Annotated in this window: 40 protein-coding genes, 1 other RNA gene and 1 pseudogene; 18 read left to right on the top strand and 24 right to left on the bottom strand. The window is 65.3% G+C overall.

Features of this window, described 5'->3' with window-relative positions; genetic code table 11:
• On the top strand, window positions 1-402 hold a 402-nt coding region (locus ACRECS_RS22080), incomplete at its 5' end, for an alpha-hydroxy-acid oxidizing protein (protein WP_431585116.1).
• A 12-nt stretch (window positions 403-414) separates the two neighbouring features.
• Entirely contained in the window at window positions 415-1,482 is a 1,068-nt protein-coding gene (gene rhaT, locus ACRECS_RS22075; protein WP_431585115.1) for an L-rhamnose/proton symporter RhaT, read from the top strand.
• A 488-nt stretch (window positions 1,483-1,970) separates the two neighbouring features.
• Here rhaT and nagE read toward each other — a convergent pair whose 3' ends face one another.
• The 4 genes from nagE to ACRECS_RS22055 all read right to left on the bottom strand — a co-directional run bounded on the left by nagE (window position 1,971) and on the right by ACRECS_RS22055 (window position 11,214).
• Window positions 1,971-3,650, bottom strand: coding sequence for an N-acetylglucosamine-specific PTS transporter subunit IIBC (nagE, locus tag ACRECS_RS22070; protein ID WP_431585114.1), 1,680 nt, complete (start codon window positions 3,648-3,650; stop codon window positions 1,971-1,973).
• On the bottom strand, window positions 3,650-6,109 hold the full coding sequence (ptsP, locus tag ACRECS_RS22065; protein WP_431585113.1) for a phosphoenolpyruvate--protein phosphotransferase: 2,460 nt from the start codon (window positions 6,107-6,109) through the stop codon (window positions 3,650-3,652). Before ptsP ends, nagE begins: the two co-directional genes overlap by 1 nt.
• Window positions 6,106-8,355, bottom strand: coding sequence for a beta-N-acetylhexosaminidase (locus tag ACRECS_RS22060; protein WP_431585112.1), 2,250 nt, complete (start codon window positions 8,353-8,355; stop codon window positions 6,106-6,108). Before ACRECS_RS22060 ends, ptsP begins: the two co-directional genes overlap by 4 nt.
• A gap of 147 nt (window positions 8,356-8,502) precedes the next feature.
• On the bottom strand, window positions 8,503-11,214 hold the full coding sequence (locus ACRECS_RS22055; protein ID WP_431585111.1) for a TonB-dependent receptor: 2,712 nt from the start codon (window positions 11,212-11,214) through the stop codon (window positions 8,503-8,505).
• 238 nt (window positions 11,215-11,452) lie between these two features.
• On the opposite strand from ACRECS_RS22055, the gene ACRECS_RS22050 reads away from it, so the two are divergent.
• The 3 genes from ACRECS_RS22050 to nagA are packed head-to-tail and all read left to right on the top strand — an operon-like array spanning window position 11,453 to window position 14,351.
• Window positions 11,453-12,193, top strand: coding sequence for a GntR family transcriptional regulator (locus ACRECS_RS22050; RefSeq protein ID WP_431585110.1), 741 nt, complete (start codon window positions 11,453-11,455; stop codon window positions 12,191-12,193).
• Window positions 12,190-13,224, top strand: coding sequence for an SIS domain-containing protein (locus tag ACRECS_RS22045; RefSeq protein ID WP_431585109.1), 1,035 nt, complete (start codon window positions 12,190-12,192; stop codon window positions 13,222-13,224). Before ACRECS_RS22050 ends, ACRECS_RS22045 begins: the two co-directional genes overlap by 4 nt.
• The gene (gene nagA / locus ACRECS_RS22040) at window positions 13,224-14,351 is read left to right on the top strand and encodes an N-acetylglucosamine-6-phosphate deacetylase (RefSeq protein ID WP_431585108.1); all 1,128 of its coding nucleotides are present in this window, start codon (window positions 13,224-13,226) and stop codon (window positions 14,349-14,351) included. The genes ACRECS_RS22045 and nagA overlap by 1 nt, the downstream gene beginning before the upstream one ends.
• A gap of 29 nt (window positions 14,352-14,380) precedes the next feature.
• Here nagA and ACRECS_RS22035 read toward each other — a convergent pair whose 3' ends face one another.
• On the bottom strand, window positions 14,381-16,192 hold the full coding sequence (locus tag ACRECS_RS22035) for a sulfatase-like hydrolase/transferase (protein ID WP_431585107.1): 1,812 nt from the start codon (window positions 16,190-16,192) through the stop codon (window positions 14,381-14,383).
• A 95-nt stretch (window positions 16,193-16,287) separates the two neighbouring features.
• On the opposite strand from ACRECS_RS22035, the gene ACRECS_RS22030 reads away from it, so the two are divergent.
• Window positions 16,288-16,677, top strand: coding sequence for a DUF4345 family protein (locus ACRECS_RS22030; RefSeq protein WP_431585106.1), 390 nt, complete (start codon window positions 16,288-16,290; stop codon window positions 16,675-16,677).
• Between the two features lie 61 nt (window positions 16,678-16,738).
• Here the strand turns inward: ACRECS_RS22030 and ssrA are convergent.
• Window positions 16,739-17,086: a transfer-messenger RNA gene (ssrA, locus tag ACRECS_RS22025) on the bottom strand.
• A gap of 48 nt (window positions 17,087-17,134) precedes the next feature.
• Here ssrA and ACRECS_RS22020 point away from each other — a divergent pair.
• On the top strand, window positions 17,135-17,566 hold the full coding sequence (locus tag ACRECS_RS22020) for an RrF2 family transcriptional regulator (protein ID WP_431585105.1): 432 nt from the start codon (window positions 17,135-17,137) through the stop codon (window positions 17,564-17,566).
• An 80-nt stretch (window positions 17,567-17,646) separates the two neighbouring features.
• Here the strand turns inward: ACRECS_RS22020 and mscL are convergent, their stop codons facing one another.
• Window positions 17,647-18,075, bottom strand: coding sequence for a large conductance mechanosensitive channel protein MscL (gene mscL / locus ACRECS_RS22015; RefSeq protein ID WP_431585104.1), 429 nt, complete (start codon window positions 18,073-18,075; stop codon window positions 17,647-17,649).
• Window positions 18,076-18,156: 81 nt separating this feature from the next.
• Here mscL and ACRECS_RS22010 point away from each other — a divergent pair, with 81 nt between their 5' ends.
• The 4 genes from ACRECS_RS22010 to ACRECS_RS21995 are packed head-to-tail and all read left to right on the top strand — an operon-like array spanning window position 18,157 to window position 20,838.
• Window positions 18,157-18,759, top strand: coding sequence for a LemA family protein (locus ACRECS_RS22010; protein ID WP_431585103.1), 603 nt, complete (start codon window positions 18,157-18,159; stop codon window positions 18,757-18,759).
• A 26-nt stretch (window positions 18,760-18,785) separates the two neighbouring features.
• Complete coding sequence (locus ACRECS_RS22005) at window positions 18,786-19,643, top strand: TPM domain-containing protein (protein ID WP_431585102.1); 858 nt, start codon at window positions 18,786-18,788, stop codon at window positions 19,641-19,643.
• Window positions 19,643-20,323 carry a TPM domain-containing protein gene (locus ACRECS_RS22000; RefSeq protein ID WP_431585101.1) on the top strand — a complete coding sequence of 227 codons (681 nt, stop codon included), beginning with the start codon at window positions 19,643-19,645 and terminating at the stop codon, window positions 20,321-20,323. Before ACRECS_RS22005 ends, ACRECS_RS22000 begins: the two co-directional genes overlap by 1 nt.
• Window positions 20,320-20,838, top strand: a complete 519-nt coding sequence (locus tag ACRECS_RS21995) for an NUDIX hydrolase (protein ID WP_431585100.1) — start codon at window positions 20,320-20,322, stop codon at window positions 20,836-20,838. The genes ACRECS_RS22000 and ACRECS_RS21995 overlap by 4 nt, the downstream gene beginning before the upstream one ends.
• Window positions 20,839-20,866: 28 nt before the next feature.
• Here ACRECS_RS21995 and ACRECS_RS21990 read toward each other — a convergent pair whose 3' ends face one another.
• Window positions 20,867-22,108: an SGNH/GDSL hydrolase family protein gene (locus tag ACRECS_RS21990; RefSeq protein ID WP_431585099.1), complete on the bottom strand. Its 1,242-nt coding sequence runs from the start codon at window positions 22,106-22,108 to the stop codon at window positions 20,867-20,869.
• A gap of 140 nt (window positions 22,109-22,248) precedes the next feature.
• On the bottom strand, window positions 22,249-22,644 hold the full coding sequence (locus ACRECS_RS21985; RefSeq protein ID WP_431585098.1) for a hypothetical protein: 396 nt from the start codon (window positions 22,642-22,644) through the stop codon (window positions 22,249-22,251).
• Window positions 22,645-22,783: 139 nt separating this feature from the next.
• Between ACRECS_RS21985 and ACRECS_RS21980 the strand changes: the two genes are divergently transcribed.
• The gene (locus ACRECS_RS21980; RefSeq protein ID WP_431585097.1) at window positions 22,784-23,272 is read left to right on the top strand and encodes a helix-turn-helix domain-containing protein; all 489 of its coding nucleotides are present in this window, start codon (window positions 22,784-22,786) and stop codon (window positions 23,270-23,272) included.
• Between the two features lie 37 nt (window positions 23,273-23,309).
• On the opposite strand, the gene ACRECS_RS21975 is transcribed toward ACRECS_RS21980, so the two are convergent.
• The 5 genes from ACRECS_RS21975 to ACRECS_RS21955 form a co-directional block, all read right to left on the bottom strand.
• Window positions 23,310-23,654 carry a nuclear transport factor 2 family protein gene (locus tag ACRECS_RS21975; RefSeq protein WP_431585096.1) on the bottom strand — a complete coding sequence of 115 codons (345 nt, stop codon included), beginning with the start codon at window positions 23,652-23,654 and terminating at the stop codon, window positions 23,310-23,312.
• Window positions 23,651-23,932 carry an ETC complex I subunit gene (locus tag ACRECS_RS21970; protein ID WP_431585118.1) on the bottom strand — a complete coding sequence of 94 codons (282 nt, stop codon included), beginning with the start codon at window positions 23,930-23,932 and terminating at the stop codon, window positions 23,651-23,653. The genes ACRECS_RS21975 and ACRECS_RS21970 overlap by 4 nt, the downstream gene beginning before the upstream one ends.
• A gap of 43 nt (window positions 23,933-23,975) precedes the next feature.
• On the bottom strand, window positions 23,976-26,435 hold the full coding sequence (gene hrpB, locus ACRECS_RS21965; RefSeq protein ID WP_431585095.1) for an ATP-dependent helicase HrpB: 2,460 nt from the start codon (window positions 26,433-26,435) through the stop codon (window positions 23,976-23,978).
• A gap of 69 nt (window positions 26,436-26,504) precedes the next feature.
• Entirely contained in the window at window positions 26,505-27,821 is a 1,317-nt protein-coding gene (locus tag ACRECS_RS21960; RefSeq protein ID WP_431585094.1) for an alginate export family protein, read from the bottom strand.
• 32 nt (window positions 27,822-27,853) lie between these two features.
• The gene (locus ACRECS_RS21955) at window positions 27,854-28,870 is read right to left on the bottom strand and encodes a polyprenyl synthetase family protein (RefSeq protein ID WP_431585093.1); all 1,017 of its coding nucleotides are present in this window, start codon (window positions 28,868-28,870) and stop codon (window positions 27,854-27,856) included.
• A 107-nt stretch (window positions 28,871-28,977) separates the two neighbouring features.
• Here ACRECS_RS21955 and ACRECS_RS21950 point away from each other — a divergent pair, with 107 nt between their 5' ends.
• Genes ACRECS_RS21950 through ACRECS_RS21925 form a run of 6 tightly spaced genes read left to right on the top strand, consistent with a single transcriptional unit; the run spans window position 28,978 to window position 31,509 of the window.
• Window positions 28,978-29,268: a chorismate mutase gene (locus tag ACRECS_RS21950; protein WP_431585092.1), complete on the top strand. Its 291-nt coding sequence runs from the start codon at window positions 28,978-28,980 to the stop codon at window positions 29,266-29,268.
• Entirely contained in the window at window positions 29,265-29,492 is a 228-nt protein-coding gene (locus ACRECS_RS21945; protein ID WP_431585091.1) for a hypothetical protein, read from the top strand. Before ACRECS_RS21950 ends, ACRECS_RS21945 begins: the two co-directional genes overlap by 4 nt.
• A 60-nt stretch (window positions 29,493-29,552) precedes the next feature.
• A complete protein-coding gene (locus tag ACRECS_RS21940; protein ID WP_431585090.1) occupies window positions 29,553-30,122 on the top strand; it encodes a helix-turn-helix domain-containing protein in 570 nt (189 codons plus the stop codon).
• A 36-nt stretch (window positions 30,123-30,158) separates the two neighbouring features.
• On the top strand, window positions 30,159-30,509 hold the full coding sequence (locus tag ACRECS_RS21935) for a hypothetical protein (protein WP_431585089.1): 351 nt from the start codon (window positions 30,159-30,161) through the stop codon (window positions 30,507-30,509).
• A 50-nt stretch (window positions 30,510-30,559) separates the two neighbouring features.
• A complete protein-coding gene (locus ACRECS_RS21930; RefSeq protein ID WP_431585088.1) occupies window positions 30,560-31,045 on the top strand; it encodes a hypothetical protein in 486 nt (161 codons plus the stop codon).
• A gap of 11 nt (window positions 31,046-31,056) precedes the next feature.
• On the top strand, window positions 31,057-31,509 hold the full coding sequence (locus ACRECS_RS21925; RefSeq protein WP_431585087.1) for a MarR family transcriptional regulator: 453 nt from the start codon (window positions 31,057-31,059) through the stop codon (window positions 31,507-31,509).
• A gap of 105 nt (window positions 31,510-31,614) precedes the next feature.
• Here ACRECS_RS21925 and pnp read toward each other — a convergent pair whose 3' ends face one another.
• The 10 genes and pseudogenes from pnp to ACRECS_RS21875 form a co-directional block, all read right to left on the bottom strand.
• A complete protein-coding gene (pnp, locus tag ACRECS_RS21920) occupies window positions 31,615-34,014 on the bottom strand; it encodes a polyribonucleotide nucleotidyltransferase (protein WP_431585086.1) in 2,400 nt (799 codons plus the stop codon).
• A 173-nt stretch (window positions 34,015-34,187) separates the two neighbouring features.
• Entirely contained in the window at window positions 34,188-34,457 is a 270-nt protein-coding gene (gene rpsO / locus ACRECS_RS21915) for a 30S ribosomal protein S15 (protein WP_034159940.1), read from the bottom strand.
• 19 nt (window positions 34,458-34,476) lie between these two features.
• Window positions 34,477-35,475 (bottom strand): tRNA pseudouridine(55) synthase TruB, encoded by a 999-nt coding sequence (truB, locus tag ACRECS_RS21910; RefSeq protein WP_431585085.1) that lies wholly within the window; start codon window positions 35,473-35,475, stop codon window positions 34,477-34,479.
• 5 nt (window positions 35,476-35,480) lie between these two features.
• Window positions 35,481-36,170 carry a site-2 protease family protein gene (locus tag ACRECS_RS21905; protein WP_431585084.1) on the bottom strand — a complete coding sequence of 230 codons (690 nt, stop codon included), beginning with the start codon at window positions 36,168-36,170 and terminating at the stop codon, window positions 35,481-35,483.
• Window positions 36,167-36,763, bottom strand: coding sequence for a thymidine kinase (locus ACRECS_RS21900; protein ID WP_431585083.1), 597 nt, complete (start codon window positions 36,761-36,763; stop codon window positions 36,167-36,169). Before ACRECS_RS21900 ends, ACRECS_RS21905 begins: the two co-directional genes overlap by 4 nt.
• Window positions 36,763-37,140 (bottom strand): type II toxin-antitoxin system VapC family toxin, encoded by a 378-nt coding sequence (locus ACRECS_RS21895; RefSeq protein ID WP_431585117.1) that lies wholly within the window; start codon window positions 37,138-37,140, stop codon window positions 36,763-36,765. Before ACRECS_RS21895 ends, ACRECS_RS21900 begins: the two co-directional genes overlap by 1 nt.
• Before the next feature lie 8 nt (window positions 37,141-37,148).
• Window positions 37,149-37,430 carry an AbrB/MazE/SpoVT family DNA-binding domain-containing protein gene (locus ACRECS_RS21890; RefSeq protein ID WP_431585082.1) on the bottom strand — a complete coding sequence of 94 codons (282 nt, stop codon included), beginning with the start codon at window positions 37,428-37,430 and terminating at the stop codon, window positions 37,149-37,151.
• Between the two features lie 31 nt (window positions 37,431-37,461).
• Entirely contained in the window at window positions 37,462-37,854 is a 393-nt protein-coding gene (gene rbfA, locus ACRECS_RS21885; RefSeq protein WP_431585081.1) for a 30S ribosome-binding factor RbfA, read from the bottom strand.
• Between the two features lie 43 nt (window positions 37,855-37,897).
• Window positions 37,898-40,630: a translation initiation factor IF-2 gene (infB, locus tag ACRECS_RS21880; RefSeq protein WP_431585080.1), complete on the bottom strand. Its 2,733-nt coding sequence runs from the start codon at window positions 40,628-40,630 to the stop codon at window positions 37,898-37,900.
• Window positions 40,627-40,872 (bottom strand): annotated as a pseudogene (locus tag ACRECS_RS21875) (DUF448 domain-containing protein); the annotation flags it as partial. The gene infB and the pseudogene ACRECS_RS21875, both read right to left, overlap by 4 nt.

Raw genomic sequence — 40,872 nt, 5'->3', positions numbered from 1 at the left:
GGGCCGCTGATCATCAAGGGGCTGCTCGATGTCGAGGATGCGCGCGAGGCGGCCGCGCTCGGCGCGGACGGGATCGTCGTGTCGAACCATGGCGGACGGCAGCTCGACGGCGTGCCGTCGACCGCGCGCGCCCTGCCAGCAATTGCTGCAGCGGTCGGCGACCGGCTCACCGTGCTGGCCGATGGCGGTATCCGCTCGGGGCTCGATGTGGTGCGCATGCTGGCGCTCGGCGCGCGCGGCGTGCTGCTCGGCCGGGCCTGGGCCTATGCGCTGGCCGGTGGAGGCGAGCGCGGCGTCGCGCACATCCTCGACCTGGTCGCTGCCGAGATGCGCGTGGCGATGGCGCTGACCGGCGTCACCAGCATCGCGGCGATCACGCCCGATATTCTCGTCAAAGACTGAACGGAGGGGATGATGGACGGTAACCCGTTGCTGGGCGTGTTCTTTCACTGGATCGGGGGATTGTCCTCGGCCAGCTTCTACGTTCCCTATAAGCGCATCAAATCCTGGTCGTGGGAGATTTTCTGGCTGACCGGCGGCGTGTTCAGCTGGCTGATCATGCCCTGGCTGTTCGCCAGCCTGCAGACGCATGACCTGTTGGGCGTGATCGGCGCGGTGCCGCCTGAAACCCTGTTCTGGTGCTGGTTCTGGGGCGCGGGCTGGGGGCTTGGCGGGCTGACCTTCGGTCTCACCATGCGCTATCTCGGCTTGTCGCTGGGCATGGCGGTGGCGCTGGGGCTGACCACGGTGATTGGTACGCTTGGGCCGCCGATCTATAATAACACGCTGGGGGCACTGGCTGCGACGAACAGCGGGCAAGTGACCTTGCTCGGCATTGCCGTGGCGGTGATTGGCATCCTGGTCGTCGCGCGTGCCGGCCAGGCCAAGGAACGCGAGACGAGCGGCGGAGACGCGACGGTCGGCGTCGTCGAGTTCAATCTCAAGCGTGGCCTGGCCATCGCCTTGTTCTCCGGCGTGATGTCGAGCTGCTTTGCCTTTGGGCTCAAGGCGGGTGACCCGATCCGCGCGCTGACGCTGGCGGCGGGCACCGATCCGCTGTGGCAAGGCCTGCCGGTGCTGTGCATCGTGCTGCTTGGTGGTCTGACCACCAATCTGGTGTGGTGCCTGATCCTGATCCTGCGCAATGGCAGCGCCGGGGAATTTGTCGGCCGTGCCGCGAAGGGAGCGCCGGCCACAGCCGTGCCGTTGCGCGCCAATTATCTGCTCGCGGCGCTGGGCGGGACTTTGTGGTACTTCCAGTTCTTCTTCTACACGATGGGCGAGAGCCAGATGGGGCGCTTCGGCTTCTCGTCCTGGACGCTGCACATGGCGAGCATCATCCTGTTCTCGACCCTGTGGGGCTTTGCGCTCCGCGAATGGGCGTCGGCGAGTGCGGGCACGCGCAATCTCGTGCGGCTCGGCATCGCGATCCTGATCGCGTCGACGGTGATCATCGGGGTGGGTAACGCGCTGGCGACGTGAGGGCGTCGGGGCCCCGATTCGCTGCTGCTCATGCTGTAAATCGGCTGATATTTTTTTCGATGCTGTTAAGTTGGATTTTTGGCCGAAATTACTGACCGATTTTCAACAGCTTGAACCCGACCGATGCTGTTATTCAATAACAGCATCGGAACAGCGCATAACAGCATCGACGATTGCTGTTATGCGCCGGGAAAGCAGGCGAGGAACCAGTCCCCATTTTTCCAACAATGAGAAAGAGCGGGACGGGACGTCGTGAAGTCCTATCCGGCTCCACGCTGCCATGATCGGCAGGGAGGTTGAATCGATGTTGCGGCCGCCTCGAACGTTGAGCCACCCTGTTCGTCACCCGGCCTTGTTCCAGGGGCCACCGCGCCACGGCAATTTTCGCTCGGCGATTTCGCGACCCTGTAGACCACGGAAACAGGCCCCGGGGGTGACGATTCTGGTTCGTGAACTGACCTATCGCGGACGTTGGGGTGTAGGTGATTCTATTGGCCGACCAGCGCGTGGATCACGCCAGGCGAAACCTCGCTCCAGCCGCGCGGGGCGGCCTTGCTGATCGCCTCGTGCTGGATCGCGGCCGGATCGGCGACCCGGGCGCGGACACGGCCGGCACTGATCGACAATTCCAGGACATTCGCCGTGCCGCCGAATGCCGCGACCCATGCCGCATCCGGCGCGGCTGGCAGCGGCTCGGGCGCCGCTGACGCCGCGACCGGCGCCGCCGCCTGCGACAGTGCGCGCATCTCGCCCGCGACGCGATCGGCGATCGGGCCGAGCACGACCTGCAGCGCCGTGCCGCCGGGCCGCACCACGCCGCGCGCACCCAGTGCCTTGAGTGCCACCTCATCGACCCGCGCGGGATCGACCAGCTTTAGCCGCAGCCTGGTGGTGCAGGCATCGATCGACACCAGATTGGCCGACCCGCCCAGCGCACGGACGATCCCCACCGCCTGATCGTCCGACGATGACGCTGCGGTGCTGGCACCGGCAGGTTCGGTCTCGCGGCCCGGGGTCTTCAGGTTGAAGCGCCGGATGCAGTAGCGGAACGTGAAATAATAGATTGCGAAATAGACCGCCCCGATCGGGAACAGCATCAGCGGCCGGGTCGCCAGGCCATAGTTGAGCACATAGTCGAACAGTCCGGCGGAAAAGCCGAAGCCGAGCCGGACGCCAAGCGCATCCATCACCACCATCGCGACGCCGGTCAGCACGGCGTGCAGGACGTAGAGCATCGGCGCGAGGAACATGAAGGTGAATTCGATCGGCTCGGTCACGCCGGTCAGCAGCGAGGTGAGCGCGAGGCTGAGCAGCATGCCGCCGACTGCCTTGCGCCGGTCGGGCAGGGCCGAGCGGTACATGGCGAGGCAGGCGGCGGGCAGGCCGAACATCATCACTGGGAAATAGCCGCTCATGAACGCGCCCGCGCTCGGGTCGCGGGCGAAGAAGCGATTCAGGTCGCCGGTCGCGCCGTGATAATCGCCAATGATGAACCAGGCGATATTGTTGAGGATATGGTGCAGCCCGGTGATGATCAGCAGCCGGTTGAGCGCGCCATAGACGAACAGGCCGATCGGCCCGGCGCTGACCACCCAGCGGCTGAGCGTGTCGATCGCGCCTTCGAGGATCGGAAAGCCCAGCCCGAAGACTGCCGCGCCAATCAGCCCGGCGACCCCGGCGGCGATCGGCACGAAGCGGCGGCCGCCGAAAAAGGCGAGATAATCGGGCAGCTTGATCCCGGAATAGCGATTATAGAGCCAGCCCGAGACCAGCCCGGACAGGACACCGGCGGGGACGCTGAGCTTGGCCAGTTCCTTGGTCTTCCACGCCGCGGTGGCGAGATCGCGCGTCGCCCGGTCGGCGAATGCCGCGGTCACTTCGGGCGGGACGGCGAGCAGCACCTTGCCGCCCTCGACCGTGACGAGGAAGGCGACCGCACCGGCGAGGCCCGCCGCGCCGTTATTCTCGCGCGCCAGCCCGACCGCGATGCCGATCGCGAAAAGCAGGCCGAGATTGGAGAAGATCGCCTGGCCTGCCGCGGCGATGAAGGCGATGTTGAGCATGTCGGACTGGCCGAGGCGGAGCAGCAGCCCCGCCACCGGCAGCACGGCGACCGGCAGCATCAGCGCGCGGCCGAGCGGCTGGAGACGGTCGAGACCGAGGCGCATCAGGCGGCTCCTTCCAGCAGGGTTCGGACTTCAGCAGCAGTCGCTGCGGCGAGCGCGCGTTCGGCGAGCGCCTTGCAATCGGGCAAGGTCAGCTGCCGTACCACCGCCTTGAGCGCGGGGATGGCGGCGGGCGTCGCCGACAATTCGGTTACGCCGAGGCCGATCAGGATCGGTGCGGCAAGCGGGTCGGACGCAATGCCGCCGCACACGCCGAGCCAGCGGCCATGCGTCCTTGCGCCCTCGGCGGCACGCGCGATCAGGTGCAGCACCGCGGGGTGGAGCGCATCGACTTTCGCAGCGACCGCCGGATTGCCGCGATCGGCGGCGAGCGCATATTGCGTCAGGTCATTGCTGCCGATCGACAGGAAATCCGCGTCGCGCGCCAGGCTCGCGGCGAGCATCGCGGCGGCGGGGGTTTCGACCATCACGCCAAGCGGGACCGGCGTATCGATGCCGAGCGCGGCACGCGCGTCGTCGAGAATGGTGCGCGCGGCGGCAAGTTCGCCGGCATCGATCACCATCGGCAGCATGATCCGGCACTGCGCCGCCGGCACGCCGGCAAGAATCGCGCGAAACTGCTGCGCAAGCAGGTCGGGCCGCGCGAGCGAGAAGCGGATGCCGCGTGCGCCAAGCGCGGGATTGTCCTCATGCGGAAAGGGCAGATAGGCGACCGGCTTGTCGCCGCCGATATCGAGCGTGCGCACGATCAGCGGGCGGCCGCCGAGGCCGGCGGCGACCGCGGCATAGGCGGCGCGCTGTTCTTCTTCGTCGGGTGCGGACTCTCGATCGAGGAACAGGAATTCGGTGCGCAGCAGGCCGCAACCCTCGGCGCCGAGCGCGATGGCGCGCGCCGCCTCGGCGGCATTGGCGAGATTGGCGACGATTTCGATCCGCGTGCCATCGGCCATCACGCACAGGTCGAGTGCGGCGGCGGCCTCGGCGGCGACACGCGCAGTGCGCTGCGCAAGGCGGGCCGTCACGGCGTCGATCGTGGCGGTGTCGGGCGCGGGGTTGAGCGCGCCGCGATCGGCATCAAGCACGACCTGCTGCCCGTCGCTCAGCTCGAGGACCGCCGCGCCGGCGGCGACCAGCATCGGCAGGCCGGCCGACGCGGCGAGGATCGAGGCATGCGCGGTCGGGCCGCCGAACGCAGTGCAGATGCCGGCGATTCCCGCCTCGGCCAGCGGCGCGAAGTGCGACGGCAGTAATTCGTCGGCGACCAGGATCGCGCCCTTTGGCGGGATCGGCAGCGCCGCTTCGGTACCGGTGAGCAATGCGATCACCTGGCGCTCGATATCCTTCAGATCGGCAATGCGCTCGATCAGCAACCGGTCGCCGGTGGCGCGGATTGCCTCGGCATGACCACGGATCGCACCGCGCCAGGCAAAGCCAGCACTCTTGCCCTGCGCGATCAGGCCCTGGGCCGCGCCAAGCAGTTCCGGATCCTCGATCAGCGCGCGGTGCGCGGCGGCAATATCCGCGCCCGCCCCGGCTTTTCCATCGGCGGCGGCGAGCAGCGTGTTACGTGCAGCATCCAGCGCGGCGGTTTCGGCGGGGATTCCGCTGCCTCGCTCAGTGACCGCGACATCGCCGGGGCGGAACTGGAAGATCGGGCCGATCGCAAGACCCGGCGCGGCGCGGACGCCGTGGATCAGGCCATCGTCTGAAATAGCGGCAGTGGGCGCCGCCTGAGCCGCGGCGTGCGCCTCCTCGCCCATGCCCTGTTCGATCAGCGTGACGATGGCGGCGATCGCGGCGCGGGCGTCGGGGCCGCGTGCGCCGATCGCGATTTCATCGTCATGCCGGATGCCGGCCGACAGCAAGGCGACGATGCTGCGCGCATTGGCCGGGCGGCTGTGCGCGACGATCGTCACTTCAGCCGTGAACGGCTTCAGCGCGGCGACGATCCGCGCGGCGGGGCGGGCATGAATGCCATTGGCGAGCGGTACGCGGATCGTGCAATGCGCGGTGTCCTCGCCGAGATCGGTGGCCGCCGCGTCGCTTGCGACTGGCGCGATCTCGGCGATCGCGTCGCCGGCCGTCACGCTCGTATCGATCGCCAGCAAGGTCACCGCATAGCCGTCGCTGGTCACGGTGACCGGCGTGATCAGGCTCTTCGCCTGCGCTGCGACGGGATCGAGATCGACCAGCAGCAAGGGCTGGCCGAGGGTCACCGCCTCGCCGTCGCGCACCTGTGCGGTGAAGCCGTTCCCGGCCAGCGCGACGGTGTCCAGGCCGACATGGATCAGCAGCTCGGCATCATTGGCCAGCCGCAAAGTCACTGAATGCCGGGTCGGCGCGACCGCGATGACGGTCGCATCGCACGGCGCGCGGACCATGGCGTCAAGCGGGTCGATCGCGAAGCCGTCACCCATCATGCGGTCGGCAAAGACCGGGTCGGGTACCTGGTCGAGCGGCAATACCCAGCCGGTCATGGGCGCGTGCAGGCGGACGATCACGGGGCGGTCACAAGCTGCACCGCACTGATCGCCCAGAGCGGGTTCACGCCCTTTGCGGTATAGGTGATGCACAGGTCATGCGCGCCGCTCATCGGCTTGAGCGAGGCGGTCAGCCGCGTCACGCCAGGCCGCCGCGCGGCGGGCGCCAGCGGAAGCACGGCAAGCTTCGGCCCTTCGCAGCCATCGCGAATCTCGACTTCGCCGGCGGGCGTGGCGGGAGGACGGAAGCGGATCTTGTCCGCGTCATGGCCGATCTGGAAATTGAACGGAATCTGGCCGACATCAATTGCGATCGATCGCACCCCGTCCATCGGTGCGGCCTGATAGATCCAGCAGGGATTGCCGATATCGGTGAGGAACGCCGCGCGCGGGCCCTTTGCCGGCGCGTCATCGGCCAGGCGCAGCGCGATACCCGTAGTGCAGAGCTTGAGCTCGGTATCGTCGCGGCGGCGGACCGCCCTGGCATCGACATTGAGGTCGATTGCGCCGGGCTGCGCGGTGCCGTCGAGGACGCTGGCGACGCGCAGGCGGGTCGGCATCGCCAGGCTGAGCGGGGCGCCATAGAGCGGAGACGTGCCGCTGGGGGGCGTGCCGTCGATCGTATAGCGCAGCGGCAAGCCCGACTGGCCGGACAGGGTCACTCTGGCCTTCCTGCCATCAGGCGACAGCGTCGCGACCGGACGGAATACGGCCGCGCCCGGTTCAATGCCTAGCGCCGACAGCCGCGTCATTTGCGGGGCGAGGCGGCGGATGAAGTCGCCGAAATCGCTTGGCGCCTTCGACCAGCCGAGTTCGGCGATCGCCGCGCCGCGCGGGAAGATCGCCGCAGCGGCGGCGGCTTCAGTACGGGCATGCTCTGTCCATAAATTGCCCTGCACGCCCAGGATATGGCGTTGCTGCTCGGCCGGGATCGAGGCGGGTGCGGGGTCGAACGCATAGACCTGGGCCAGCGTGATCAGCTCGCCGCGCCCGGTTCCTTCGGCGGCGGTCACGCCCTGGCGGTGATTGAGATAGAGGATCGGCGCGGGTGACAGTACGGCGTCATGCCCGGCCTTGGCGGCGGCGACGGCGCCATCGATGCCGCGCCACGACATCACCGTTGCGTCCGGCGTGATGCCGCCGTCGAGGATCTCGTCCCAGCCGATCAGCCGCCGGTCATGCGCCGCGAGATAGCGGCCGATGCGCTGGACGAACCAGCTCTGCAACTTGTCCTCGCTGGTGATGCCGAGCGATTTCATCTGTACCTGGATTTTGGGCGAAGCCTTCCACTGGTCTTTCACCGCTTCGTCGCCGCCGACATGGATGTAACGCGACGGAAACAGCGTCATGACCTCGTCGAGCACGTTCTCGAGGAACGTGAAGGTCGGCTCGTCGGTATTGTAGAGCCAGGGAAAGACGCCCCAGTCGCTCTCCACGCCCTTGGGCAGCGGCACGCCCATGCCGAGGCCGGGATAAGCACGGATTGCGCTCAGCGCATGGCCGGGCATTTCGATCTCGGGCACCACAGTGATGCCGCGCTTGCCGGCATAGGCGACGATCTCGCGAATCTGTTCTTGCGTGTAGAAGCCGCCGATGCGCGGCAGCGGCGGTGCGCCGGGCGCGGTTGCGGGAAGGCGCCAGGCGCTGACCCCGGTCAGCCGGGGATATTTCTTGATCTCGATGCGCCAACCCTGATCGTCGACCAGGTGCCAGTGGAATGTGTTGAGCTTGTTCGCCGCCATCGTGTCGAGCAGGCGCTTGACGAATTCGGGCGACTGGAAATGCCGCGCGCTGTCGAGCATCAGCCCGCGCCAGCGGAAGCGCGGTGCATCGGTGATGACGACGGCGGGAATGAAGGTGCCGGCCGTGCCGGGGCGGGCGAGCTGCCACAATGTCACCGCGCCGTAGAGCAGGCCGGCATCGTCGCTCGCGCTGATCGTCGCGCCGCTGGATGAGGTGATGAGGCGATAGCCTTCGGCGGCGATGCCGGGCACCCGCTCGAAGCGGATCGTGCCGCCGGGCTTGATGCTGAGATTTGGCCCGCCGGTGCGCGGCAGAAGTTCGGCCAGGCGATCGGCGGCGTTGCGCGCGCCGGCATCGCCGGACGGGATGGCGATGCCGCTGGTCGCGGTCAGCGTGAAGCCGCCCTCAGCGGTGGTCAGCGATTGCGGTGCGGGGAGCAGGGCGACCGGCTGCGCGATGGCGCCGGGGATGAAGGTCAAGGCCCCGGCCAACAGCGCGGGCAACAAGCAGCTGGTATGTCTCAAGCGTCTGCTCCCGGAATCGATGAAGGCCAAGCTTAGGCGGTTTCGTCCGCCGCTCAATCGCCGCTGCACGGCCATATCACGCAGGCAAAAGAAAGGGCGGCGGGGAAACCAGGTTTCCGAATCCGCCGCCCGGTCTTCCTATATGGATCAGTAGTTGACGTTGACCGTGGCCAGGAACTTGCGCCCGCTCTTGTACACACCGCGTGGCAGGCTCGGCGTATTGGCATAGGCATAATATTGGCTGTCGGTCAGGTTCATCCCTGACAGGGTCAGCCCGACATTCTTCGTGAAATTATATGTCGCCGACGCATCGACATTGTCGGTGGCGCGGACATACATCTGATCGCCGCGATCGATCGCAGTGAAATATTTCGACCGCCAGGTATAGGTTGCCCGCAGCGCGACCGGACCACGCTCGAAAAATGGGCTGAGGCTAACCTGATGCCGTGAATTGTAAGGCAAATCGGCACCGTTCCTCCCCTTGGCGTCGGAATAGGTGTAATTCGCCAGGATGCCGAGGCCGAGTGCCAGACTCTGCTGATAAGCGACGGCGAAGCCTTTCACATTGGCCGAGCCGGCATTGTACGGACGGCTGATCTGATAGGTTGTGACCCGGTTTTGCGACAGGTTGAAATATTGCTCAGGCGCGGTCTGCTTCAGGATATAGTCGCTGATATGCTTGAAGAATATCTCACCCGACACGATTGCCCGCGGCGCGAAATAATATTCGAGCGAGGCGTTGAAATTGTCCGATCGATACGGTTTGAGATTGGGATTGCCGCCCTCGCCGGTCAGGATCTGATCCGATAGCCAGAAGAAATTGGTCATGTCGGCATAATTCGGCCGTGCGATGACTTGCGCCCCGGCAACGCGGAATATCAGGTCCTTCTGCAGATCGGCAATGAGATTGAAGCTCGGCAGCACATTTTCATAGCTGCGGCTCGTCTTCTGCCAGACCCAGTTGGACGGTGCGTTGCACGGCGTGCCGGATGTGCAGACAAACCCGGCGCTGTCAGTGCCGGTCTTGGCATAACGCACGCCGAAATTGCCACGGAGCCAACCGGCGTCGAAGTCGACCTGGCCATAGGCCGCGTTGATCGTCTCATCGATCTGCCAGTTGCCGGCGGCGAACTCCGGCGCCGCGAAGGGCGACGGCGTCGGGAAGGGCGCGCCGGACGGCAGCCATTTGCCGCTGTTGATATAATTGACCATTGTCGGGCCATCGATGTGAAAGCGGCCAGTCATCTGATCATTCACGCCGTTAAAGCCGGACAGATAATTGTCGCGCACCTGGCGCGGATCAAACAGGGATGCGGATGCCGCCACACCGGCAATGGTGACGCCGGCATAATTCTGAGCCGCGGTATGTTTGCGATATTTATAGCCGAACGCGAGGCGCTTGATTGCGCCGTCGAAGTTAAAGCCGAGATCGGCCTGGCCGTAGCGCTCCTTGTCGCTGGTCGGCTTGTCGACCATGTTGCCGCCCCAGCCCGGATCGGTGGTGAACGCGGCCGGATTGCCCTGCACATTGCCGGTATAGCTGAGGACGCCGGGTGATTTGGGCGCACCGCTGAGATCCACGCTATAGTCGGCCCAGTTGAGGAATTCGAGGAAGACCTGGCGCTTGGTGCCGCCATCGGCTTTGGAATAACCGCCCTCGACATTCAGATCCCAGCTGCCGCCATCCCATTTGGCGCTGCCGTGATAGGTGTTCGAATGCATCTCCGCGGTGCGATATTGTGCGTCGAGCACGCTCAGCGCGTTTTTCATCGTCACCTTGGTGACGATGCCGTCCCTCACCTCGATCCCGCTCAGCGCGCCCGCGCTGTTCCAGGTATTGCCCTGGAAGGCGTACATCGACTGATTGAGGTTGTTATAGGTGGCGTCGATCTTGAGCCAGTCGAACCCGAGGGTCAGCTGGTCGACCGGCTTGAACTGTATTCCGGCCGAATAGGTCAGGCGCTCGCGGTCCTGTTCGAAATAGGAGGTGCCGAACGCATTCGGGCTCTTGGCGCCGGGATTGGCGGTCAGAGTGGTGGCGCAAGCGCCGGTGCAGTTGTTGTTGCGCGAATCCGCCCCGGCATCGTTCTTGCCGGCCCAGAAGTCGGCGGTGATCGTGCCATAGGTTTCCAGGCCGTCGCGGCGCAGCCGATCCTTGGCGCGCTGGAACGAGGCGATGATGCCGATGGTGCCGGCCTCATTGTGCCAGCTGACCAGCGCCGACCCCTGGACATCGCCCTTTTTGGAACGGTCGTTGAACAGATAGCCGAGCGAGCCGGCGATGGTGAACGGCTTCAAGTCCAGCGGCTTGCGGGTGGTGACGTTGACGGTGCCGCCGATCGACCCCTCGTCGATGCGCGGTTCGGGTGATTTATAGATATCGACGCGTCCGACAAGTTGCGGCGCGAGCAACGCATAGTTGAATGTACGGCCCGGCGAATCGAGGATGAACCAGTCAGCGGAGGCGACCGTCTGGCCGTTGAGCAACGTGCGGTTGAGCGCGGGGTCGGTGCCGAGGATCGAGACCTTCTCGCCCTGGCCGAATTGACGATCGACGGTGACACCGGGAACCAGCGTCAGCGCCTCGGCGACATTGTTGTTGGGAAACTTGCCGACATCCTCGGCCGAAACCGAATCGATGATCGCGCTGGCGTCGCGCTTGGCGTTGATCGATGCTTCCAGCGAAGCGCGAAAACCGGTGACAACAATGTCGTCACTGTTTTCCGTCTCGCTCTGGGATGCCGCGGCACTTGACGCGTCGACGGTCTGTGCCTGCTGTGTCTGAATATCCTGCGCCTGGGCAGTCGCGGCCAATGCGAACGAACTCACCGATGCTGCCAGAAGTCGTATAACGGTCATTGCCGATCTCCCCATGCCCTTGCCCTGATTCGATCTGACGGTGCCAATTGACTACCAATCACAGACCAATTCACAGAACATGTTTCATACCAATGACAGCGTCAAGCATCTTTTTTGCAGGATGGCATCCAAAATGGTCATTTTGTTGTGGAAACTGGTATTTAATTGGTCTTATAAGGATCCGTGCCGGCGAGACATGGCGTCGGGATATGGGCCAGAGAGTGGGGATGCTTAGCTTATGAATCTGGCCGAAAAGATCGGCGTGCTGGACGACAGCGTCCGGGCCCCGCTCTACCAGCAGATGCAGGATGCGTTGCGCCGCGGGATCGAGGGAGGCGCGCTCAAGCCGCAGGAAGCATTGCCGCCGGAACGCGATATCGCGACCGAATTCGGCATTTCGCGAATCACCGTGCGCAAGGCGATCGACGGGCTGGTCGCCGATGGCATGCTGACCCGGCGCCAGGGTGCGGGCACTTTTGTCGGCGGGCGGGTGGAGAAGCAATTCTCCAAGCTCACTTCCTTCTCCGAGGACATGGCGGCGCGCGGCCGCACCTCGCGCAGCGAATGGATCACGCAGGCCGAGGGAGCGGTGAATTCGGACGAATCGCTGACGCTCGGGCTGAGCCCCGGATCGCGGGTGTTCCGCTTCCACCGCATCCGCTACGCCGACGAACAGCCGATGGCGCTGGAATATTCGACCATACCGGGCTTCGGCCTGCCCGGGCTCGATATGGTCGGCGTGTCGCTCTATGCTGCGCTTGAAGCCGCCGGGCATCGTCCGGTGCGCGCGCTGCAGCGGTTGCGTGCGGTGCTGTTCAACGCCGAGCAGGCGAAACTGCTCGAAATCCAGGCCGGCGCGCCGGGGCTGTTCATCGAACGGCGCAGCTTCCTCGAGGACGGGCGCGCGATCGAGACGACGCACAGCTGGTATCGTGGCGACGCGTATGATTTTGTTGCAGAGTTGAACGCGCTGGCATGACGATCCTCCCCGACTCGACATTGATGTTCGCCGAAGCCGCCGAGGCGAGCGCGGTGGTCGCGCGGCAGCGGGCTGCGAATGTGGCGGTGATCGCTGCGCTGGCGACTCGGCTCCGCGCCAAACCCCCGCGTGCGGTCTCGACCTGCGCGCGCGGCAGTTCCGACCATGCGGCGACCTTTGCCAAATATCTCATCGAAACGGTGGTCGGCGTGCCGGTGACTTCGGCGGCGCCGTCGATCAGCTCGGTCTATCATGCACAGCAGCAGCTCGACGACACGCTGCTGCTCGCCATTTCGCAGTCGGGGCGTAGCCCGGATCTGCTCAGCGTGGTCGAGGCCGGGCGTGCGGGCGGCGCCTATCTGGCGGCGATGGTCAATGATGCGACTTCGCCGCTCGCCGAACTGGCCGATGCGCCCCTGCCGCTTCGGGCCGGACCCGAGCGCAGCGTGGCGGCGACCAAAAGCTATATCGCCGCGCTGGCCGCGATCCTCGATCTCGTCTCGGCCTGGGCCGAAGATGCCGAACTCTCGGCCGCGCTCGATGCCGCACCGGCTTTGCTCGCGCAGTCCTGGCAAGCGGACTGGACGCCGCTGGTCGACGGGCTGGCCGAGTCGCGCGGCCTTTATGTGATCGGGCGCGGGCTCGGGCTCGGCATCGCGCAGGAAGCGGCGCTGAAGTTCAAGGAAACCTGCGGCCTGCATGCCGAGGCGTTCAGCGCGGCCGAGGTGCGGCATGGGCCGATGGCGCTGGTCGGCCCGGATTTCCCGTTGCTCGTGTTCCGCCAGGACGACGAGACCGGTAAGGGCGTCGATGCGCTGGTCGCCGAAGCGGTGTCGCGCGGTGGTACGGTATTCTGCGCCGGGATCGAGATTGCCGGTGCGGTCACCCTGCCCTCGGTCAATGCACCGTCGGCGATCCAGCCGATGCTGCAGATCCAGTCCTTCTACCGTGCGGTCAATGCGCTCTCCGTGCGGCGCGGCCATGATCCGGATCGCCCGCCCAATCTTCGCAAAGTGACCGAAACCGTCTGATGCCGATCGCATTCTTCAACTGCCGCACCCTGATCGACGAGGCGCTGGTGGCCGGCCTGGCGGTGATCGTCGAGGGCGCGCATATCGTCGCCATCGTTCCCGAGGCCGAGATACCGGCATCGGCCGAGCGCCATGATCTGGGCGGCGCCATCCTCGCGCCGGGCTTTATCGATACGCAAGTCAATGGCGGCGGCGGCGTGCTGTTCAACGATGCGCCGACGGTCGAGACGATCGCGACGATCGGCGCAGCGCATCGCCGCTTCGGCACCACAGGGTTCCTGCCGACATTGATCAGCGACGATCTCGCCACGGTGCGCGACGGCGTGCGCGCGGTCGATGCGGCGATCGAAGCAGGCGTGCCCGGCGTGCTCGGCATCCATATCGAGGGCCCGTTCCTCAATATCGATCGCAAGGGCATTCATGACCCCGACAAGATCATCGTCCTGGATGAGGACGGATTTGCGACCGTCACCGGGCTGACGCGCGGCCGCACCCTGGTCACGCTGGCGCCCGAAAAGACCTCGCCGGCGATGATCGCGCGGCTCGTCGCGGCGGGCGTGATCGTCGCGGCGGGGCATACCGATGGCAGCTATGACGATATCCGCGCCGCGCTCGACCATGGGCTGACCGGCTTCACCCACCTGTTCAACGCGATGTCGCCGCTGACCTCGCGCGAGCCCGGCGCGGTCGGCGCTGCGCTTGACGACCGGGGTTCGTGGTGCGGGCTGATCGTCGACGGGCGGCATGTCCATCCCGCGACGATGCGCGTCGCGCTGCGTGCCAAGCAGGACCGGATCATGCTGGTGACCGATGCGATGCCGAGCGTCGGGCAGGTCGACAAGAGCTTCATCCTGCAGGGCCACCGTGTCGAGGTGATTGACGGGGTGTGCGTCAATGATGATGGCACGCTCGCCGGATCGGACCTCGATATGGCGCAAACGGTGCGCAACACGCGCGACATGATCGGCACGACCCTCGCCGAGGCGCTGATCATGGCGAGCCGCAATCCCGCCGATTTCCTGGGACTCGCGGCAAGCCATGGGCGGATCGCGGTCGGCGCGCGCGCCGATCTGGTTGCGCTGAGCGAAGAGGGTCAGCCACTCGCAACCTGGATCGGCGGACGGTAGAGCTCAGGCCGCCAGTGTGTCGAAGGCGTTCATCGATTTCGTGCGCGGCAGCGCCTGACCAACCAGTAGAGCCCACCGCCCAGGCTCGCCAGGATCAGCAGCAGCCATGGCACGGCCCGCCTGATCTTCGGCAACGCGGTGTGGCGGAAGGCATTGTCGTTGATTTGCTGATCGGCGGTATAGCCGGCGGGCATCGGCAGCACCTGGTCGCGCGCGGCAAAGGCGCGGTAATCGGCCTGCATCGCCTGGAATCGCGCCGGGTCGGCCCGGGCGAGGTCGCGCGTTTCGCCCGGGTCATGCGCGATGTCGAATAATTGCCAACGCCCGTCGCCGCCTGGCGGCAGGTTGCGGACGAGTTTGTAGTCGCCGCGGAACAGCGCGGCATTGCCTGACAGTTCATAGCCGAGCGGCTGGTCGCGCAGTGGCGCGGCCTGCCCCGCGAGGATCGGCATCAGGTTGGTGCCGGTCATCGGCTCGACCGCCCGGCCGCGATAGCGCGGTCCCTGGGGTCCGAGTCCGGCCAGCGCGAGCAGGGTCGGCGGCAGATCGGTGACATAGGTGAAGCTGCCGGCGATCCGGCCCGGCCTGATCGCCGGATTGCCGGGCCAGGCAATGATCAGCGGCACGCGCAGCCCGCCCTCGTAAGCGGTAAACTTATACCCGTTGAGTGGCGCCGCCGCGGCGCTGGCCCAGCTCGCGCCGAGATAGGTCATCGTGCCGCGCTGCCCGGCATGCGCGGGGTCGAAGTCGTAATAGGTGCCAAGCACCAGCCGGTTGAGCAGCCGGTTGCGCGGATCGGTCGGTTCGGGCCCATTGTCCGACAGGAAGACGAAGACGGTATTGTCATACTCGCCAGTCGCTTTGAGGTGTGCGACCAACCGCCCGATCTCATGATCCGCCGCCTCGGCCATCGCGCCATAGGCGGCCATGGCGCGGGCCTGGGCGGTGCGATCGGCCAGCGTCAGCGCGGCCCAGTCCTTCGTGTCGGCCATCGTCGCCATCGGCGTGGCTGGCATGATGCCGAGATCGATCGCGCGCTGGCGCCGCGCCGCGCGCACCGCGCTCCACCCGCCGCGATAGGCCTGGGCATAACGCGCGATATAGGCGTCGGGCGCCTGGACCGGGATATGATTGGCGAGGAAGTTGATCGAAGCGAAGAACGGCTTGCCCGTGTCGCGGCCGCCATCGATATACTCGATCGCCTTGTCGACCACGAAGGTCGATGAATAATAGCCCTTGGGCAAGGCGGCGGGCATGCCATTCTCGGTCCAGTCGGCCTTGTCGTACAGGCCGTGGATCGGCTTATCCTCGAAATTGTCCGCGCCGGCATCGGCCAGCGCAAAGGCGCGGTCATAGCCGCGCGCGTGCGGCAATTTGGCCGGGGTCCGGCCGAGATGCCATTTGCCGGTGAAATAGGTGCGGTACTTCGCGTTATGGAGCAGCTGTGCGATCGTCACCACGCGGTCGTTCAACACCGTGTCATAGCCGGGCTTGCCGATATGGGCGGGCGGGATCGTCTCGGGCATATTGCCCAGCCCCGCGCGGTGATTGCCGACCCCGGTCTGCAGCATTGCGCGCGTGGGCGAACAGGATCCGGCGACATGAAAATTGCTGAACCGCACGCCTTTGGCGGCGAGGTCGTCGATATTGGGGGTGCGGATCTCGCTGCCGAAGCTGCCGACATCGCTAAAGCCCCAGTCGTCGGCGAGCAGCAGGACGATATTGGGCGGCTTTGGCGGGGCTGGCGGTGTGCGCGGCGCCGGTGCGGCCGCTGTCAGGCCTATGCCGGCAATGAACTGGAGGGCGACGGATGCGATCAACGCCCTGGTGCGCTTTTTCATCCCGCTCCCCGCTATTTTGTCCTAGACTTAGCATGAGGCAATAAATCGGCACTAGCAATGCCATAATATCGCACAAGCCTTATGGAGATGACGGGATGAAGCAGGCAATTCGCGCGGCCGTGATGCTGGTCGGGCTGTTCAACCTCGTGCTGGGCTTCGCTTTCCTGATCAGGCCGGCCGACATGGCGGGAAAATTCTTCGTTGCCGCGCACGGAGTCCAGGGGCTCGCGACGATCCGCGCCGATTTCACCGCCCTGTTCGTAACGGGCGGGCTGTTCGCGCTGTACGGTGCCTGGAATCGCCGCGCCGCGCCGCTGGCGGTGCCGATCATCATGTTCGCGATCGGGCTGACCGGGCGCTGCGTCACCATTATCGCGGACGGGGCCGTCCCGACCAGCGTCACGCCGATGATTGTCGAGGCAGTGATGATCGCCGTGCTGATCCTGGGCACGCGCGCCTTCGCCACACGGCAATGGGGCCGATAGGAGAGGCCAGATAGGAGAAGGAAGTGGGGGGCTTCTGTTGCCCGGTGCCCCCCGTACCGCTGGTTTCCGCTTCTGTTGCCCGGTGCGGTCCGAACCGCGCTTTCGTCCTTAGTAAACTAGTCCGTGAGGACCGGTTTACGCGGCAATCGCGAGTGCTTCGTTATCGTTAGCACTTGTGGTTTTGAGCCTTGAACGGGTTACTCAGCCCGGGCAAAAACAGCGCCTTTGAACACACGTCGATCCTGCTTCGGCCCCGTCATGACCGGTCCTGAAAGGGCCGGTTGTGGTGGAGCCGCCGGGTACTGCCCCCGGGTCCGTTGCGTCTATTATACGCCGCCATTTATCACCATAGTCTCCGGCGAACCTTCGACTCCGCCAATATAGGGCGTTAGAATCCAAAGAAAAGCCCGGCTGGGCCTTTCGCTCGCCACAAATCGGGTGCATGGACTATAGTATCATGTTGACTCAGCGTTCCCGTTACGCGCTTCGCGCCATGCTCTTTCTCGCTGAAGCCCCTGCCGGGGGGCCGCCGATCCCGATGAACCGGATCGCGGCCGCAGCCAATGTCCCACGCAAGTTCCTCGAACTGATCCTCGCCGACTTGCGCGAGGCGGGTTTCCTGCACAGCCATCGCGGCAAGATGGGCGGCTATTGCCTGTCGCGCCCGACGCACCTGATTTCGCTCGGCGAGATCATCCGTGTGATCGAAGGGCCGCTTGCGCTGGTGCCATGCGTCAGCCGCACCGCGTATCGCCCGTGCAAGGATTGCAAGGACGAGACGAGCTGCGCGATCCGCATCGCGATGGCGCGGGTCCGCGACGAAACCGCGCGGATCCTCGACGGTACGAGCCTCGCCGATGCGGTCGCCGAGGATCTCGCGGCGGCTTGAGGCTGCATTAGATCAAATGTCAGCTTCTCCTTCTCCCCTCCCATAAAAGGAGGGGCAAGAAGGAGATTTGGCAGACAGGGTTAAACCGACTTCTTCTTCAACTCGTCCCTGATTTCACGCAGCAGTGCGATATCGGCCGGCTCGGCCGCAGGCGCTTCGTCGGGCCTGGGCATCAGCCGGTTCACCGCACGGATCAGCATGAAGATGATGAAGGCGAGGATCAGGAAATTGACCGCCGCGGTGATGAACGCGCCATAGCCGAACACCGAAACGCCGGCCTTTTTCAGCGCGGCATAATCGGATGATCCCACCAGCGCGTCGGGCACTTTGCCCAGCACGACGAAATAGCTGGAGAAATCGAGACCGCCGAAGATCTTGCCGATCACCGGCATGATCAGATCGTCGGTCAACGAGGTGACGATCTTGCCGAACGCCGCGCCGATGATGACCGCGACGGCGAGGTCGAGCACGTTGCCGCGGGCGATGAATGCCTTGAACTCCTTGAACACGGTGCACCTCCATCCGATTTAGCTTCCGCCCGGCAAGGCTAGTCGAGTATGATGGCGGCGCAAGGGCTGGAGAGATTTATCATGACGTTTCGTGTCCCTATCACTTTCGGCGCCACCATTGGTCTGGCCGTGATGTTGGCCGGCTGCGGGATCAATAGCGTTCCGACGGCGGAGGAGAATGTGAAGGCGAAGTGGGCCGATGTGCAGGCCGACTATCAGCGCCGCAGCGATACCATCCCCAATATCGTCGCAACGGTCAAAGGCGGCTCGGCCTCCGAGGGCAAGATCCTGACCGATGTGATCGAGGCGCGATCCAAAGCGACGTCAGTCCAGGTGACCGCGGATCAGCTGACGGATCCGGCCAAGGTTGCGCAGTTTCAGGCAGCCCAGGGTGCGGTGACGGGCTCGCTCAGCCGTTTGCTGGCAACTGTCGAGGCGTATCCCGATCTCAAGAGCCAGGAGAATTACCGCACCCTGATTCGTGAGATCGAGGGCAGCAACAGCCGCATCAAGAACAGCGTGCGCGATTACAACGTCGCGGTGCAGGCTTATAACACCCGCATCCGTACCTTCCCCGACGCGATCGGCGCGAAGATTTTCTATGGTGCCAAGCCGATCGTTCCGTTCCAGGCGGCACCCGGCGCGGAAGCCAACCCGACGGTCGATTTCGGGAACACCAACTGACGCCCGCACGACAAGGGAATCGCGGCATGCGCATCCTTCGTCATCTGCTTGTCCTGATCGGCATCATGCTGGTCGGGGCGAGCCCGGCGGCCGCGCAGACTTTCCCGAAATTCACGGGATTTGTCGTCGATGCAGCGAATGTGCTGCCGCCCGAGACCGAGGCGGCCCTCACGGCAAAGCTCGCGGCGCTGCAAAAGGACACCAAGCGCCAGCTGATCGTGGCGACGATAGCCGATACGCAAGATTATCCGCTCGACGACTATGGCACGCGGCTCGGGCGTGCCTGGGGTGTCGGGCTGAACGACGTCAACAATGGCGCCATCCTGTTCATCGCGCCCAATAATCCGCCGGGCCGGCGCGGGCCCCGGCTTGAAGTCGGTTATGGCCTGGAGCCGATCCTGACGGATGCGCTGTCGGGCTACATCATCGACGATCAAATGCTGCCCCGGCTGAAATCCGGCGACATCCCCGGTGCGATGACGGCGGGGACCGATGCGATCATTGCGCAACTTCGCGCGTCGCCCGAGGAAGCCAAGGCGCGCACCGATGCGGCGATCGCCGCGTTCGACAAGGCCCATCGCGCGCCTAAGAACGACAATGGCGGCATTCCGTTCATGCTGATCTTCTGGATTTTCGTGATCGGCTTCATTGCCCTGTCGGCGATGCGTGGCGGCAAGCGCGGGCGCCGCTATCAGGGCGGTCATGCCCCGGTGATCCTTTGGGGCCCGGATCTGGGCGGGGGATCCTCCGGCGGCGGCTGGGGCAGCAGCGGCGGCAGCTGGGGGGGCGGATCGTCCAGCGACAGCGGCGGCTGGGGCGGCGGCGGTTTCTCGGGCGGCGGCGGCGGCTCATTCGGTGGCGGCGGCGCGTCGGGGGATTGGTGATGGTGCGTGCGAAACTGACCGAGGCCGATCATGCCATGGTGACGGCGGCCGTCGCCAGGGCGGAGGCCGGCACCGATGGCGAGATCGTGACGATCGTCGCCAATCAGTCCGATTCCTATCACGATGTCGCGCTCCACTATGCCCTGGCCGGCATGCTCCTCGTCATCGCCCTGGTCGGCCTCAATCCGGGGGGTGTGGAAGAACGGCTGGGCTGGTTCTCCAATGGCTGGGAGCGCCAGCCCAATCCGGCGAATCTCGTCTTCGCGATCCTGATTGTCGAAACGGTCACGTTCCTGGTCATACGCTATGCCCTGGCCTGGACGCCGCTACGGCTGGCGCTCACCCCAAAGGCGACGCGCGCGCGCCGCGTCCGCCGGCGCGCGGTGCAGTATTTCAAGGTCGGGGCGGAACGCCGCACCCAGGCGCGGGTCGGCATCATGCTGTTTCTCTCGCTCGACGAACATATCGCCGAGATCGTCGCGGATGAGGCGATCCATAAGGTCGTGCCGCCGGAGCGCTGGGGCGATGCGATGGCGGCGCTGGTCGATAAGGTGCGGGTCGGCCAGCCCGGCGAGGGCATGGCCGCGGCGGTCGCGGCGATCGGCGCGATTGTCGCCGAGCATTTCCCCAAGACCGAAGGCGACCGCAACGAACTTCCCGACAGGCTGATCGAATTATGAGCGACGAACCCGTCGAAACGGCCTGGGAGGGCCGTTTCATCGCCGTGAAGAAACGCGGCAAATGGGAATATGTCTCGCGCACGCGCGATATCCAGGCGGCGGTGATCCTGGCGATCGACGATGGCCATGTCATCCTGGTCGAACAGTTTCGCGTGCCGCTGGGCCGGCTGTGCCTGGAGCTGCCGGCGGGGCTGGTCGGTGACGAGGATGAAGGCGAGAGCATCGAGACCTCGGCCGCGCGCGAGCTGGAGGAAGAAACGGGCTATCGTCCCGCTCATGTCGAATCGCTTGGCCAGTTCCAGTCATCGCCCGGGCTGGTCAGCGAAGGTTTCACCCTGGTGCGTGCAACCGGGCTCGAGCGTGTCAGCGCCGGTGGCGGCACGCCGGACGAGAATATCGTCGTTCACCGTGTCGCGCTGAACGATCTGCCGGCGTTCGTCACCGCCAGACGCGCCGAGGGCATGGCGATCGATGTGAAGATGCTGTTGCTGCTCAGTCCCTCGCTGCTCGGCTGAGCGCGCGGCTTGTGGCCGCCCACTATCGCTATTGCGTCAGCAGGTTCAGATCGATCGCCGCTGCCATTGCCCGATAGCCATCGTCATTGGGATGCAGATGATCGCCGCTGTCGTAAGCCGGTAACAGGCGATCCGGCTGAGCGGGGTCGCGCATCACCCGCTCGAAATCGACCACGGCGTCGAACCCGCCGCCACCGCGAATCCAGGCATTGACCGCCTGGCGCTTGGCTTCGGCCGCTGGCGAGGGCGCTTTTGGAAATGTCGTGCCGCCCTTGGGCAGCAGGGTGGCGCCGATCACCCTGACGCCCTTGGCATGCGCGCGCTCGATCAGCACTTTCATGCCGCCGATGATTTGCTCTGCCGACACTTTCGCCTTGCTTGAGGTCAGCACCTCGCCGGCGGAAATGTCATTGCCGCCTTGCAGCAATATGATCCAGCGCACGCCGGGCTTGTCGAGCGCGTCGCGGTCGAAACGGTTGAGCGAACTCGGGCCGCGATAGGGTTTGTCGGCGTCGTTGAGAATGCGATTGCCGGCGACGCCGGCGTTGACGACGGCAATCGCGGCGAGTTTCGGGTCGGCCTGCAACCGCGCGGCGAGCGCATCGGGCCAGCGCGCGTTGCGCTCTTCGGTCGAACCGACCCCGTCGGTGATCGAATCGCCCAGCGCCACGATGACGCGTGCGCCGGCACCGGCGGCGACCTCGACATCGCTGAGGAAATAGCGGCTGTCGTCGGTTTCGCCCGCGGGAAAAGTCGCCGCCGCGGTCATATCGTGCGCCGGCACGATATAGACGGTCTGGTTGCCGACGCTGTGGATGGTCGATGTCGCCGCGCCGTTCGGCAGATACAGGCTGACCGCGAGTTCCTCGAATGCGGCCACCGGCAAGGCTACGGGATCGCTGAGCACGGCGTCGCCTTTGGCAATGGTCACTATCGGCTTGCCGCTGAAGGTGACCGCGCGGTCGCTTGCCGGCTGGATCGCCGATCCGTCGGCGCGCCGGGCCACGCGCACCGCGCCGACGGTCAGGGGCGCAGCGCCGAACAGATTGGACAGGCGGATGCGCACGCTGCCGCCGGCGATGCTGGGGCGGACGATCTGGCGCAGCGTCTGCGCCCGCAGTGCCGGGCCGGGCGAGTCCATCGCCGCGGCCCAGGCGGCGACCCAGTGCGCGTCCTTCGGCCTGTCCGGTGTGGATTGGGCCGGCGCCATCGCGGCGGCAAGAAAGAGCAGCAAGCCGGCAGCGGCATATTTCAATGGAGAAGCATGCATCGACAGATCCCTTGGGGAGGATGGGGTGAAGGTCAGGCCGGGCAGGCTTTGCGTCACTGGTTTCTGTGCGGTTTCAGCGACAGGTGCAATAACCCCGGTCTCTCTCAGTGCGGCGTCTTGCTTGCGGGGGCGCAAGGCAGTCAGCGCATCTCGGGAAAGGGGTGGTATCTCAGCCTCGGATCCCGGCAACGGGGGTCGTTCCGCCACGCGGTTTCGGCGAGCCAGCCGCCGGTGATGGTCACGAACATCGGGGAAAGGCCGGGGTTGCCGCGCGCCCGGCCTGACGATCTCCAGCGTACACAGACAGCATGCATTTTTCGCGCGCCGGGAAGGGCGATTTCATCGGAAATTTCCGAGCCTTTGACCACGGGCAGGTCGCGAAGATAGTCATTGGCGGCTGCAGCCAGGTTGCGCCGCAAATCCTGTGACGGCGGCCCGATGATCTTGCCGTCGACCATTGTCCCATGCCCTTGCGCCGCGCTGCACGCGAACGTCGTCATGATGATGGCAAATATGGATTTCAACGGCATATACATATTAACTCATTGAAATAACTGTATATTCTATAATTTTATATACCGAAGATACGGCACAACCGGTGTCCCATATCTCTCCCCGCGCGCTTTATCGCGCCGCTGATTCAAACCCCATGCAAGTCCCGTTATCCCGGCAAGCATGGAAACACGTCCTTCAACTTTCAAATCCGATTATGTCCGCCAGGCGCAGGAGCTTTATGCCCATGGCCTGACCGATCGTGAGCTTGCCGAGGCGTTCGGCGTCTCGCGCAGCACCATCTTTCGCTGGCGCGCCGCATACCCTGAGTTCGCCGAGGCGACGAAGCTTGGGAAAGACGTTGCCGACGACCGTGTCGAGCGCGCGCTGTACGAGCGTGCGATCGGCTATGAGGAGGAAGCGGTCAGCGTCTATCGCCCCGCCGGGGGCGAACAGCCGGTGATTGTCCGCCACAAGCGCGAAGTGCGTCCTGATATCACCGCGGCGCTGCAATGGATGCGTGCTCGCCGCCCCGCGATCTGGGCCCGCCCCACGCCTCCGTCTGAGAAGGATAAGAATTGGGCCGAGGAACTCCGCAAGGCGGCGGCCCGGGTCGCCAACCGGAAAGCGTCGGAATCTCACGAGGCGCTACGCTATCATGCACGGGAATAGGCGAGCGCACGGCGTCGCCCCCATGCTCCGGCAGGCGTCAGGCCTTATGCAGCTTTTCGAAGCTGAGCCGGTCCCAATAGCCGCGTTGGTGCGCGATCTTGCCGTCGATCACATGGAAAAAGCCGCAGCCGCGAAACCCGATCGGATCGCGCCATTCCAGGATCGCCCATTCGCCATCCTCGAACAGATTCTCCGGCACGCATTCCATCTGCGCTGCGGCGAACTCGGCCTCGAACATGGCGCGAATCGCCTCGACGCCCTCGACCGGCTCATTGGCGACCTGATGATTGATCGCCGTGTCGGCATAAAGTGCGGCCAGCGCGGCCGCGTCGGCATGGTTGAACGCCGCGATCCATTTGCGGACGACCGATTTGGGCGTCATCGGAAATTGTCGGCGTAAGCCTGCAGCTTCAGCTTGCGCTCCGGTGCCGCGATCACCTGGAAACCAAGGCCTTCGCGTGTCGCATAGGCAGTGGCCGCCTCAAGCGACGGGAAGCTCAACCGGACCTGATCGCGCGTATCGCCCGAGCCGGCCCAGCCGGTCAGTGGATCGGGATGCTTGGCCTCGGCGGGCTCGAACTCGAGCACCCAGCCCTGGGTGCGGGCGCGGCCCGACTGCATGGCATTTTTGGGGCGCTGAAAGATGCGGGCGGTGGGCATGGTCATTCTCTCGGCAGATCTTTGGGCAAGTTCTCGCGAACCTCTATCGCGGTTGCGCCCGGCGCGCATCCGCATTTTTCGTCCGGGTGGTCGCAATCGCCCCGGCCGGGTCGTCCGGCCAGGGGTGACGCGGATAGCGGCCGCGCATTTCCTTGGCCACGGCGGCCCAGCTTCCCGCCCAGAAACCGGGCAGGTCGCGGGTGGTCTGGATCGGGCGTCCGGCCGGCGAGATCAGGCTCAGCACCAGCGGCACCCGGCCACCGCCGACCGTCGGATGGATGGCGAGCCCGAACAGCGCCTGGGGCCGCAGGTCGACGCGTGGTCCGCCCTCGGCGGCATAATCGATCGGGTGGCTGCTGCCGGCCGGGCTGTCGAAATGCGTCGGAGCGAGCCGGTCGATGGTGCGCATCGCGTCCCAGCCGATCAGATTGCGCAGTGCGTCGGTCAGCGCGCCCGGCTCGATCGCGTCGAGCCGGCGCTTCTTCTCCAGCAGCGGTATGAGCCATTCGTCGGCGCGGGCGAGCAACGCCGCATCGTCGAGCGCAAGCTCGGCTCCGCCATGCGCGGCGGCGAAATCGGCGCGGTGGCGCAGCGCCAGCGCGGCCTCGCTCCATGGCAGCCGCGCCAGCCCATGATCGCGCACGCCCTTGAGCAATGCCGCGCTGATCTCCGCCGGGTCGGCCGCGCCGTCCGGGCCGCCCGACAGCCGGATCGCGCCAAGCCGCCGCTCGCGGATCGCCTGCACCCCGCCGGTCGCCGCGTCGAACGTCACGCTGCGCCGCGTTTCGATCCGATCGCCGAACAGCGTCTCGACGGTCGCAAGGTCGATCGGCGCGGCGGACAGGATGCGCGCGCCCGCCGCCATGCCCTGCGTCTCGGCGACGGCGAGCCAGTCGTTGCGCGCCAGCGACGTGGCGCCGTCGAGCTTGAAGCCGCGCCCGCCCGCCGATGCCCAGGTCTCACCCGAGGCGTCACGGCGCCGCGCGATACGGTCGGGAAAGGCCAGCGCGATGCACAGGCCGATATCTTCCGTGGTGCCGGGCTGCGACGCGACCAGGCTCGCCCATCGCTTCGCCAGCTTGCGCCCGGCCTCGGCCCGCGGCCCGCGCTCGCCACGCCAGCGCCGCAGCCGCGACTCCAGATCGACATCGGTGCCGCCCAGCCCGCGTTCGCCAAGCAGCACCGCGATCTGCGCCGCCGTCTCGGCCAGCCCAAGCTCGCCCGCGCGCACCAGCATATGGCCCAGGCGCGGCGGCAGCGGCAGTCTGGCGATCGCCTTGCCATGCGCGGTCGGCCGGCCATCCATGTCGATCGCGGTCAGCGCGGCGAGTCGCGACCGCGCCTCTGCGACGGCCGCTTCGGGCGGCGGGTCGAGCCAGCACAGCGCGCGCGGATCGGCGACGCCCCACAAGGCGCAATCGAGCGTCAGTGCCGAGAGGTCGGCTTCCAGTATCTCCGGCGGATCGAAGCGCGGCAGGCCGGCAGTCGCGGCTTCCTCCCACAAGCGATAGGCGACGCCCGGCCCCTGCCGTGCGGCGCGGCCGGCGCGCTGCGTGACGGCCGCCTGGCTGGCGCGCTCGGTGACCAGCCGGGTCATGCCTGCCGCGCGGTCGTAGCGCGGGCGGCGGGCGAGCCCCGAATCGATCACCACGCGAATCCCGTCGAGCGTCAGGCTGGTCTCGGCGATCGATGTCGCCAGCACCACCTTGCGCAGTCCGTCGCGGTCAGGCGCGATCGCCGCACGCTGCGCTTGCGGATCGAGGCTGCCGTGCAGGCGGTGCAGGACGATCCCGCCTCCGAGCCCCTCGAGCCGGTCGGCAGTGCGCTCGATCTCGGCCACCCCGGGCAGGAAAGCCAGAATGCCGCCTTCTTCGTCGCGCAAGGCGGTGCGAATCGCGGCGGCGACGGAGTCCTCGATCCGCGCTTCGGCCGCGCGGCCGATATGGCGCAGGGTCAGCGGATAGCTGCGCCCCGCGCTTTCGATCACCGGGGCGTCGCCCATCAGGCTGGAGAAGCGCGCGCCATCGAGCGTTGCCGACATCGCCACCAGCCTGAGGTCGGGGCGCAGGCCGGTCTGCGCATCGAGCGCGAGCGCCAGGCCGAAATCGCTGTCGAGGCTACGCTCATGCACTTCGTCGAACAGCACTGCCGACACGCCGGCCAGTTCGGGGTCGGCCTGGACGCGATTGACGAAAATGCCTTCGGTCACGACCGTCACGCGTGTCGCGGCCGACCGCTTGCTGTCCATCCGCGTCGCATAGCCAAAGGTCTGGCCGACCGGTTCCCCGGCCAGGCTCGCCATGCGCTCGCCCGCCGCGCGCGCGGCAAGGCGGCGCGGGGAGAGGAGCAGGATCTCGCCACTGCACCAGGGCTGGTCGAGCAGGGCGGGTGCGACCGCCGTCGTCTTGCCTGCGCCGGGCGGCGCGACCAGCACGGCGTTCGACCGCTCGCGCAACGCGGCGATGAGGTCGGGCAGCACGGCATGGATCGGGAGCATGGTCATAAAGCGGGTGCCGGCCTGTTTCGCACAGGCGGATGGGTCGCGGATAGCGCCAATTCCGCCGCGCCGGGGCTAGAAGAAGACGCTGGCGTTGAGCGACAGATAGCGCGTGTCGCCGCCGGGCTGGGCATTGGGCGCGCGTTTCAGGAAGCGGCCCTTGTCGAGCCATGCGCCGCTCGCCTCCAGCTGCAGCCGTTTGGCGATTGCCCACCAGCGGATCCGTCCTTCGATCTGGCGCCCGGCATAGCGGCCCGATGCGCCGCTCGCATCGCGCACGCCCGAGGAGGAGAATGCGTCCTGGCCGGCGGCAAGCCACATTTCGCGATAGCTGATCATGGTTTCGAGGCGCTGGCTCGGTGCCGCCTCGAGCCGGATTGCGGGCGAGCTGATATTGCTGCGCGCCAGCGTGCTGTAGATGCCCGACGGCGCATAATCGGCGCGGCGCGAGCCGAACACCGGGTCGAATCGGGTGAAGCGTCCGCCGCGATCGTCGCCACTGGCATATTCATACTCGAACGCCAGGCGCGGCTTCCAGGCAGCGGTGAAGCTATAGCCGATCTCGGCATGCGCCGACCAGGCGGAGATCGGCAGCCGCGCGGCGGTCGCTGTCGCATCGGCGCTGATCGTGCCGCCCTGATGGAATATCTCGCCCTCGGCATCCCATTGCCCGGCCGCCGGCGCCTTGATCAGCCGCGCGCTGAGCGTGGTGAGATGCCGGTCGCGAGTCGGCAGGTCGGGGCGATCGCGTTCGTCGAGCCGGAACCAGGCGGCATCCACATCGAACGGGCCGATCGCGTGCCGACGCCTGACGGTCGCGCCCCAGAAGCGCAGGTCGAAGCTTTCGCGGTCGATCTCGACACGGTTGGCGCGCAGTGCGGCCCCACCCGATGGCAACCGCATTTGCGGCAAAGCGTAGAACAGCGTCGCGCTGAAATTTTTGGTCGGCGCGAGATCGATCCTCACCCCGGTATAGCCATTGGTGGTGTTGCGGTAATCGTCATTGGCGACGATGCGGCGCGACCCGAGGTCGAGCGTGAAGCGGCCGGCCTGGATTTGCGTGCCGAGCGCACCGCCCAAATCCGCCCTGACATAGGCCTGGACCAGTTCCAGCGCATTGACCTCGCTGGTGCTGACCGGGCTGCGCGGCGAGATCGAATAGGCGCGGCTGTCATAGAGTTCGCCGCCGATGCGGACCGGGCCGGGGCCATATTCGGCCGCAATGATGGTGCGGAACGTGACCAGAGCATCGTTACGTTCGAAGCCGGCCCGGGCCTGATTTTCGATCATCTCCACGCGGGCGCGGGTGGTGGCGGAAATCGTGAATGGCGGTTTCGGGGCAGTTTGCGCGAGGCAGGGCGGTGATGCCGTCACCACGACCGCAACCCCCATCATCCGGATCGGATGGCGGCAGCGCCGCGCGGTCAATATGCCCGTGCCACCGCGAATTCGACCGCTTCGACCATTGCGTCCTTGGCCGCCCCGCCGGCAAAGCCGCCCAGCGCATCGATCGCGCGCTGGCCATAATGGCGCGCGCGCGCGAGCGTGTCGTCGACCGCATGGCTCGACCGGATCAGCGACACGGCGCGCGCGAAATCCTCGTCGCCCGAACGGTGGCCCTCGATCGCTGCTTTCCAGAAAATCCGGTCCTCGGCCGATCCGCGCGCATAAGCGAGGATCACCGGCAGGGTGGCCTTGCCCTCGCGGAAATCGTCGCCGGCATCCTTGCCCATCGTGCCCGCGTCGGAAACATAGTCGATCGCATCGTCGACCAGCTGGAACGCGATGCCGAGATTGCGGCCATAGGCGTCGAGCGCGGCTTCTTCCGCCTCGGGCCGTTCGGCGACGACGGCGGCGATGCGGCAGGCGGCGGCGAACAGCGCGGCGGTCTTCGCGCCGATGATGTCGAGATAGCGTTCCTCGCCAATGTCGATGCGGCGCGCGGCGGTCAGCTGATTGACTTCGCCCTCGGCGATCACGGCGCTGGCGTTGGACAGGATCTTGAGCACTTTCAGGCTGCCGTCCTCGACCATCAGCTCGAACGAGCGGCTGAACAGGAAGTCGCCGACCAGCACGCTCGCCGGGTTGCCCCAGATCAGATTGGCGGTGCGCTTGCCGCGGCGCAGATCCGACCCGTCGACGACATCGTCGTGCAGCAGGGTCGCGGTGTGGATGAATTCGACCGCGGCCGCGAGCCGGTGATGGCGATTGCCCGAATAGCCGAGCAGCCTTGCGCTCGCCAGCGTCAGCATCGGTCGCATGCGCTTCCCGCCGCCGGCGATCAGGTGACCGGCGAGTTCGGGGATCAACGGAATCTGCGACTGCATACGGTCGAGAATGACCGTATTGACCAGGTTGAGATCACCCGCGACCAGCTGAACCATGGGTTCAAGCGAGGGCGGGGCGGCGCGCGCGTCGAGGCGGTGGATGGTGGCGCTCATATTAAAGTGCGATGTGGCGGCGCGGGACACCAAAGGCAAGTCTTTCGGGGTTGCGCATCTGCGTTCGCATCCGCAAGAGAGGCTGGATCGCCAGGGAATTGTCATAGATGACGGACGATACGCTACGAGGATACCGCCAGAGCATCGACAATATCGATGCCGCCCTCGTCTTTCTGCTCGCCGAGCGCTTCAAGGTGACTCAGGCGGTTGGTCGCTACAAGGCGGGAACAGGACTGCCGGCGGCTGACCCGGGGCGCGAAGAAGCACAGATCGTGCGCCTTCGCGGACTGGCCAAGGATGCGAATCTCGATCCGGAATTCAGCGAGAAATTTCTACGGTTCATCATCGACGAGGTGATTCGTCACCATGAGCGATTGCAGGGCGGGGAGTTGGCGTGATGTTGAGCAGCGAGATGTTCCCCGAGTCGATGATGCCGGAATACTGGCTGAAGGGTGATCTGAGCGAAGCCGAAACGATCAGGCGATTGATCGCGGTCGGTGATTCGCTGGTGCGGGTCTGTGATGCCGTCGATCAGTCGGTCGCGGGAAACTATATTGCGATGGCGCTCGATATCCTGCGCGCCGATGCCGATCTGAAGGCGGAGATAGGCAGGGTCTCCTGACCTTTCTGCAGGCGCTGTGCGATTCGCACACGCCGATTCTTTTCGGGCATTCTCGGTAATTTGCCATCCGACGCTCTCATTTCGTACGGCCGCACGATTCGTTGCTCTGATCCAAAATGGAGCTACAATGACACCATGCCGTCTGGGGGGATCGACCAACTTACCGAAGCGCAGCGGGCGTGCCTCCGTCTCGTATTGACGCGTCGCAACTCCAAGGAGATTGCGCAGGTCCTCAACATCTCGCCGCACTCTGTCGACAAGCGGATTGAGCGCGCCGTTGCGGCCCTGGGTGCCGCCTCGCGCTTCGATGCGGCGCGCCGGCTCGCTGCTCATGAGGGTGGCCAGACATACGAACCAATCGCACATGAACCAATCGACGTTGCGCCGCCGGCCATTGATGCCCCACCCCGCTACTCGACCACACCGTCCGGGTTTGGTCGCCGCCTCTTCGGGTTTGCGCCCGTCGGGCGGATCAACGGGGATGCGCGAAATGAACTGACGAAGCTCCAGCGCGCTGGAATCATCCTGGCTCTGATGGTCGGGATAGCGGTCGCGACTGGCGCTTTGCTCAACATCGCGGCGACGCTCACGGACAAGCTTCGTGAGAATCGCATCGATCTATCGCGCTGACGAAATATGCCGCGACGCGCGGCTGGGGAGGCGCATATGTTGAAGCAACGCCGTCAGGCGAATGAAATTGTGACCCGGGATTTCCTGCAGGCCGAGGCCGCGGCCGACCATGCCGCAACCCAGGCCGCACAGTGCATGGTCACCATGTTGCAGGCACGTCAGAATGCCAATCTGCCCTTCGGTACCGGACTCGAGGCGTTCCGCCTGGTCTCCGAAGGAGCGAGCGCCTTGGTCAAGGCGCGCCAATCGTTCGTTGAGGCGCACCGTCTCCTGGCCGAGGTCCGTCACGAAATCGGCATTACCGGTTACGGCGATATCTCGGAATGTCCGCCGACCGATAATCCCAAGAGCATGGATGAGCCGCTCCGGCTTGTTGCCGCCGCTTAACGTCAAACCGGTCCTGGACCGGGTCATGAAAGGAATGGTCCGGTCGGGGCATGGATAGGGTCTATATCTTTCTCGGGCTTCAACTGCTGGTCTCGGGCTATGCGCTGCTTCGCGGTGGCGCGCCCGAGCGGGTCACTGCAATCGCGCTGACCCTGGCGGTCCTTCTGGGCATGGTGCTTCAGGTGAGCTTTCCCACACGCTTCTATCATGTGGACCTGGGCGTCATGGCGATTGATGTGGCCCTGTTCGGCGTGCTGGTGGCGCTGGCGCTCTATGCCGACCGCTGGTGGACACTCTGGGTAGCGGCGATGCAGGGGCTGGGGGCCGGCGCGCATCTCATCAAGGCGATCGATTCGGACACTATCCGGGTCGTCTATGCGATTCTCGCTGCCGCCTGGAGCTATCCGATCATTCTGTTGCTGCTCGTCGGTACGATCCGTCATCAGCGGCGGATGGCGCGTGGTGGAGATCTCGACTGGTCGGCGCAAGCCGTAACCAACCATCACCGCCAACATTCTGGCGATCACCAAATTTGAAGGGGACGGTCATGTCGTTGCAGCCGAAGGAAGTGAAAGGGTTCAGGTCCTATCCTCGCGCCCCGGCACGGATGGCGAAGAAGCCACCGATCGCCGCACTGATCGATGATGAGGACGATGAGGCGCCGATCGACGACGAATTGCTCCAGCGTGCCAAAGCTCTCTATACGGCTCGCCGTCGCCGCACCAAGGCGTTCGCCGCCCATGCGATCGTCTTTCACGAACCGCCCTGGGATATGCTGCTCGACCTGTACGTCGCGCGCCGGGAACGGCGGATGGTCTCGGCGACGAGCGCCTGTATCGCCGCCGATGTGCCGACCACCAGCGGGCTACGCTGGATCTCGACGCTCCGACAGCGTGGGCTGGTCGATCTTTCCGCCGATCCGACCGATGGCCGCCGCACCATCGTCTGCCTGTCGGACAGCGCCACTGAAACGATGGAACGGTATCTGGAGTCGATCTGACCCGGACGGGGGCGCCCGCCCCCCGGTTCATTGCGAAGCCCATGGAAAAGGGGCCCGGATCGCTCCGGGCCCCTTTCCATTTTCCGCCTTGCTGGCCGATGATGCTTAGTCGCGGTCACCGGTCAAAAAGGCCGGCGCGAACTCAGGCGCAGGGCCGTCATCATTGCCGCCCGAACGCTCGGGGCGCGGGCCACGGTCACTGCCGCCGTCACGGCGCGGACCACGGTCACCGCCATCGCGGCGCGGACCACGATCGCCGCGGTCACCACGACCGCCGCCATCACCACGACCACCATCGCCACGACCACCATCGCCACGGGGGCCACGGCCGCCATCGCCGTCGCGGCGCGGGCCGCGCGGACCACGATCGCCGCCTTCACGCGGTTCGCGTGCCGGACGGGTATCTTCCAGCTCGGCGCCGGTTTCCTGGTCGACGACGCGCATCGACAGGCGAACCTTGCCGCGCGGGTCAATCTCGAGGACCTTGACCTTGACTTCCTGGCCTTCGCTCAGGACGTCGGCGACCTTCTCGACCCGCTCGTTGCGGATTTCGGAGACATGGACGAGACCGTCCTTGCCGCCCATGAAGTTCACGAACGCACCGAAATCGACCAGGTTGACGACCTTGCCGTCATAGATCTTGCCGACTTCGGCTTCCTCGACCAGGCCCTTGATCCACTTGATCGCGGCTTCGATCTGCGCGGTGTCGGACGACGACACCTTGATCACGCCCTCATCGTCGATATCGACCTTGGCGCCGGTGGTGGCGACGATCTCGCGGATCACCTTGCCGCCGGTGCCGATCACGTCACGGATCTTCGATTTGTCGATCGTGATCGTCTCGATGCGCGGTGCGTGGGCCGACAGTTCTTCACGCGTGTGATCGAGCGCTTTGGCCATCTCGCCGAGGATGTGCGCGCGGCCTTCCTTGGCCTGGGCCAAGGCCTTGCGCATGATCTCTTCGGTGATGCCGGCGATCTTGATGTCCATCTGCATCGTGGTGATGCCCTCGGACGTGCCCGCGACCTTGAAGTCCATGTCGCCGAGATGATCCTCGTCGCCCAGGATGTCGCTGATCACCGCGAAGTCCTTGCCCTCCAGGATCAGGCCCATTGCGATGCCCGAGACCGGCCGCTTCAGCGGCACACCCGCATCCATCATGCTCAGCGAACCGCCGCACACCGTCGCCATCGACGAGGAGCCGTTCGACTCGGTGATGTCGGAGAGGACGCGGATCGTGTAGGGGAATTCTTCCTTGGTCGGCAGCACCGGGTGCAGCGCGCGCCAGGCGAGCTTGCCATGGCCGACTTCACGACGACCGGGGGCGCCGAAGCGGCCCACTTCACCGACCGAATAGGGCGGGAAGTTATAGTGCAGCATGAAGTTTTCGTAGGACAGGCCGGTCAGCCCGTCGATCATCTGCTCGCTTTCCTTGGTGCCCAGGGTGGTGGTGCAGATCGCCTGCGTCTCACCGCGGGTGAACAGCGCCGAACCATGGGTACGCGGTAGGAAGTGCACCATCGCCTCGATCGGGCGGATCTGCGTGGTGGTGCGGCCGTCGATACGCTTGCCGTCCTTGAGGATGGCGCCGCGCACGATTTCCGCTTCCAGCTTCTTCATCAGCTTGCCGGCGGCCATCTGGTCCTGCGGGGCTGCGTCGGCAAAGGCGGTCTTGCCCTTGGCGCGTGCCTCGTTGAGCAGGTTCGAGCGCTTGGACTTGTCGGTCACCTTGTAAGCGGCGGCGATGTCCTTGCCGATCAGCTTCTTCAGCTTGTCCTTGGCGGCCGAGAGATCAGCCTGAGCGGCCATTTCCCACGGATCCTTGGCGGCCTGCTCGGCCAGATCGATGATCAGATTGGCGGCCTCGCGGCATGCCTTGTGCGCGAACTGCACCGCGCCGAGCATGACTTCTTCCGACAGCTCCTTGGCTTCGGATTCAACCATCATCACGGCATCGCCGGTGGCGGCCACGACGAGATCGAGATCGCCCGACTTGGTCTGCTCGGTGGTCGGGTTGAGGATGTATTCGCCATCGACATAACCGACGCGTGCCGCGCCGATCGGGCCCATGAACGGCACGCCCGAAATGGTCAGCGCCGCCGATGCCGCGACCATCGCGAGGATGTCGGGCTCGTTCTCGCCGTCATAGCTGAGAACCTGGCAGATCACGTTGATCTCGTTGTAGAAGCCTTCCGGGAACAGCGGGCGGATCGGGCGATCGATCAGGCGGCTGGTCAGCGTCTCCTTTTCGGTCGCGCCACGCTCACGCTTGAAGAAGCCGCCGGGGATGCGACCGGAGGCCGAGAATTTTTCCTGGTAATGAACGGTGAGCGGGAAGAAATCCTGCCCTTCCTTGACCGATTTAGCGGCGGTGACGGCGCACAGCACGACGGTTTCGCCGAGCGTCGCGATGACCGCGCCATCGGCCTGACGGGCAACGCGGCCCGTTTCCAGCGTGAGGGTCTTGCCGCCCCACTGGGTGCTTACAGTTTTCGTATCGAACATTTTATTTCCTTCACTCCGCACGCCCAATGCATGCGGGGCCTATCTGCGAGCCGATAATGGCCCGGCTTGTCCCTTCCACTGGCCGTTCATCCGGCGGGAAGGGGGTTCGGGAAAACCGGCCGAATTGCCGGTCGCCGAATAGCGAAACGGCCCCCTTCCGGGGGCCGTCCGTGTTACTTGCGGAGCCCGAGCTTCGCGATGAGATCGGTGTAGCGTTGACCGTCCTTGTGGCGGAGATAGTCGAGCAAGCTGCGGCGCTTGTTGACCATCATCAGCAGACCACGACGCGAATGATTGTCCTTCTTGTGGCCCTTGAAGTGCTCGGTCAGGTTGCGGATGCGCTCGGTGAGGATCGCGACCTGGACTTCGGGGCTGCCGGTATCGCCTTCGATACGGCCATGTTCCTTGACGAGCGCGTCCTTGCGCTCTGCGGTGATCGTCATGCATTTTCCTTCGACATCGTCATAAGTTGAAGCCTCGCACGACCAGGACCGACTGGTCCCGAACCTCGACCAGAGCGACCGGAACATCGTCCAGCATCGCAAAGTGGAGGCCATCGTCTCTGGCAATCCCGGTCAGAACACGCCCCTGGCGGAGCGCCCCTGCCTGATCGGGGGTGAGGGGTAGAGCCGGGATGTCGTCCAGCCCCGCCCTCAACGGCAGGAGTATCTGTTCAAGCCCGCGCGCAATAGCGAGTTCGGCCAATTTGTCCAGCGATATCGAGTCAGCCAGCGTGAACGGGCCGGCCTTGATGCGGCGGAGCATGGTGACGTGGCCGACCGTGCCGAGCGCCAGCGCGATGTCGCGCGCAAGACTGCGGATATAGGTGCCCTTGGAGACATGCGCGGTGAGGGTGATCTCACTCAGTTCCTCCCCGGCACGGGGAGGTGGCGCGCGAAGCGCGACGGAGGGGGTGGGCCGGCAGCGTTCCGCTTGAGGAAGCCCCCCTCCACCATTCGCTGAAGAAGCGAATGGTCCCCCTCCCCGTGCCGGGGAGGAACGAAGGCTGTGGATCACCACCGCCCGGCTCGCCAGCACCACCTCCTCGCCGGCCCGTGCCAGATCATAGGCGCGCTCGCCATCGACCTTGAGCGCGGAATAGGCCGGCGGAACCTGGTCGATCGGTCCGGTAAAGCGCGGCAATATCGCTTCGACCTGCGCCAGGGTCGGGCGTATGTCGGAGGTGGCGATTTCGACACCTTCAGCATCCAGCGTGTCGGTCTGCGCACCGAATCCGATGGTGAAGTCATACACCTTGTCGCTGTCGAGCATCCGCCCTGCGAGCTTGGTCGCCTCCCCGACCGCGATTGGCAGCACCCCGGAGGCCAGCGGGTCGAGCGTGCCGCCATGTCCGACCTTGAACTTGCCGTAATCGCCCTGCCGCAGCGCGCGCTTGACCGCGGAGACGGCCTGGGTCGAGCCCAGCCCGACAGACTTGTCGAGAATGATCCAGCCATGCATTTCGTTCAAAAGCCGAGTTGGGCCAGGCCCAGAAAAAAGCCGACCACCGCCGATGCAATCGGCGCGATTAACAGGCCGATCACATCTGCGTTCGGGGAGATGGCTGGCAGCACGATCAGAAGCACGAGGAGGATCGGAAAGCCGAACCGCGCGAGCTTGCCATACTGGATCGCGGCGGGGCGGGGCAACAGGCCCTGCACGACGTGCCCGCCATCGAACGGTGGCAGCGGGATGAGATTGAAGACCCCGAGAAAGACGTTGATCCGGACGAAGTTGAACAGATTTGCGGCGATGAAACGGGTAATGTCGCCTGGAGGAGTATCGCCCAACCCCGCGACCAATGCGCCAAGCATCAGCGCGCTCAGCGCGGCGAGCACGAAATTGGTTATCGGCCCCGCCAGCGCGACAAGCATCATATGGACACGTGGATTGCGCAAGTTCGCCGAGACCACCGGCACGGGTTTGGCCCAGCCGAAGATCGGCGCATGCGCCACGGCGAGAACCAGCGGCAGCACGACCGTGCCGATCGGGTCGACATGGCGGATCGGATTGAGCGTCAGCCGCCCGCTCCGTTCCGCCGTGGTGTCGCCGAACAACCGCGCGACATAGCCATGCGCGACCTCATGAAAGACGATCGCGATCACCAATGGGATCAGCCAGATCGCAATCGTGTAGAGCAAATTGGGCTCGTTCATGGAATCCGTTCGATCAGGGGTGCGGCCAGCGCCTCGGTGAAATGGCGGCGGCACATCGCGACATAGCGATCATTGCCGCCGATCTCGGTCTGTGCGCCTTCGGCGATCGCACGGCCACCGGAATCGACGCGCAGGTTCATCGTCGCCTTGCGTCCGCAGGCACAGACCGATTTGATCTCGATCAGCGAATCGGCAATCGCGAGCAGCCGCGCCGAACCCTCGAACAGTCGCCCCTGGAAATCGGTGCGCAAGCCATAAGCGAGGACCGGAACGCCGTGCGTATCGGCCAGCACGGCAAGCTGATCGACCTGAGCAGCTGTCAGGAACTGCGCCTCATCGACCAGCACACAGGCTGGCAGTGCCTCACCCGCGCGGTGGACGATGGCGACCAGGTCAGTGTCGCGCTCGAATGCGATCGCGTCTGCGCCAAGGCCGATACGCGAAGTGACGGTCCCTGCTGCGAACCGGTCGTCGATCGCGGCGGTGAACAATATCGTGCGCATACCGCGCTCGCGATAATTGAAATCGGCCTGCAACAGGGTGGTCGATTTGCCGGCATTCATCGAGGCATAATAGAAATAGAGTTTGGCCATCAGATCAAGGTTTCCACGCGTACCGGCGACTTTGGGCCAGCATCCTTGTCGACCCGGCGATCGAAGGTAGCAAAACTGGTGGCGCCCTGAGCTGAGGCGATGTGCATCATATCCGCGAAATCGGCACCCTTGGAAAAGCGGTCGATCGCCCAGCGAATGTTGACCGAATCCACCGTAACGCTGGGTAAATCAATAATCTCTCTCAGTGATGCGGCGATCGCGTCGCGTGGCCAGCGATAGAGTGACCGCAACACCCACTCGGCCTCGATCAGGACAGTCGAGGAAATGATGCAATCCCGCGAAAGCGTGTCGCGCGCTATCTCTGCCTGAGCCTGGTCGTCTTCGACCAGCAAGCGGGCCAGCACATTGGTATCGATCGCGATGGTCAGATATCGTCTCGTGATTTCGCGGCGAACATCGCATCGACAGCGGCGTTCATCTCCTCAATCGTTGCCGGCGGGCCATGGTAAGGCGGTCTGATCTCACGCAGTCGCGCCAGTATCTCGACGGTAGAGCGCCCGCTCTTTTCAAGCACAGGCCGGAGAAAAACACCATTGCCGGAGCGGATAACGTCCAGCCGCTGTCCGGGCACAAGGCCCAGTGAATCGCGGACATCCTTGGGGATGACGACCTGACCTTTTTCCGACAATGTCGTCTGCGCGTTCATCGAGGTAAGATGTGTCTTACCAATAATGATGTCAATCGCTGTCTAAGTCGCGCGCCACATGCGGTGTGCGCAGCAGTTGATCGATATGGCTGCCTTCGTCGAAGCTCTCATCGGCGAGGAACTTCAGCTTGGCGGCATATTTCATTTTCACCCGCGCGGCGGCTTCGCGCTGCAGATAGGCGGTGTTAGTGCGCAGCGCCTTGAGCACTGCGTCCTCGTCCTTGCCGAGCAATGGCTTCACGAACACCGTCGCGTGACGCAGGTCGGGCGACATGCGCACTTCGGTCACGGTGACGAGATGCTTGGCCAGCGTCTCATCATGCACATCGCCGCGGGCGAGGATGTCCGACAGCGTGTGACGCATCTGCTCGCCGACGCGCAGGACGCGGACGGAGCGGGCTTCGGGTGTTTCGGCTGACTTCATATCATTCCTACCCCCTCTCCCCGCGAGGGGAGAGGATGATGGGTCACAGCGTCCGTTCGCGCAGTTCGACCTCGAAGGTTTCGAGGAAGTCGCCCGGCTTGATGTCGACGAAGTTCTGCGTGAACGTCACGCCGCACTCCAGGCCCGCGCGGACTTCCGCCACATCGTCCTTGAAGCGACGCAACGAGGCGATCTCGCCCTGATAGATGATGACGTCCTCGCGGGTGATGCGCGCCTTGAGCGCCTTGCGGATGATGCCTTCGGTGACGAGCAGACCCGCCGCCTTGCCATGCTTGCCGGCCGAGAAGACCTCGCGGATTTCGGCGCGGCCGACGACCGTTTCGAACGCCTCAGGGCCAAGCTCACCCGCCATGCCCGAGCGAATCTCGTCGATCAGGTCATAGATCACGTCATAATATTTGAGCGCAACCTTCTGGCGTTCGGCGATCTCGCGTGCCTTGGCATTGGCGCGGACATTGAAGCCGATGATCGGCGCGCCGCTGGCACCGGCCAGCGTCACGTCGCTCTCGGTGATGCCGCCAACACCTGAATGCAGCACGCGTGCCTTGATGTCGTCGGTGGAGATCTTGTTGATCGACGCGACGATCGCCTCGACCGACCCTTGCGTGTCGGCCTTGACCACCAGCGGATACTCGATCGCCTGCTTGTCCTTGAGCGCGGAGAACATGCTCTCCAGGCTCGCCGGAGCCGAAGTGGTGCGCTTGTTGGTGATCACGCTCTGGCGATACTCCGCGACCTCACGGGCGCGTGCCTCATTCTCGACCACCGACAGCGGATCACCGGCACGCGGCACGCCGGACAGGCCGAGCACCTCGACCGGCATCGACGGACCGGCTTCCTTGATCTGCTGACCCTTGTCGTTGGTCATCGCGCGGACCTTGCCGCTCTCGGCGCCGACGACGAAGATGTCGCCGACCTTGAGCGTGCCGCGATTGACCAGGATCGTCGCGACCGGGCCGCGACCCTTGTCGAGCTTGGCCTCGATCACGGTGCCTTCGGCGGCGCGATCGGGGTTGGCCTTCAGTTCGAGCAGTTCGGCCTGGAGCTGGATCTTCTCGACCAGTTCGTCGAGGCCGGTCTTCTGCAGTGCCGAAACCTCGACATCCTGCACGTCGCCCGACATTTCCTCGACGATCACTTCATACTGCAGCAACGCCTCGCGCACCTTTTGCGGATTGGCATCGGGCTTGTCGATCTTGTTGATCGCCACGATCATCGGCACGTTCGCCGCCTTGGTGTGGTTGATCGCCTCGATCGTCTGTGGCTTCAGCCCGTCATCGGCGGCAACCACCAGCACGACGATATCCGTCACATTGGCGCCGCGCGCGCGCATCTCGGTAAAGGCCTCATGGCCCGGCGTGTCGAGGAAAGTGACTTTCGACTTGTCCTTCAGCGTGACCTGATAGGCGCCGATATGCTGAGTGATGCCGCCGGCTTCGCCCTTCACGACATCGGTGCCGCGCAGCGCGTCGAGCAAGCTCGTCTTGCCGTGATCGACATGGCCCATGATCGTGACGACCGGAGGACGCGGCTGCAACGTATCCTCGGCATCGGCATCGGTTTCGATCGCGAGATCGATGTCCGAATCGCTGACGCGCGTGATGTTGTGGCCGAATTCGGTCACCAGCAGCTCGGCGGTGTCCTGGTCGATCGTCGCGTTGATCGTGACGGGCATGCCCATCTTGAACAATGCCTTGACCAGGTCGGCGCCCTTTTCCGCCATGCGGTTGGCGAGTTCCTGCACAGTGATCGCTTCCGGCACGACGACATCGCGGATCTGCTTGGCCTGCGCTTCGCGCGGGCCGCCCATGCGGCGATGTTCCTTCTCGCGGGCGCGCTTCAGCGCCGCGAGGCTGCGGGCACGCGCACCGTCACCATCGCCGAGCGCGCGGTTGACGGTCAGCTTGCCGGCGGTGCGGCGATCATCGCCCTTGCGGTCGCGCAAGGCGGCGCGCGGCACGGTTTCTCCGGCGCGCTTGATGCCGGTGCCGGCACCGGCGGGCGCCGGTGCGGCGTTGTTATTGTTGGTGCTGGCGGTCGCAGCCGGCGCCGGCGCTGCCGGAGCGGGCGGCGGCGGGGGTGGCGGACGCGGGCGTTCGGGTCGCGCGACCGGGGTAAAACGGCGCGGTGCGGGCATGCTCGGGTCGAGCGTGATCTCGATCGGCGCGGGCGGCGGCGGAGGAGGAGGTGGCGGTGGTGCCGCAACGGGTGCCGCCGGAGCAGCGGCCACTGGAGCGGGCGCAGGCGCGGGTGCAGCGGCTTCGACCGGAGTCGGTTCGGAGGCCGGCTCAGGGGCTGGAGCTGGCTCGGGCGCTGCGGGCGAGTCGGGGGCATCGCCGGCAAGGCGTGCTTCCTCGGCGCGACGCCGGGTTTCCTCAGCCGCCTCGATGCGCTCGCGCTCCTCGCGGCGACGCGATTCCTCCAGCGCGTTCATGCGCGATTCGTCAGCCTCGCGCAGCAGCTTCGCCTGAAGCTCCTGCCGCGACAGCAGCGAATTGGCAGGCGATGCCGGAGCGGGCGGCGGCGGGGCGGGCCGCGGCGGGGTCACTGGGGCAGGGGCGGCCGTTTCCTCGGCGACCGGTGCCGCCGGAGTTGCTGCCGGGCCGAGGACACGGCGGCGCTTCAATTCCACCTGGACGGTGTTCTGGCGGCCATGGCTGAAGCTCTGCTTCACCTGGCCGGTCTCAACCGTGCGCTTCACCCCCAGCGGTGCGCGCATGACCAGTTTCGGCTTCTCGTTGTCCGTATCGCTCACTCGGATTCCTCGTAATTCTCGTCGGCCGGATCGTTTTGTTGTTCGTCGCCGTCGTTTCCGCTTCCGGATTCAGACGGCGATGCGCCCTGCGAGGCCGTTTCGCAAGGCACGGAAGATGGGTCAGGGCCGATGAAATGCAGCCAGCGGTGAAGCGCTTCGCTCACCCTTTTGGCTGCATCGGGATCAGTCAGGCCGATATGTACCACATTTTGGCGGCCCAGTGCCACGGCCAATATGGTGCG

Source organism: Sphingomonas sp. (assembly GCF_050725575.1).
In the GTDB taxonomy this organism is placed as follows: domain Bacteria; phylum Pseudomonadota; class Alphaproteobacteria; order Sphingomonadales; family Sphingomonadaceae; genus Sphingomonas.
The sequence above is the reverse complement of the archived record's forward strand: the minus strand, read 5'-3'. Positions and strand labels throughout refer to the sequence as shown.

Coding starts and splice junctions, on each gene's coding strand:
- rhaT (WP_431585115.1), top strand. CDS start 415: ATGGACGGTAACCCGTTGCTGGGCGTGTTCTTTCACTGGATCGGGGGA.
- nagE (WP_431585114.1), bottom strand. CDS start 3,650: ATGCGCCTCGGTCTCGACCGTCTCCAGCCGCTCGGCCGCGCGCTGATG.
- ACRECS_RS22055 (WP_431585111.1), bottom strand. CDS start 11,214: ATGACCGTTATACGACTTCTGGCAGCATCGGTGAGTTCGTTCGCATTG.
- ACRECS_RS22050 (WP_431585110.1), top strand. CDS start 11,453: ATGAATCTGGCCGAAAAGATCGGCGTGCTGGACGACAGCGTCCGGGCC.
- ACRECS_RS22045 (WP_431585109.1), top strand. CDS start 12,190: ATGACGATCCTCCCCGACTCGACATTGATGTTCGCCGAAGCCGCCGAG.
- nagA (WP_431585108.1), top strand. CDS start 13,224: ATGCCGATCGCATTCTTCAACTGCCGCACCCTGATCGACGAGGCGCTG.
- ACRECS_RS22035 (WP_431585107.1), bottom strand. CDS start 16,192: ATGAAAAAGCGCACCAGGGCGTTGATCGCATCCGTCGCCCTCCAGTTC.
- ACRECS_RS22030 (WP_431585106.1), top strand. CDS start 16,288: ATGAAGCAGGCAATTCGCGCGGCCGTGATGCTGGTCGGGCTGTTCAAC.
- ACRECS_RS22020 (WP_431585105.1), top strand. CDS start 17,135: ATGTTGACTCAGCGTTCCCGTTACGCGCTTCGCGCCATGCTCTTTCTC.
- ACRECS_RS22010 (WP_431585103.1), top strand. CDS start 18,157: ATGACGTTTCGTGTCCCTATCACTTTCGGCGCCACCATTGGTCTGGCC.
- ACRECS_RS22005 (WP_431585102.1), top strand. CDS start 18,786: ATGCGCATCCTTCGTCATCTGCTTGTCCTGATCGGCATCATGCTGGTC.
- ACRECS_RS22000 (WP_431585101.1), top strand. CDS start 19,643: ATGGTGCGTGCGAAACTGACCGAGGCCGATCATGCCATGGTGACGGCG.
- ACRECS_RS21995 (WP_431585100.1), top strand. CDS start 20,320: ATGAGCGACGAACCCGTCGAAACGGCCTGGGAGGGCCGTTTCATCGCC.
- ACRECS_RS21990 (WP_431585099.1), bottom strand. CDS start 22,108: ATGCATGCTTCTCCATTGAAATATGCCGCTGCCGGCTTGCTGCTCTTT.
- ACRECS_RS21985 (WP_431585098.1), bottom strand. CDS start 22,644: ATGTATATGCCGTTGAAATCCATATTTGCCATCATCATGACGACGTTC.
- ACRECS_RS21980 (WP_431585097.1), top strand. CDS start 22,784: ATGGAAACACGTCCTTCAACTTTCAAATCCGATTATGTCCGCCAGGCG.
- ACRECS_RS21975 (WP_431585096.1), bottom strand. CDS start 23,654: ATGACGCCCAAATCGGTCGTCCGCAAATGGATCGCGGCGTTCAACCAT.
- ACRECS_RS21970 (WP_431585118.1), bottom strand. CDS start 23,932: ATGCCCACCGCCCGCATCTTTCAGCGCCCCAAAAATGCCATGCAGTCG.
- hrpB (WP_431585095.1), bottom strand. CDS start 26,435: ATGACCATGCTCCCGATCCATGCCGTGCTGCCCGACCTCATCGCCGCG.
- ACRECS_RS21960 (WP_431585094.1), bottom strand. CDS start 27,821: ATGGGGGTTGCGGTCGTGGTGACGGCATCACCGCCCTGCCTCGCGCAA.
- ACRECS_RS21955 (WP_431585093.1), bottom strand. CDS start 28,870: ATGAGCGCCACCATCCACCGCCTCGACGCGCGCGCCGCCCCGCCCTCG.
- ACRECS_RS21950 (WP_431585092.1), top strand. CDS start 28,978: ATGACGGACGATACGCTACGAGGATACCGCCAGAGCATCGACAATATC.
- ACRECS_RS21935 (WP_431585089.1), top strand. CDS start 30,159: ATGTTGAAGCAACGCCGTCAGGCGAATGAAATTGTGACCCGGGATTTC.
- ACRECS_RS21930 (WP_431585088.1), top strand. CDS start 30,560: ATGGATAGGGTCTATATCTTTCTCGGGCTTCAACTGCTGGTCTCGGGC.
- ACRECS_RS21925 (WP_431585087.1), top strand. CDS start 31,057: ATGTCGTTGCAGCCGAAGGAAGTGAAAGGGTTCAGGTCCTATCCTCGC.
- pnp (WP_431585086.1), bottom strand. CDS start 34,014: ATGTTCGATACGAAAACTGTAAGCACCCAGTGGGGCGGCAAGACCCTC.
- rpsO (WP_034159940.1), bottom strand. CDS start 34,457: ATGACGATCACCGCAGAGCGCAAGGACGCGCTCGTCAAGGAACATGGC.
- truB (WP_431585085.1), bottom strand. CDS start 35,475: ATGCATGGCTGGATCATTCTCGACAAGTCTGTCGGGCTGGGCTCGACC.
- ACRECS_RS21905 (WP_431585084.1), bottom strand. CDS start 36,170: ATGAACGAGCCCAATTTGCTCTACACGATTGCGATCTGGCTGATCCCA.
- ACRECS_RS21900 (WP_431585083.1), bottom strand. CDS start 36,763: ATGGCCAAACTCTATTTCTATTATGCCTCGATGAATGCCGGCAAATCG.
- ACRECS_RS21890 (WP_431585082.1), bottom strand. CDS start 37,430: ATGAACGCGCAGACGACATTGTCGGAAAAAGGTCAGGTCGTCATCCCC.
- rbfA (WP_431585081.1), bottom strand. CDS start 37,854: ATGAAGTCAGCCGAAACACCCGAAGCCCGCTCCGTCCGCGTCCTGCGC.